The 46,979-nt window shown below is 69.1% G+C and carries 44 protein-coding genes and 1 pseudogene (1 of these 45 only partly in view); 25 read left to right on the forward strand and 20 right to left on the reverse strand.

The genetic code is table 11. The annotated features are described in order from the left end of the window. The 3 genes from ACZ5WC_RS10440 to ACZ5WC_RS10450 all read left to right on the forward strand — a co-directional run. A protein-coding gene (locus tag ACZ5WC_RS10440; protein ID WP_096629812.1) for a LacI family DNA-binding transcriptional regulator crosses the window boundary here: on the forward strand, positions 1-265 show its end. The gene continues 848 nt to the left of window position 1, outside the view; only the last 265 of its 1,113 coding nucleotides appear in the window; its start codon lies beyond the left edge, outside the window; the stop codon is at positions 263-265. Positions 266-461: 196 nt separating this feature from the next. Next, positions 462-1,661, forward strand: a complete 1,200-nt coding sequence (locus ACZ5WC_RS10445; RefSeq protein WP_468540404.1) for a metallophosphoesterase — start codon at positions 462-464, stop codon at positions 1,659-1,661. 198 nt (positions 1,662-1,859) lie between these two features. Then, complete coding sequence (locus ACZ5WC_RS10450) at positions 1,860-2,690, forward strand: hypothetical protein (protein ID WP_468540405.1); 831 nt, start codon at positions 1,860-1,862, stop codon at positions 2,688-2,690. A 106-nt stretch (positions 2,691-2,796) separates the two neighbouring features. On the opposite strand, the gene ACZ5WC_RS10455 is transcribed toward ACZ5WC_RS10450, so the two are convergent. Beyond that, on the reverse strand, positions 2,797-3,153 hold the full coding sequence (locus tag ACZ5WC_RS10455; protein ID WP_468540406.1) for a DUF805 domain-containing protein: 357 nt from the start codon (positions 3,151-3,153) through the stop codon (positions 2,797-2,799). A gap of 279 nt (positions 3,154-3,432) precedes the next feature. Next, a complete protein-coding gene (gene thiC, locus ACZ5WC_RS10460) occupies positions 3,433-5,211 on the reverse strand; it encodes a phosphomethylpyrimidine synthase ThiC (protein ID WP_096629818.1) in 1,779 nt (592 codons plus the stop codon). A 196-nt stretch (positions 5,212-5,407) separates the two neighbouring features. On the opposite strand from thiC, the gene ACZ5WC_RS10465 reads away from it, so the two are divergent. After that, the gene (locus tag ACZ5WC_RS10465; RefSeq protein WP_468540407.1) at positions 5,408-6,763 is read left to right on the forward strand and encodes a YibE/F family protein; all 1,356 of its coding nucleotides are present in this window, start codon (positions 5,408-5,410) and stop codon (positions 6,761-6,763) included. 7 nt (positions 6,764-6,770) lie between these two features. Here ACZ5WC_RS10465 and ACZ5WC_RS10470 read toward each other — a convergent pair whose 3' ends face one another. The 4 genes from ACZ5WC_RS10470 to ACZ5WC_RS10485 form a co-directional block, all read right to left on the reverse strand. After that, positions 6,771-7,208 carry an SsgA family sporulation/cell division regulator gene (locus tag ACZ5WC_RS10470; protein WP_096629822.1) on the reverse strand — a complete coding sequence of 146 codons (438 nt, stop codon included), beginning with the start codon at positions 7,206-7,208 and terminating at the stop codon, positions 6,771-6,773. A 101-nt stretch (positions 7,209-7,309) separates the two neighbouring features. Next, positions 7,310-8,080, reverse strand: coding sequence for an IclR family transcriptional regulator (locus ACZ5WC_RS10475; RefSeq protein ID WP_468540408.1), 771 nt, complete (start codon positions 8,078-8,080; stop codon positions 7,310-7,312). 273 nt (positions 8,081-8,353) lie between these two features. Then, positions 8,354-8,566 carry a DUF5326 family protein gene (locus ACZ5WC_RS10480; protein WP_468540409.1) on the reverse strand — a complete coding sequence of 71 codons (213 nt, stop codon included), beginning with the start codon at positions 8,564-8,566 and terminating at the stop codon, positions 8,354-8,356. Positions 8,567-8,688: 122 nt separating this feature from the next. Continuing rightward, complete coding sequence (locus ACZ5WC_RS10485) at positions 8,689-9,006, reverse strand: cupin domain-containing protein (RefSeq protein ID WP_096629825.1); 318 nt, start codon at positions 9,004-9,006, stop codon at positions 8,689-8,691. Between the two features lie 104 nt (positions 9,007-9,110). Between ACZ5WC_RS10485 and ACZ5WC_RS10490 the strand changes: the two genes are divergently transcribed. From ACZ5WC_RS10490 to ACZ5WC_RS10510, 5 genes are all read left to right on the forward strand, one after another. After that, complete coding sequence (locus tag ACZ5WC_RS10490) at positions 9,111-9,488, forward strand: phage holin family protein (RefSeq protein WP_468540410.1); 378 nt, start codon at positions 9,111-9,113, stop codon at positions 9,486-9,488. Between the two features lie 105 nt (positions 9,489-9,593). Beyond that, on the forward strand, positions 9,594-10,718 hold the full coding sequence (locus ACZ5WC_RS10495) for a cystathionine gamma-lyase (RefSeq protein ID WP_468540411.1): 1,125 nt from the start codon (positions 9,594-9,596) through the stop codon (positions 10,716-10,718). 65 nt (positions 10,719-10,783) lie between these two features. After that, the gene (locus ACZ5WC_RS10500) at positions 10,784-11,263 is read left to right on the forward strand and encodes an NUDIX domain-containing protein (RefSeq protein ID WP_096629830.1); all 480 of its coding nucleotides are present in this window, start codon (positions 10,784-10,786) and stop codon (positions 11,261-11,263) included. A 195-nt stretch (positions 11,264-11,458) separates the two neighbouring features. Next, positions 11,459-11,608: a hypothetical protein gene (locus ACZ5WC_RS10505; protein ID WP_468540412.1), complete on the forward strand. Its 150-nt coding sequence runs from the start codon at positions 11,459-11,461 to the stop codon at positions 11,606-11,608. Between the two features lie 25 nt (positions 11,609-11,633). Next, entirely contained in the window at positions 11,634-12,524 is an 891-nt protein-coding gene (locus ACZ5WC_RS10510) for a GNAT family N-acetyltransferase (protein WP_468540413.1), read from the forward strand. 50 nt (positions 12,525-12,574) lie between these two features. On the opposite strand, the pseudogene ACZ5WC_RS10515 reads toward ACZ5WC_RS10510, so the two are convergent. The 3 genes and pseudogenes from ACZ5WC_RS10515 to ACZ5WC_RS10525 form a co-directional block, all read right to left on the reverse strand. Then, positions 12,575-12,712: pseudogene (locus ACZ5WC_RS10515) on the reverse strand (heme-binding protein); the annotation flags it as partial. After that, positions 12,655-12,780 (reverse strand): hypothetical protein, encoded by a 126-nt coding sequence (locus ACZ5WC_RS10520; protein ID WP_468540560.1) that lies wholly within the window; start codon positions 12,778-12,780, stop codon positions 12,655-12,657. The pseudogene ACZ5WC_RS10515 and the gene ACZ5WC_RS10520, both read right to left, overlap by 58 nt. Positions 12,781-12,885: 105 nt before the next feature. Further along, positions 12,886-14,094 (reverse strand): MFS transporter, encoded by a 1,209-nt coding sequence (locus ACZ5WC_RS10525; protein WP_468540414.1) that lies wholly within the window; start codon positions 14,092-14,094, stop codon positions 12,886-12,888. Between the two features lie 140 nt (positions 14,095-14,234). Between ACZ5WC_RS10525 and ACZ5WC_RS10530 the strand changes: the two genes are divergently transcribed. Continuing rightward, the gene (locus tag ACZ5WC_RS10530; RefSeq protein ID WP_468540415.1) at positions 14,235-14,699 is read left to right on the forward strand and encodes a MarR family winged helix-turn-helix transcriptional regulator; all 465 of its coding nucleotides are present in this window, start codon (positions 14,235-14,237) and stop codon (positions 14,697-14,699) included. Positions 14,700-14,737: 38 nt separating this feature from the next. After that, positions 14,738-15,190 carry a GNAT family N-acetyltransferase gene (locus tag ACZ5WC_RS10535; RefSeq protein ID WP_468540416.1) on the forward strand — a complete coding sequence of 151 codons (453 nt, stop codon included), beginning with the start codon at positions 14,738-14,740 and terminating at the stop codon, positions 15,188-15,190. 60 nt (positions 15,191-15,250) lie between these two features. Here the strand turns inward: ACZ5WC_RS10535 and ACZ5WC_RS10540 are convergent, their stop codons facing one another. From ACZ5WC_RS10540 to dnaB, 3 genes are all read right to left on the reverse strand, one after another. Further along, the gene (locus ACZ5WC_RS10540) at positions 15,251-16,627 is read right to left on the reverse strand and encodes a serine hydrolase domain-containing protein (protein ID WP_468540417.1); all 1,377 of its coding nucleotides are present in this window, start codon (positions 16,625-16,627) and stop codon (positions 15,251-15,253) included. A 74-nt stretch (positions 16,628-16,701) separates the two neighbouring features. Next, positions 16,702-18,150, reverse strand: coding sequence for an argininosuccinate synthase (gene argG, locus ACZ5WC_RS10545; RefSeq protein WP_468540418.1), 1,449 nt, complete (start codon positions 18,148-18,150; stop codon positions 16,702-16,704). 104 nt (positions 18,151-18,254) lie between these two features. Further along, on the reverse strand, positions 18,255-19,730 hold the full coding sequence (gene dnaB, locus ACZ5WC_RS10550; protein WP_096629839.1) for a replicative DNA helicase: 1,476 nt from the start codon (positions 19,728-19,730) through the stop codon (positions 18,255-18,257). Positions 19,731-20,188: 458 nt separating this feature from the next. On the opposite strand from dnaB, the gene ACZ5WC_RS10555 reads away from it, so the two are divergent. Then, positions 20,189-21,526, forward strand: coding sequence for an MATE family efflux transporter (locus tag ACZ5WC_RS10555; protein WP_468540419.1), 1,338 nt, complete (start codon positions 20,189-20,191; stop codon positions 21,524-21,526). A gap of 143 nt (positions 21,527-21,669) precedes the next feature. Here ACZ5WC_RS10555 and rplI read toward each other — a convergent pair whose 3' ends face one another. From rplI to rpsF, 4 genes are all read right to left on the reverse strand, one after another. Further along, on the reverse strand, positions 21,670-22,116 hold the full coding sequence (gene rplI, locus ACZ5WC_RS10560) for a 50S ribosomal protein L9 (RefSeq protein WP_096629842.1): 447 nt from the start codon (positions 22,114-22,116) through the stop codon (positions 21,670-21,672). Positions 22,117-22,134: 18 nt separating this feature from the next. Then, the gene (gene rpsR, locus ACZ5WC_RS10565) at positions 22,135-22,371 is read right to left on the reverse strand and encodes a 30S ribosomal protein S18 (RefSeq protein WP_003967857.1); all 237 of its coding nucleotides are present in this window, start codon (positions 22,369-22,371) and stop codon (positions 22,135-22,137) included. 42 nt (positions 22,372-22,413) lie between these two features. After that, on the reverse strand, positions 22,414-23,019 hold the full coding sequence (locus ACZ5WC_RS10570; protein ID WP_096629843.1) for a single-stranded DNA-binding protein: 606 nt from the start codon (positions 23,017-23,019) through the stop codon (positions 22,414-22,416). A gap of 74 nt (positions 23,020-23,093) precedes the next feature. Next, positions 23,094-23,384 carry a 30S ribosomal protein S6 gene (gene rpsF / locus ACZ5WC_RS10575; RefSeq protein ID WP_006126011.1) on the reverse strand — a complete coding sequence of 97 codons (291 nt, stop codon included), beginning with the start codon at positions 23,382-23,384 and terminating at the stop codon, positions 23,094-23,096. A 347-nt stretch (positions 23,385-23,731) separates the two neighbouring features. On the opposite strand from rpsF, the gene ACZ5WC_RS10580 reads away from it, so the two are divergent. The 3 genes from ACZ5WC_RS10580 to ACZ5WC_RS10590 all read left to right on the forward strand — a co-directional run bounded on the left by ACZ5WC_RS10580 (position 23,732) and on the right by ACZ5WC_RS10590 (position 26,459). Continuing rightward, the gene (locus ACZ5WC_RS10580) at positions 23,732-24,043 is read left to right on the forward strand and encodes a hypothetical protein (protein ID WP_096629845.1); all 312 of its coding nucleotides are present in this window, start codon (positions 23,732-23,734) and stop codon (positions 24,041-24,043) included. 161 nt (positions 24,044-24,204) lie between these two features. Then, positions 24,205-25,323: a lipid II:glycine glycyltransferase FemX gene (locus tag ACZ5WC_RS10585; protein WP_096629846.1), complete on the forward strand. Its 1,119-nt coding sequence runs from the start codon at positions 24,205-24,207 to the stop codon at positions 25,321-25,323. A gap of 104 nt (positions 25,324-25,427) precedes the next feature. After that, positions 25,428-26,459, forward strand: coding sequence for an alanine racemase (locus ACZ5WC_RS10590; RefSeq protein WP_468540420.1), 1,032 nt, complete (start codon positions 25,428-25,430; stop codon positions 26,457-26,459). 45 nt (positions 26,460-26,504) lie between these two features. Here ACZ5WC_RS10590 and ACZ5WC_RS10595 read toward each other — a convergent pair whose 3' ends face one another. Continuing rightward, on the reverse strand, positions 26,505-28,007 hold the full coding sequence (locus tag ACZ5WC_RS10595; protein ID WP_468540421.1) for a glycosyltransferase family 87 protein: 1,503 nt from the start codon (positions 28,005-28,007) through the stop codon (positions 26,505-26,507). 140 nt (positions 28,008-28,147) lie between these two features. Then, positions 28,148-30,922: a transglycosylase domain-containing protein gene (locus ACZ5WC_RS10600; protein WP_468540422.1), complete on the reverse strand. Its 2,775-nt coding sequence runs from the start codon at positions 30,920-30,922 to the stop codon at positions 28,148-28,150. A gap of 400 nt (positions 30,923-31,322) precedes the next feature. On the opposite strand from ACZ5WC_RS10600, the gene ACZ5WC_RS10605 reads away from it, so the two are divergent. The 3 genes from ACZ5WC_RS10605 to ACZ5WC_RS10615 all read left to right on the forward strand — a co-directional run bounded on the left by ACZ5WC_RS10605 (position 31,323) and on the right by ACZ5WC_RS10615 (position 34,548). Continuing rightward, a complete protein-coding gene (locus ACZ5WC_RS10605; RefSeq protein WP_468540423.1) occupies positions 31,323-32,012 on the forward strand; it encodes a PadR family transcriptional regulator in 690 nt (229 codons plus the stop codon). Positions 32,013-32,071: 59 nt separating this feature from the next. After that, positions 32,072-33,154 (forward strand): inositol-3-phosphate synthase, encoded by a 1,083-nt coding sequence (locus ACZ5WC_RS10610; RefSeq protein ID WP_096630034.1) that lies wholly within the window; start codon positions 32,072-32,074, stop codon positions 33,152-33,154. A gap of 125 nt (positions 33,155-33,279) precedes the next feature. Further along, positions 33,280-34,548: an MFS transporter gene (locus ACZ5WC_RS10615; protein ID WP_468540424.1), complete on the forward strand. Its 1,269-nt coding sequence runs from the start codon at positions 33,280-33,282 to the stop codon at positions 34,546-34,548. A gap of 101 nt (positions 34,549-34,649) precedes the next feature. Here ACZ5WC_RS10615 and ACZ5WC_RS10620 read toward each other — a convergent pair whose 3' ends face one another. Continuing rightward, positions 34,650-36,092: a CCA tRNA nucleotidyltransferase gene (locus ACZ5WC_RS10620; RefSeq protein ID WP_468540425.1), complete on the reverse strand. Its 1,443-nt coding sequence runs from the start codon at positions 36,090-36,092 to the stop codon at positions 34,650-34,652. Between the two features lie 182 nt (positions 36,093-36,274). On the opposite strand from ACZ5WC_RS10620, the gene ACZ5WC_RS10625 reads away from it, so the two are divergent. The 7 genes from ACZ5WC_RS10625 (at position 36,275) to trxA (ending at position 45,920) form a co-directional block, all read left to right on the forward strand. Next, positions 36,275-38,560: a DUF6049 family protein gene (locus ACZ5WC_RS10625; RefSeq protein WP_468540426.1), complete on the forward strand. Its 2,286-nt coding sequence runs from the start codon at positions 36,275-36,277 to the stop codon at positions 38,558-38,560. Positions 38,561-38,610: 50 nt separating this feature from the next. Then, complete coding sequence (murJ, locus tag ACZ5WC_RS10630) at positions 38,611-40,764, forward strand: murein biosynthesis integral membrane protein MurJ (RefSeq protein WP_468540427.1); 2,154 nt, start codon at positions 38,611-38,613, stop codon at positions 40,762-40,764. 129 nt (positions 40,765-40,893) lie between these two features. After that, positions 40,894-42,627, forward strand: a complete 1,734-nt coding sequence (locus tag ACZ5WC_RS10635; RefSeq protein ID WP_468540428.1) for a protein kinase family protein — start codon at positions 40,894-40,896, stop codon at positions 42,625-42,627. A gap of 101 nt (positions 42,628-42,728) precedes the next feature. Then, positions 42,729-43,448, forward strand: coding sequence for an RNA polymerase sigma factor SigM (gene sigM, locus ACZ5WC_RS10640; RefSeq protein WP_468540429.1), 720 nt, complete (start codon positions 42,729-42,731; stop codon positions 43,446-43,448). Further along, the gene (locus tag ACZ5WC_RS10645) at positions 43,445-44,434 is read left to right on the forward strand and encodes an anti-sigma factor family protein (protein ID WP_468540430.1); all 990 of its coding nucleotides are present in this window, start codon (positions 43,445-43,447) and stop codon (positions 44,432-44,434) included. Before sigM ends, ACZ5WC_RS10645 begins: the two co-directional genes overlap by 4 nt. Before the next feature lie 125 nt (positions 44,435-44,559). Next, positions 44,560-45,531 carry a thioredoxin-disulfide reductase gene (gene trxB / locus ACZ5WC_RS10650; protein ID WP_096630046.1) on the forward strand — a complete coding sequence of 324 codons (972 nt, stop codon included), beginning with the start codon at positions 44,560-44,562 and terminating at the stop codon, positions 45,529-45,531. A gap of 56 nt (positions 45,532-45,587) precedes the next feature. Further along, on the forward strand, positions 45,588-45,920 hold the full coding sequence (gene trxA, locus ACZ5WC_RS10655) for a thioredoxin (RefSeq protein ID WP_468540431.1): 333 nt from the start codon (positions 45,588-45,590) through the stop codon (positions 45,918-45,920). Positions 45,921-46,023: 103 nt separating this feature from the next. On the opposite strand, the gene ACZ5WC_RS10660 is transcribed toward trxA, so the two are convergent. Further along, positions 46,024-46,641 carry a GNAT family N-acetyltransferase gene (locus ACZ5WC_RS10660; RefSeq protein ID WP_468540432.1) on the reverse strand — a complete coding sequence of 206 codons (618 nt, stop codon included), beginning with the start codon at positions 46,639-46,641 and terminating at the stop codon, positions 46,024-46,026. Between the last annotated feature and the right edge of the window lie 338 nt (positions 46,642-46,979).

Genomic DNA, 46,979 nt, shown 5'->3' on the forward strand with positions numbered 1-46,979 from the left:
GCGGGTCCCCGAGGACCTGCTGCTGGTCTGTTGCAGCGAGTCCACCGTGTACGCGGCCACCGAACCGCCCATCACGACCCTCTCGCTCAAGCCCCGACGCATCGGCACGGCCGTCGTCCAGCTGCTCATCGACGCCATCGAAGGGGTCGAGCACGACGGGCCGGTCGAGCAGGTCATACCGACGGAGCTCATCGTCCGGACCTCGTCGCAACGCCGTCCGCCGCGCACGACGGTCAGCGCGCCACGCTCCCCCAGCGGGGACTGATCGTTCTCCCCGTGGGGACCGATCGGCTTTTTTCGGACCAATCGGCCGGTGAACCGTGCGTGCGCCCGGATTCACCACCCCTGGTGCGTCACACAGATCGATCCGCATTCCTATGATGGGCGCACGACACCGCGGACCACCCCTACCAGGCAGGGCCCGTCAGGTGTACGGCGGCGCGACGGTGGTGGAGGGGTCGATGACTCAGGGGGCCGGTCAGGAACCCGTGGTGCGGACGGCGACGTTGCGAGACTTCCGGGTTCCGCCGTATGCGCAGACGCCCGTGCCACCACAGGCGCCCGGCGCGGTGACGCACGCTCCGGTGCCGCCGCGGGCGCCGGAACAGCGCGCACCGGCACCGCACGCCGCAGTGCCGCCCCCGGTCCCCGCGCCGGGGACATCCGTCCCGCCGCACACGCCCGCCCCGCCCCCGCTGCCGCATCCCGGCAACGCCGTCGTGGGCGACGAGCCGGAGGGCTACACGCCGACCGAGCGGGACCTCCCTGTCATCAACCGGGGCGACACCGTCCAGGTGCAGACCGTCCCCGAGCCCCGGCCGGTCCCCGAGGACGGGCGCGGCCCGCTGTTCGTCGTCGGCGACGTCCACGGCTATCTGGACGAGCTGCTCGCCGCCCTCGCCGAGCAGGGCCTCATCGACGCCGACGGGAACTGGGCCGCGGGCAACGCCCGGCTGTGGTTCCTGGGCGACTTCACCGACCGCGGCCCCGACGGCATCGGGGTCATCGACCTGGTCATGCGGCTCTCCGCGGAGGCTGCGGCCGCCGGGGGCTACTGCAAGGCCCTGATGGGCAACCACGAGCTGCTGCTGCTCGGCGCCAAGCGGTTCGCCGACACCCCCGTCAACTCCGGGGCGGGCACCGCCACCTTCCAGGCCGCCTGGCTGCTCAACGGTGGCCAGAAGACCGACATGGAGCGCCTCCAGGACGTCCATCTCCAGTGGATGTCCCGGCTCGACGCAATCGTCGAGGAGGACGGGCATCTGCTGATGCACTCCGACACGACGGCCTACCTCGACTACGGGTCCACCATCGAGGACGTCAACGACACGATCACGGCCATTCTCACGCGTAACGACGCCGACGAGTGCTGGGACCTCTTCCGCAAGCTCACCAAGCGATTCGCCTTCCGGGACGAGGGCGGCGCCGATGCGGTGCGCGAGCTGATGGCGACGTACGGCGGACAGCGCGTCGTCCATGGTCACAGCCCCATTCCGTATCTCCTGGGCGAGGTCGGCTCGGAGGACGGCGAGGACGGTTCCGGGCCCGTGGTCAACGGTCCGCATGTGTACGCCGACGGGCTCGCGATCGCCATGGACGGGGGGGTGACCATGGCCGGAAAACTGCTGGTCGTCCAACTCCCCCTGCATGACCAGGTGTAAGCGGGGAAGACGCACCAGCGTTCCGCCCGCGCGGACCGCGCCGATCGTCGGGCCCCTCACCGGGCCCAATTCCGGAAACACCCTGTCACCCCGTGCCGTGGGCGCTCTACCATCGGCGTATCAGTAGCAGGCTCTCCTCCGTTTCCGCCCGATCGCCCGGTCCGTACGGGCAGCCGGGCACCGACGGAGCATCGGGGGATGCAGATGACAAGCGCTCCGCACCTGCTGGCCGAGGACGGTCCCGAGTACGAGCGGATCCTGGGCGACGCACTGCGCCACGCTCATGAACGACCGGATCTGGAGGGCGTCGGGGACCGGCTCAACACCGAACAGCTGCGCACCATGGCACTGAGCGCGACAGCGCTGATCACCGCCGCCGCGGCCACCGAGTACGACCACTACGTCAAGGCCCGGGCCGAACTGCGCGGCACGGCGGCCGCCGACGGAGCGGACGGCGCCCCGGTCCTGGACGGGCCGCAGAGCACCGCGGCCGGATCGGGCGCCGGGATAGGCGCGGTCGTCACGGTCCTGACCCCGCTCCTGGCCGGCACCGCGGCGGTCATCTTCCTGCTCGTCGGCTACCTGCTGAAAGCGGTCAGCCCGTCGGTGGCCTTCGGCGACTCGATGGTCGCGGCCGGGTGGTTCTTCGCGGCGGTCGCCGCCGCGGCGATCCTGGTCGCCGCCGTCGGACTACTCGTCACCGCCCTCCGCAACGGCGCGACGTCCCTGGCCGCCGAGAACGAGGAACGGGAGCTTCCGGAGGAGGTGGCCCGCGCCCGGGAGGCCTGGCGCCACGCCCTGCTGGAGCGCGGCATCCTGCCGTTCCTCCGGGACGCCCTGGCCGATCCCACGGCGGGCCCCGCCGCTCGGACTCCGCACCGCTCGCCCAACCGCATCCCGAAGATCGGCTACAGCAGGCCGGACTTCTCCGGCCCGGACGACGGCCCCGCCGCGGGCCCCCGGCCGACCTTCACCAGCCCCGACTTCACGAGCCCGGACTTCGGCGGCCCGGAACACCGGCCGGACTGACACCGGCCGGACCGAGCCGGCCCTCAGGCCCCGGACACACCGCGGGCCGGGGCGGCAGTTGCCGCGCCCGGCCCGGGGGATGCTCCGGATCGACCGAAGCGGTGGATCAGCCGACCTGCGGCGCGAGCTTCGGGTTGGCGCCGTGCTCGTTCGCCTCCGGCTTGCCCTCCGAGGCGAGGAAGACGATCAGGACGATGAAGCCGACCAGCGGGACGAGCCCGATCAGCAGCCACCAGCCCGAGCGGCTGGTGTCGTGCAGGCGGCGGACGGCGACGGCGAGCGTCGGGACGAGGACCGCGACGGCGTAGAGGTAGTACAGGATGTCCGTCCCGATCAGACTGCCGAGGATCGACAGGACGAGAGAGATGACGAAGCTGATGAGCGTGAACATCCAGTACTCCTTGCGGCGCGCGCGTCCGCTGAAGCCTGCGTAGTTCTTGAGTACAGCCAGGTACCAGTTCATGGTGTTCCCTCCCCGGGCCCCCGTGCGAGGGCTTCCAATTTCAGCCAAGCAAGCCGGAAAGTAAGCCACGGATAAGGAAAGGGTCAAGCCAAGGTGAGCTGATAGCCAAACATACATACAGCTGCCACACGACCGTGTCCATACTGTCGCTTAACAAGCGGCCCAACCAGGGCATATGGCCATCAACGCCATCAAGTCACCCATAGCGCAAGGAAACGGACCCAGCCTGTTCCGGCCCACCGAGGAGGGCCGGAACAGGCTGTCGGTGATCGGGCCGGGTCAGTCCGCGATGGGCAGATAGACCCGGTTGCCCGCGGCCGCGAACTCCTTCGACTTCTCGGCCATGCCCTGCTCGATCTCCTCCTGCGAGCCACCGTGCTGACGGCGGATGTCCTGGGAGATCTTCATCGAGCAGAACTTCGGACCGCACATCGAGCAGAAGTGCGCTGTCTTCGCCGGCTCGGCGGGCAGCGTCTCGTCGTGGAACTCCCGGGCCGTGTCCGGGTCGAGGGCCAGGTTGAACTGGTCCTCCCACCGGAACTCGAACCGCGCGTCCGAGAGCGCGTCGTCCCACTCCTGCGCGCCCGGGTGCCCCTTGGCCAGGTCGGCCGCGTGGGCGGCGATCTTGTAGGTGATCACGCCCGTCTTCACGTCGTCCCGGTTGGGCAGCCCCAGGTGCTCCTTGGGCGTGACGTAGCAGAGCATCGCCGTGCCCCACCAGGCGATCATCGCGGCGCCGATGCCCGAGGTGATGTGGTCGTAGGCGGGCGCGACGTCCGTGGTCAGCGGGCCGAGCGTGTAGAACGGCGCCTCCTCGCAGATCTCCTGCTGGAGGTCGATGTTCTCCTTGATCTTGTGCATCGGGACGTGCCCGGGGCCCTCGATCATCGTCTGGACGCCGAACCGCTTGGCGATCGTGTTCAGTTCGCCCAGCGTGCGCAGCTCGGCGAACTGCGCCTCGTCGTTGGCGTCCGCGATCGAGCCGGGGCGCAGCCCGTCGCCGAGCGAGTAGGTGACGTCGTACGTCGCGAGGATCTCGCAGAGCTCCTCGAAGTGCTCGTACAGGAACGACTCCTTGTGGTGCGCCAGGCACCAGGCCGCCATGATCGAGCCGCCGCGCGAGACGATGCCGGTCTTACGGCGAGCCGTCAGCGGGACATACGGCAGGCGCACTCCGGCGTGCACCGTCATGTAGTCCACGCCCTGCTCGGCCTGCTCGATGACGGTGTCCTTGTAGATCTCCCAGGTCAGCTCCTCGGCCCGGCCGTCGACCTTCTCCAGGGCCTGGTAGAGCGGAACGGTCCCGATCGGCACGGGGGAGTTGCGCAGCACCCACTCGCGGGTGGTGTGGATGTTGCGCCCGGTGGACAGGTCCATGACCGTGTCGGCGCCCCACTTGGTCGCCCAGGTCATCTTGTCCACCTCCTCCTCGATGGAGGAGGTGACCGCCGAGTTGCCGATGTTGGCGTTGACCTTCACCAGGAACCGCTTGCCGATGATCATCGGCTCGATCTCCGGGTGGTTGACGTTGGCCGGCAGCACCGCCCGGCCCGCCGCGATCTCCTCGCGGACGACCTCGGGCTCCACGTTCTCCCGGATCGCGACGTACTCCATCTCCGGGGTGATCTCCCCCCGCCGGGCGTACGCGAGCTGAGTGACGGGCCGCCCGTCACGGCTGCGGCGCGGCTGGCGCGGGCGGCCGGGGAAGACCGCGTCGAGGTTGCGCAGTCCGCCGCGCGGCGAGGTGTGCTTGAGCCCGTCGTCCTCGGGCCGGACCGGGCGGCCCGCGTACTCCTCGGTGTCGCCGCGGGCGATGATCCAGTTCTCCCGCAGGGGCGCGAGGCCGCGGCGGACGTCGGTGTCGATGGAGGCGTCGGTGTACGGCCCCGAGGTGTCGTACAGCGTCACATCCTTGCCATTGGTGAGGTGCACCTGTCGAACCGGCACCCGGAGGTCCGGGCGTGAGCCCTGGACGTACCCCTTGTGCCAGCCGATGGACTTCCCGGCCTCGTCGTCGTTCCGATCGGAGGCAGGCGTGCGTGCGTCCGCTGTGGTCATGAGACCTACTCCCTACGCCGGCATTACCCGGTAACAGGTTCGGCGGTCGGCGCAGCGTGCCCCGTACGGATGTACGGCGATCAGCGCCCTCTCAGCCCGGTGCTCCGAGCTCCCGCGTGTGCAAAGGTGCCTCCACGCTAGCGTCCTTCCCGGCGAGCTGACCAGAGGGCCCTGCCGTTCTTGCGATGATCCCTCCGTGACCTCTCCCCAGAGCGACCCCGCACCCCAGCCGCCCCAGGGCCCCCCGCACGACCACACCCACGGGCATTCGCACAGCCACGGTCCGGCCGCCCCGGTCTCCAAGCACCTGCGCAAGGTCATCGCCGCCGTGGTGATCCCGTTCGCGACGGCGGTCGTCGTCGGCCTGATCGCGTTCTGGCCCGGCGGCGTCCCCGACCACGAACGCACAGGCGTCGGCTTCGACCGGCAGACCCAGGACGGCAAGGTCGTCCAGGTCGTCAAGGTCGACTGCGCGGACGTCAACGCCGCTCAGGTGCCCCCGACCGGCGACACCTCCACGCCCTCGGGCCGGGAGGCCGTCAACGAGCAGGAGGGGGAGTGCGCGAAGGCCACGATCGAGGTGACCACCGGAGACGACAAGGGCCGGAGGTTCGTCGAGGTCGTACAGCCGGACGCGCCCCGCCAGCTGCGCGAGGGCCAGGGCGTGGTCGTGGCGTACGCTCCCGACGCACCGCGCGACCTCCAGTACTCGGTCACCGACGTGGACCGGAAGGTCCCCATGGCGCTGCTGGCCGGGATCTTCGCCCTGGCCGTGGTCCTGGTGGGCAGAATGCGCGGTGTGATGGCGCTGGTGGCGCTCGCCGTGTCGTTCGCCGTGCTGACCCTGTTCATCCTCCCGGCGATCCTTCAGGGCTCGAATCCGCTGGTGGTAGCGGTGATCGGGGCCAGTGCCATCATGCTGGCGGCGCTCTACATGTGCCACGGGGTGACGGCCCGAACGTCCGTCGCGGTCATCGGAACGCTGATCTCGCTGCTGCTGATCGGGCTGCTGGGCTCGCTCTTCATCGGCTGGGCGAGCCTGAGCGGCAACACCGACGACAACACCGGCCTCATCCACGGTCTGTACCCGGACATCGACATGAGCGGTCTGCTGCTCGCCGGCGTCATCATCGGTTCGCTCGGTGTGCTCGACGATGTGACGGTCACCCAGACCTCCGCCGTGTGGGAACTCCACCAGGCCGACCCGGAGATGGGGTGGAAGGGGCTCTACCAGGCAGGTATCCGGATCGGAAGGGACCACATCGCCTCGGTGGTCAACACCCTGGTGCTGGCGTACGCGGGCGCGGCGCTGCCGCTGCTGCTGCTCTTCTCCATCGCGCAGAGCAGTGTGGGAACGGTCGCCAACAGCGAGCTGGTCGCCGAGGAGATCGTCCGCACGCTGGTCGGTTCGATCGGCCTGGTCGCCTCGGTGCCGGTGACCACGGGGCTCGCCGCGCTGGTGGTATCCGCGGACCGCCCGGGCACGGGCGCCATCGCGGCCACGGCCGCCGCGCCCGCGCGGACCGGAAGGGGCCGCCGCCGCAAGAAGTGAGAGGCGGTCAGCCGGCGTTCTGTTCCTCGGCCAGGATGCGGCCCAGCGCCTCCTCCAGGTTCCCGTCGAAGTCACCCAGCGTGTGTTCCTGACCGAGCGGCACCAGCTTGTCCGTCCGGTCGAGAAACGCCACCAGCGGTGCCGTGCCCGCGCGGAACAGCGCACTGTCCTCGCCGACCTGGAGCCGGATGTGCACATCTCCCAGCCCTTCCGGCTCGGTCGGACCGATGTGCACATCTCCGTCGCCGCTCGGGCTGTTGAGCCCGTCCAGCAGCAGTTCGCGACCGAACGCCCAGGTCACAGGGGCATCGCCGGGCAGGTGGAACGTCATCCGGATGGCGTACGGATCGCTGACCTCGTACCGGAGCTCCACCGGAATACGGAACGAGAGCTCCTCGGAGACGAGGAAGCTCATCATGACCTCTGCTTGAACCGATTCGCGCATCGTTCAACCCCGCAGTAGATGAAACTGGCCAGGAATGATCCCCCATGGCCCTATTGACGCCATCGTGGTGCACGCGATAGCAGATCACAAGGAGTGATTTTTCAGATACTGATAGAGAACACGAACGAACGCAAGAGGCTGGCCACTTCGCCACGTAGCTGTTCGACTGCGGGCAGCAACCGTTCCTCACGGTCCAGGGGTACGGAAATGGCCATCGCCGCAATGGTGGCACCGGCCGTGACCGGAATCGCGGCACAGACGGTCCCCAGTGCGTACTCCTGGCGTTCGATGACCGGTTCACCTCTCCGGAGCGTTCGCAGCCGCTCAAGAAGTGCCGCTCGATCTCGCACTGAGTAACGGGTGAGCGGGCGCACGGGGTGCCGGTCGAGGTGATCCTCGCGGGCCCTCTCGTCGAGTTGGGCGAGCAGACACTGGCCGATCGCATGCGCGTGGCCGGTCTCCCGGAACGAGGCCCACTCCTCCACCGCGGGGATGTCGGGGGCGTCCGCGACCGCGATGAGCTCGATCTCGCCCTCGCAGTAGACCGCGCAGTACACGGGGGTGCCAATGGTGTCCCGCCAGTGGCCGAGGGAGTCGGCGACGGAGGAGGGACGGCTCCTGACCCCCGGGGCCGCGGTCAGGTTCGCGGCGGCCGCACCGAGGTGGAAGACACCGTTCTCCCGGCGGAGATAGCCCTCGTGGGCGAGCGTGCGCAGCAGGTGGTACGCGGTCGGCAGCGGAAGCCCTGCCTCACGTGCGAGTTGCTTGGCCGGCGCCCCCTCCCGATGGGCGCCCACAGCCTCCAGCAGCCTCAACGCCCGCTGAACCGAAGCGATCAACGTCGGGACAGCGGTGCTCGATGCCGTGGTCAAAGGTCACCCCCAGGCATGGTGACGGGCCATCAGCCCTCCCGTGGGGGCCGCCCCCACGGGCCTGCCGCGATCCCGAGGACCGGAGAGCACCGGGGAACCGGGAAACCGGACCCATGACCGTTCGGGCGGCTCGGTGACTGAACGTCACATTCCGGATAGCGGCAACGGTGTGTCACTGTATCGGCCGCCTCCGGCAGACGGGTGGTTTCCTCCGGGACTTAGCTCAGCTGGGCTAATCCCCGGGGGCAACGCACCGGCCCCCCGATCGTGTTACTACCAGTCACCACGCGAGGACGACGACGTCATGAACTTGCGTACGACGAAGATCAGCCCGCCGACCAGGATGACGAAGACCAGCGCCTTGAAGAGCAGGCTGATCACGAATCCGACCACGCTGGCGATCAGTCCGCCGAACACGAAGATCGCGATGACGGGAATCGCCACCCACTTCACCCACCAGGGCATCCCTGCGAATATCTCCCGCACGGCCATCGCCTCTACCTCGTCTCTCTTTGAGTACCTGCCTCGATGCTAAGCGCGCGGAGGCCTCGGGCGGGGCCCCGGGAGCCCTTGAAGACCCCTGATCGAACCCTTAGGGAACCCGGGGATCATCCCTCCGGCGGGGAGAAGACGACCATCACCCGCAGGTCCTCGGTGATGTGGTGGAACTTGTGGGCCACCCCCGCGGGCACGTAGACGACGCTGCCCCGGCCGACCTGTGTCGTCTCCATCCCCACCGTGATCGACGCGCGGCCGCTGACGACGAAGTAGACCTCGTCCTGCTGGTGCGGCTGCTGCGGATCGGTCTCCCCGGCGTTCAGGGCGTACAGGCCGACGGACATGTTCCGCTCCCGTACGAACTGCAGGTAGGCGCCGTCGTTGGCGGCCCGTTCCGCCTCCAGCTCGTCCAGTCTGAATGCCTTCATGGCCCGTCCGCCCCTAGTCGCCCGCGCTGCGGTGATAACTGTGCTGCCGATGGTGGCTGTGCTGCCGGTGTCCACCACCGATCATGTCTGCCACGATCAGACACATGAAGAATTTCGTAGTCAAGACGATCGCCAACGCGGGTGCGCTGGCCGTGGCCATCTGGCTGCTGGGCAACATCACCCTGGAGGGCGGCAGCACCGGCCGCAAGGTCCTCACCCTGATCCTGGTCGCGCTGATCTTCGGGTTGGTGAACTTCCTGGTGAAGCCGGTGGTCCAGCTCCTGACCTTCCCGTTGTTCATCCTGACGCTCGGGCTGATCACCCTGGTGGTGAACGCCCTGATGCTGATGCTGACCTCCTGGCTGGCCGGCGTGTTCGATCTCAGCTTCAACGTCGACGGATTCTGGACGGCAGTGCTCGGTGGCCTGATCATCTCGGTCGTGTCCTGGGCGCTCAACGTCGTCCTGCCCGACGAGAACTGATCCCGGGCCTCTCGGATCGCGGACCCGCCCCACCGCTGTTCCCGACCTCTGGAAGAGTGCGGGTCACCTCGGCCGGTGACCGGGGGAGACCAGCGAAGGAGCAGCATGAGCACCATGGGCGACGGAACGCGTGCGGTACGGGCCGGGCTTCCCGAACCGGAGCAGTTCGAACCGACTCTGCCCGGCCCGGTCTTCGCCGCCCACTTCCACCTCTCGGGCGAGCCGGTGGGGCCCTACACCTACGGCCGGGAGACCAACCCGACCTGGACCCACCTGGAGCGGGCCATCGGCGAGCTGGAGGCGCCGGGTGAGGAGGTGGACACGACGGTGTTCGCCTCGGGCATGGCGGCGATCACCGCGGTGCTGCTGTCCCAGGTGCGCTCGGGCGACGCCGTGGTCCTGCCGGACGACGGCTACCAGGCGCTGCCGCTCGTACGCGAGCAGCTGACGGCGTACGGCGTCGAGGTCCGGACCGCGCCGACCGGCGGCGATGCCCAGCTAGCCCTGCTGGAGGGCGCGAAGCTGCTGTGGATCGAGAGTCCGTCCAACCCCGGTCTGGACGTCTGCGACATCCGGCGGCTGGTGAAGGCCGCCCACGCGGCAGGCGCGCTCGTCGCGGTCGACAACACCCTGGCCACCCCGATCGGCCAGCGCCCGCTGGAGCTGGACGCCGACTTCTCTGTGGCCAGCGACACCAAGGGCATGACCGGGCACGGCGACATCCTGCTCGGCCATGTGACCTGCCGCGACCCCGGTCTGACAGCGGACGTACGGCGCTGGCGCAAGGTCGTCGGTGCGATCCCGGGCCCGATGGAGGCCTGGCTCGCACACCGCTCGCTGGCCACGCTCCAGCTGCGCATCGACCGCCAGTGCGCCACCGCCCTCGCCCTCGCCGAGGCGCTGGCGAAGCGTACGGAAGTCACCGGGCTGCGGTATCCGGGGCTGCCCACCGATCCTTCGTACGCCACAGCGGTGCTCCAGATGCGGCGGTTCGGCTCGGTGGTGTCCTTCGAACTGGCCGACCGGGAGCACGCCGAACGCTTCCTGTCCGCGCTGCGGCTGGTCGACGACGCGACGAGCTTCGGCGGCGTCCGCTCCACCGCCGAGCGCCGTGGCCGCTGGGGCGGCGACGCCGTGGCGGAGGGCTTCATCCGCTTCTCGGTCGGCGCGGAGGACCCCGAAGACCTGCTGGCCGATGTCGAACAGGCTCTGGACGCGGCAAGCCGGTAGGGCCTGAGGGGAAGCGAACGGTCCGGCGGAGTTTCAGACGGTGCTCCGCGGGCCACTCTCTTGCCATGACCGAACGTCCTGTGGTCAAGCGCACCGCACGCGCCATCCTGCTCGACGGCGACGATCTCGTCCTCATCAAGCGCACAAAGCCGGGAGTCGATCCGTACTGGCTCACGCCCGGCGGCGGGGTCGAGCCGGAGGACGCCACTGTCGTCGACGCCCTGCACCGTGAGGTCGACGAGGAGCTCGGGGCCAAGATCGTCGATGTGGTCCCGTGCTTCGTCGACACGGTCGAGCACATCGCGGACGGCGGCGTGACGGGCGTGAAGGTCCAGCACTTCTTCGTCTGCCGGCTGGCGTCGATGGACGCCTCCCTGCGGCACGGACCGGAGATCGACGCACCCTGCGGGGAGTACGAGATCGTCCGGGTGCCGTTCAGCCGGGTGGGTATCGCGGCCGTGCACCTCGTGCCGCTCTCCCTGCGGCACTACCTGGACGGCAACATCGAAGGCGTACGCGCGATGCACGCCCCCGACCTGGGCTGACACCCCCCGCCTGCTGACGCGGCCGGAGCCGCAGGAGCCCGTACTCCCCTGCCGGTATCCATGGACACTCCCGCCGTCGGACGGCCCGGCATTCGTCGCTCGGCATCGTGTTTCACGTGAAACCACTCAGGCGCCCCGCACGCGAGGGCTCCTCGTCGCCCAGACGCGGCCACCGCACAGGCCGCCACCCGGGCCATGAGGTCTTCGGACTGGCGGCTGATCCTGGTGGCACTGCTCGCCCTGCTGAGCGGTCTGGTGCCGGCTCTGGGCACATCCTGGGGCCTCATCCGACGCGGCAGGCGGCTGCGGTTCTCGGCCAGTTCCGCCAAACCGGTGGACGCGTGATGATCCCGTCAGACAGCCTGACCCCATGCACAGCCCATCACCCCGCTCTCCCGCCGACCTGCCGATCCGGCGCCTGTCCCGGGAGGACCTGGTCGCCTGCGCCGATCTCTGCGAGGACCGCGGCTGGCCGCGCGACGAGCACCGGTGGGGGCTGCTTCTCGCCGCGGGCACGGGGTACGGAATCGACGCCCCCGACGGCAAGGGCCTGGCGGCGACCTGCATGCTGACGTCGTACGGGCCCCGGCTAGCCGCCGTCGGCATGCTGCTCGTCGCCGGACGCCACGGACGTCAGGGGCTCGCCCGACGGCTCATGCGGCAGGTCATGGAAGACGCCGGGGACACCCCGCTCGCCCTGTACGCGACGGAGCAGGGGCAGCCGCTCTACGAGAAGATCGGCTTTCTCCCCGTGGGCCGGGCCGAGCGGGTCGGCGGCCATTTCCGGGCGGACGGCACCGGTGGCTCCCCGGCGTCCGCCCACGCCTCGCCGGTGACTACGCGTCCGGCGGAGGCTGCCGATCTACAGGCGATGGTCCGGCTCGACCTCCCCGTGTTCGGCATCGACCGGACGCACCTCCTCGCCCGGCTTCCGGCCTTCGCCGACCGGCTCCAGGTGGCCGAGGAGGACGGCGAGCTGGTCGGCTACGCGGCGCTCTGGCCGAGCGGCCACTCCCATGTGATCGGCCCGCTGGTCGCACGGGACACGGACACCGCGCAGGCCCTGGTCACCGCCCTGGCCGCGACGACGGACCGGCCGCTGCGGGCGGATGCCGACGCCCGTCACGGGGAACTGCTCTCCTGGCTGGCGGACCGAGGTCTGGAGCCCCTCGCCCGGACCACCGTGATGACATACGGCATCCCGGATCTGCCGGGCGACGCCACCCGCAGGTTCGCCTCGCTCTCGGTGGCGACGGGCTGACGCGCCACCGCCGCAACCGCCACGGGGCCCGGCGGCCGGGAGCCGTACGCTCAGAGGAAGGTGTCCGCGGCGGCCGTGGCGAAGCCGTGGTCCTGCAAGGGCGCTCCGCCGCCCACGCCGATGGCACCGATCAGACGGCCGCCCCGGTGCAGGGGAACGCCTCCGGCGATGAAGAGCAGCGGGCGGTCTCCACGAGAGCTTCGGCGTCCTGGATGGTCAGCGGGGCGACGGCGGTCGTGGCGGTGGTGGTGTTCATGGAACTGCTCCTTGCGGGGTGCTGGGGTGCGTGGCGCGACGGTTGCCACCGCGCGGGTCGTGCGAGGTGGTGCGGGCGGTCCGGAAGTGCGTCGGGGGGCGGGCCTCAGTGCCGGGCCGCGACGACCGCCGGCTCCGGGCCGCCCACGACACCGACGTGGTCGGCGGCGGGCTCGCGGCGCTCCAGCAGGCTGGAGACCACGGCCAGGACCAGGGCCGATGCGGCGAGGACGGCGCCGACCCAGTTGGGGGCGGTGTAGCCGAGACCGGCCGCGATCACCAGGCCGCCGAGCCAGGCAGACAGGGCGTTGCCGAGGTTGAAGGCCCCGATGTTGACCGCGGACGCCAGGGTGGGCGCACCCACCGCCTGGTCAAGGACCCGCTTCTGGAGCGGCGGCACGGTCGCGAAGCCCAGGGCGCCGATCAGGACGATGGTGACGGCAGCCGCGATCTTGTTGTGGGCGGTCACGGTGAACAGGCCGAGGGCAAGAGCGAGCGCACCGAGCGACACGTACAGCATCGGCATCAGATGCCGGTCGGCGAACCTCCCGCTGACCAGGTTGCCGCCCACCATGCCGAGGCCGAAGAGGACCAGCAGCCAGGTGACGGACGAGGCCGAGTAGCCGGCGACCTCGGTCATCATCGGGGTGATGTAAGTGATCGCGGCGAAGACTCCGCCGAAGCCCAGGACTGTCATGGCCATTGCCAGAAGCACCTGGACGTTGCGGAACGCGGCCAGCTCATGGCGGATGCGCACGCCTTCCGGCTTGGGCTGCTCAGGGATGAGCTTCGCGACGCCGAGCAGTCCGAGGACGCCGAGGGCGGCGACGATGAGGAACGTGGTCCGCCAGCCCGCGGACTGCCCGATGTAGGTGCCGAGCGGTACGCCGACGACGTTGGCGACGGTGAGCCCGGTGAACATCATCGCGATGGCTCCGGCCTTCTTCTGCGGAGCGACCAGATCGGCCGCGACCACTGAGCCGATGCCGAAGAAGGCACCGTGCGCGAGGGAGGCGATCACGCGCCCGGCGAGCATGACGCCGAAGACAGGGGCCAGCGCGGACACCACATTGCCCACGATGAACAGCCCCATCAGGAGCATCAGCATCCGCTTACGGGTGACGCGGGTGCCCAGCAGGGTCATCAGCGGGGCGCCGAGGACCACGCCGAGCGCGTAGCCGGTCACCAGGAAGCCTGCGGTGGGAATAGTGACCTGGAAGTCCGCCGCAACCTCGGGGAGCAGCCCCATGATCACAAACTCGGTCGTTCCGATCCCGAATGCCCCGATGGCGAGGGCGAGGAGCGCGAGCGGCATGGGGTTCCGCCTTCCATGAAGATTGCACATGCGCCTTACGGGCGTACACAATAATTGCAGACGCCGATTAATTGCAAACGCGGGCTATTGCGGGCGTCGCTACCCTGGAGGCACACCGCTCCCGCCCGGAGGAGAGAGACATGCCAGCGACCGACCCCGCCCTGACTGCCATCGCCCAGGGCTGGTGCTCCCTCTCCCTGCTCCACGGGAAGATCGAGGCCCGCATCGAGCGGGCTCTCCAGACGGGCCACGGGCTCAGCGCACGCGAGTACTCCCTGCTCGACGTTTTGAGCCGCCAGCACAACGGCGCCGGCGGCCACCTTCAGATGAAGCAGGTCGCCGACGCCGTGGTCCTCAGCCAGAGCGCCACCACCCGCCTGGTCACCCGGCTCGAAGACCGCGGGCTGCTGACCCGCTATCTGTGCGACACCGACCGTCGGGGCATCTACACCGACGTCACCGAGGCAGGGCTCGCGCTGCTCGAAGCGGCCCGGCCGACCAACGACCGTGCTCTGCGGTCCGCGCTGGACGAGGCGGCGGAGAACCCCGAGCTGGCTCCCCTGGTCAGGGCGGTCGAGGAGCTGAAGGTTTCGGCGCGGGCGTGATCCCCGGCCCAGGACTTCCCGCCCCTAGGATGCCGAGCATGATCGATCTTGAAATACGCCCCCTCGCGGAGGCCGATCTGCCGGCGGTTCTCGCCATGCTCGCCGACGACCCGCTCGGCGCGCAGCGCGAGTCACCGGACGATCTGGCCCCGTACCGGACGGCGTTCCAGCGGCTGGCCGACGACCCCAACCAGCATGTCGTCGTCGCCGTGCGCGAGGACCGCGTCGTGGGGACTCTCCAGCTGACCATCGTCCCGGGGCTGTCCCGCCGCGGCGCGACCCGCTCGATCATCGAGGGCGTCCGCATCCACGGCGATGAACGCGGCAGCGGACTGGGCACCCAGCTCATCCAGTGGGCGGTGGACGAATCCCGTCGGCAGAACTGCCAGTTGGTGCAGCTGACCTCGGACGTCACTCGCGAGGACGCACACCGCTTCTACGAACGGCTCGGCTTCACGGCCAGTCACGTGGGCTTCAAGCTCGCCCTCTGACCGATCAAAGGGGCGGGTGGGTGTTTCACGTGAAACACCCACCCTGTTCCGGTCCCGGAGTCAGCCGCCGAAACCCTGCCACCCTTCCGCGTCCACCCCGCCCGGCACGGCCGCCCCCGCCTCGTAGGGCTCCCGCGTGAACACGAACGAGCCGAGGTCGAGGTGGTCCACCGAGCCGTCGTCCTTGCGTACGACGCGGAGGGTCTCACCCGCGTAATAGTCGTCCTGGCCCGTCCAGGTGCCGTCCGGCCCGGCGGTGAAGGAAGCACCACGCCCCTTGCCGCCCCACGGCTTGAGCTCCAGGCCACGGTCCGCCAGGAGCCTCAGCGTGAAGGTGTGGGTGCCCCAGTGCCAGATCCCCGTAAGGGCGAGCAACTCCTCGTCCACCTCGGGCAGCGGACGCCAGGGCTCCGGGATCCTCGGCTCGGCCTCCGCCACGATCCCCACGAGTTCGGCGGCCACCGTGGCGGCAGGCAGGCCTGAGGTGACGTTGGCGAGGACGACGGCGGCGATGTCCTGATCCACATTGATCCACAGACCGGCGACGAATCCGGGCAGCGATCCCGTGTGCCCGAAGAGCACGGTCCCCGCACCCGTCACGATCTGGAGGCCGAGACCGTAGCCGCTGCTCCCGGTCTCGGTCGGCGCGGCGGGCGCGCGCATCTCCCGTACGGAGGAGGCCGCCAGGACCCGGTCGTCCCCCTCGGTCAGGAACGCGGCGAACCGCAGCAGGTCGCTCGCGGTCGACCAGAGCTGACCGGCGGGTGCCATCAGCCCGAGGTCCTCGGCGGGCTCGCTCAGCATCACATCGGCCCAGGGGTGGACGGCCCAGCCGCCCGCATGCGGCGCCACGGGTTCACTCGTCGTGCGGTGCATGCCGAGAGGCTCCAGGATCTCGCGGCGCAGTGCCTCCTCCCACGGGACCCCCCGGACCGCTTCGACCAACGCACCGAGCAGGGTGTAGCCCGGGTTGGAGTAGTGGTGGCGGTGACCGGCGGGGTGCGTCCGAGGCCGCTCACCCAGTACGTCGGCGAGCTCGGGCCGCAGGGTGCCCGGAGTCCGCTCCCACCAGGGGGCGGGCGCCTCGGCACCCAACCCCGCGCTGTGCCCGAGCAGCTCAAAGACGGTCACGCTCCCCGCACTCGTGCCAGGGAGGTGCTTCTCCAGCGGGTCATCCAGGTCGATCAGACCCTCGTCGCGCAGCCGCAGCACCAGGACAGCGGTGAACGTCTTGGTGATCGAGCCGATTCTGTACTGCGTATCGGTGTCGGGAGCATGTCCCTCCACGCATGTACGCGCCCCGCTCCAGACCGGCCGCCCCTGCCGCTGCACCGCCGCCACGAGGGACGGCGCGCGGCCGTCCCGCTGGGCGAGGGCGGCACGGTGCAGCAGAGCGCGCCGGGTACTGGGGAGCAGGTCTTCACCGGGAGAAGTCATGGGCAACACCTACCCGACGGAAGCACTCCTGACGAACCAGTATCGGCAGGACGCCGGGTGGGCTGCGTTGCCCTTCAGTCGGTGCCGAACTCCATCGCGGCGTGGTCGAGCATCTCGTCGCCGCCGGATACCCTGCCGCGCGAGGCGATGACCTCGGCGCCGCCCTGGGGCATCGCACCGATCAGTCCGGTCGAGGCCGCCTGGGCGGCGCCGATGAGCGCGGGGTGGGTCGATCCGACCATGCCGAGGCCCGCGTACTGTTCGAGCTTGGCTCGCGAGTCGGCGATGTCGAGGTTGCGCATGGTGAGCTGGCCGATCCGGTCCACCGGGCCGAACGCGGAGTCCTCGGTGCGCTCCATCGACAGCTTGTCCGGGTGGTAGCTGAACGCCGGGCCGTCGGTGTCCAGGATCGAGTAGTCGTCACCACGCCGAAGTCGCATCGTCACCTCCCCGGTGACCGCCGTCCCCACCCAGCGCTGCAACGACTCGCGGATCATCAGCGCCTGCGGGTCGAGCCAGCGGCCCTCGTACATCAGCCGGCCGAGCCGCCGCCCCTCGTTGTAGTAGTTGTCCAGGGTGTCCTCGTTGTGGATGGCGTTGACCAGCCGCTCGTACGCCACATGCAGCAACGCCATCCCGGGCGCCTCGTAGATGCCGCGGCTCTTGGCCTCGATCACCCGGTTCTCGATCTGGTCCGACATGCCCATGCCGTGGCGACCGCCGATCGCGTTCGCCTCCATCACCAGATCGACCGGGGTGGCGAACTCCTTGCCGTTGATCGTCACCGGGCGGCCCTGGTCGAAGCCGATCGTCACGGTCTCGGCAGCGATCTCCACCGAGGGGTCCCAGAACCGGACGCCCATGATCGGTTCCACGGTCTCGATGCCCGCGTCGAGGTGCTCCAGGGTCTTGGCCTCGTGGGTGGCACCCCAGATGTTGGCGTCGGTGGAGTACGCCTTCTCGCTGCTGTCGCGGTACGGCAGCGCGTGGGCGAGCAGCCACTCCGACATCTCCTTGCGGCCACCGAGTTCGGTGACGAAGTCCGCGTCCAGCCACGGCTTGTAGATCCGCAGGTGCGGGTTGGCCAGCAGCCCGTACCGGTAGAACCGCTCGATGTCGTTGCCCTTGAACGTCGACCCGTCGCCCCAGATCTGGACGTCGTCCTCCATCATCGCCCGGACCAGCAGGGTCCCGGTCACGGCCCGGCCGAGCGGCGTGGTGTTGAAGTAGGTACGCCCGCCCGAACGGATGTGGAACGCACCGCAGGTGAGCGCGGCCAGCCCCTCCTCGACCAGCGCCGCCCGGCAGTCAACCAGCCGGGCGATCTCGGCACCGTACGTCGAGGCGCGGCCGGGCACCGAGGCGATGTCGGGCTCGTCGTACTGGCCGATGTCGGCGGTGTAGGTGCACGGGACGGCACCCTTGTCGCGCATCCACGCGACCGCGACCGAGGTGTCGAGTCCGCCGGAGAAGGCGATGCCGACGCGCTCGCCGATGGGCAGGGAGGTGAGAACCTTAGACATGGGAAGAGTATGCATGCCCACGCATGATCATTCAACGTGGAAACGGAGAGCTGCCGCCCCGGCAAGAGGAAACCTGGGCCCGCCACGAACGTGCGAGGGCCCCGTCAGGTCTGCGCCATGTCGACGAAACGGGAGTAGTGCCCCTGGAAGGCCACGGTGATGGTGGCCGTCGGACCGTTGCGGTGCTTGCCGACGATGATGTCGGCCTCGCCCGCGCGCGGTGACTCCTTCTCGTACGCGTCCTCGCGGTGGAGCAGGATGACCATGTCGGCGTCCTGCTCAATGGAGCCGGACTCACGCAGGTCGGACACCATCGGCTTCTTGTCCGTGCGCTGCTCGGGGCCACGGTTCAGCTGTGAGAGCGCGATCACCGGGACCTCCAGCTCCTTGGCCAGCAGCTTGAGGTTTCGGGACATGTCCGAGACCTCCTGCTGGCGGCTCTCGGAACGCTTCGATCCGCCGGCCTGCATCAGCTGGAGATAGTCGATGATCACGAGCTTGATGTCGTTGCGCTGTTTGAGCCGGCGGCACTTCGCGCGGATCTCCATCATCGACAGGTTGGGGGAGTCGTCGATGTAGAGCGGAGCGGCGGAGACCTCGGGCATCCGGCGCGCGAGCCGCGTCCAGTCCTCGTCCGTCATCGTGCCGGACCGCATGTGGTGCAGGGCCACCCGCGCCTCGGCCGACAGCAGACGCATCGCGATCTCGTTGCGCCCCATTTCGAGGGAGAAGATGACGCTGGGCAGGTTGTTCTTGATCGACGCGGCGCGCGCGAAGTCCAGCGCCAGCGTGGACTTGCCCATGGCGGGGCGGGCCGCGATGACGATCATCTGGCCGGGGTGCATGCCGTTCGTCAGGGCGTCGAGGTCGGTGAAGCCCGTCGGCACACCGGTCATCTCGCCGCTGCGCGAGCCGATGGCCTCGATCTCGTCGAGCGCGCCCTCCATGATGTCGCCGAGGGGGAGGTAGTCCTCGCTGGTGCGCTGCTCGGTGACCGCGTAGATCTCGGCCTGCGCGGAGTTGACGATCTCGTCGACGTCCCCGTCGGCCGCGTATCCCATCTGCGTGATCTTCGTGCCCGCCTCGACCAGCCGCCGGAGCACCGCCCGTTCATGGACGATCTCCGCGTAGAACGAGGCGTTGGCGGCGGTCGGGACGGACTGAACCAGGGTGTGGAGATACGGCGCTCCGCCGACCTTGGTGATCTCGCCGCGCTTGACCAGCTCGGCGGCGACCGTGATCGGGTCGGCCGGCTCGCCCTTGGCGTAGAGATCGAGGATCGCCGTGAAGACGGTCTCGTGGGCGGGGCGGTAGAAGTCGTGGCCCTTGATGACCTCGACGACCTCGGCGATCGCGTCCTTGGACAGCAGCATGCCGCCGAGGACCGACTGCTCGGCGTCGAGATCCTGTGGAGGCACTCGCTCGAACCCGGGGGAACCGCCGTCCCAGGCCTCGTCCGAGCCCCGGTCGTGCCGGTCCTCGCGCCCCTTGCGGTCCCCGCGCCGCTGGCGGGAGGCAGGCAGACGGTCGCCGGGACCGGCCTCGGTCCAGGGGTCGTCCAAAGGCTCGGGAATGCTCACCGGGCCACCTCCTCCCGTCCGCATCGCGGACCTAGCCGTGCCACTCTTTCTTACGGCACGGCACCGACAAACAGGTCGCCCGACTCCACTTCCGGCGCGTCTGGTTCGGTGGATTCCGGTGCCGGAACGGAGTGCGGGCGCCGGTACACGGTAGGCCTGTCGGCACCGTCAGCCAATCTGGTTATCCACAGGGCATGTGGACGACGCACCAGATGCTGTGGAGAACTCCTCCGAACCTGTGCACGGACCGGGGGACAGCACTGTGGACAAACTCATAGCAGAACCTGCGTGACCACCCTGACCTGCACGTTCTCCATCCACTGACTGTGGGGGAGAAAAACTTTCGCCCTCATTTCAAGATCACTGCAAACGGTGCAGGGATAAGCCCGCCGGGACCGGGCTCGTAAGGGCCAAAGATGGATTGCATCTCTTACCTGTGGAAGATTAGATTGACCCCCATGACCCAGGCCCCCGCGCCCCCGAAGAACAGCCGTCGACGGCATGACCGAGAGATCATCGCCCTCGCGGTTCCGGCCTTCGGAGCACTTGTCGCCGAGCCACTCTTCGTGATGGTCGACAGCGCTGTCGTCGGCCACCTCGGCACCCCGCAGCTCGCCGGCCTCGGGATCGCCGCGGCCCTCCTGATGACCGCCGTGAGCATCTTCGTCTTCCTCGCCTACGCCACCACCGCGGCCGTCGCCCGCCGTGTGGGAGCGGGCGATCTGCCCGCTGCGATCCGCCAGGGTATGGACGGTATCTGGCTCGCCCTCCTGCTCGGGGCCGCGGTCGTCGCGCTCGCGCTCCCGTCCGCCCCCTGGCTGGTGGACATCTTCGGTGCATCCGACACCGCCGCCCCGTACGCCATCACGTATCTGCGGATCTCCATCCTCGGCATCCCGGCCATGCTCGTCGTGCTCGCCGCCACCGGCGTACTGCGCGGCCTCCAGGACACCCGCACCCCGCTGTACGTCGCCATCGGCGGTTTCACGGGGAACGCCCTCCTCAATGTGACCCTCGTCTACGGGGCCGGTCTCGGCATCGCCGGATCCGCATGGGGCACGGTGATCGCCCAGGTGGGGATGGCCGTCGCCTACCTCGTCGTGGTGATTCGCGGAGCCCGCAGACACGGCGCTTCCCTGCGCCCCGACGCGGCCGGCATCCGGGCCAGCGCCCGGGCCGGGGTGCCGCTGCTGGTGAGGACCCTCTCGCTGCGCGCCGTCCTGATGATCGCCACCGCCATCGCCGCCCGCCTCGGGGACAGCGACATCGCCGCACACCAGATCATCCTCTCCCTCTGGAGCCTGACCGCCTTCGCGCTCGACGCCATCGCCATCGCGGGCCAGGCGATCATCGGCCGCTATCTGGGAGCCAACGACGAGAAGGGCGCGCGCGAGGCCTGCCGTCGCATGGTCGAGTGGGGCATCGGCAGCGGGATCGTCCTCGGCATCCTGATCGTGCTCGCCCGCCCCCTGTTCATCCCGCTGTTCACGAGCGACCCGACCGTGAAGGACACCCTGCTCCCCGCCCTCCTGGTCGTAGCGGTTTCCCAGCCAATCGCCGGCGTGGTCTTCGTCCTGGACGGCGTCCTGATGGGAGCGGGCGACGGCCGCTACCTCGCCTGGGCCATGCTCGTGACGCTCGCGGTCTTCGCTCCGGTCGCGCTCCTGGTACCCGCCCTAGGCGGCGGGCTCACCGCACTCTGGTGGGCGATGACGCTGATGATGACCGTCCGGCTCGCCACGCTCTGGCTGCGTGCGCGATCGGGCCGGTGGATCGTCACCGGCGCCACGCGCTGACGATCCAGCCCCCACGCACCGACGTTTCACGTGAAACGGTGAGCGGGACCGGGGCGCTGTTTCACGTGAAACACTCCCCCGGACGCAGTGAAGGGCCGCACCCCGTGGGTGCGGCCCTTCACTGACTCTGCTGAGCTCTGCCCTTAGGCAGCAACGACCTCGATGCCGAGCTTCGCTGCGACCTCGGGGTGCAGACGGACGGACACCTGGTGTCCGCCGAGCGTCTTGATCGGCGAGCCGAGCTCGACGCGACGCTTGTCGACGTCGGGACCACCGGCAGCCTTGATCGCCGAAGCGATGTCGGCCGGGGTCACGGAGCCGAAGAGACGGCCGGCGTCGCCGGAGCGAACGGCCAGACGGACCTTCACGCCCTCAAGCTTGGCCTTGATCTCGTTGGCCTGCTCGATCGTCGCGATCTCGTGGATCTTGCGGGCGCGGCGGATCTGCGCCACGTCCTTCTCGCCACCCTTGGTCCAGCGAATGGCGAAGCCACGCGGAACCAGGTAGTTGCGGGCGTACCCGTCCTTGACGTCGACGACGTCGCCGGCGGCACCGAGGCCGGAGACCTCGTGGGTGAGGATGATCTTCATGCTGTTGTCACCCTTCCCTTATCGCGCGGTGGACGTGTAGGGCAGCAGCGCCATCTCACGGCTGTTCTTGACTGCCGTGGCGACGTCACGCTGGTGCTGCGTGCAGTTGCCGGTGACGCGGCGGGCACGGATCTTGCCGCGGTCGGAAATGAACTTCCGCAGCATGTTCGTGTCCTTGTAGTCCACGTACTGGGTCTTGTCCTTGCAGAACGCGCAGACCTTCTTCTTAGGCTTGCGCACAGGCGGCTTCGCCATGGTGTTTCTCCTGTGTGATCAAGAAGTGGGGTACGAGCCGACCTAGAAAGGAGGCTCGTCCGAGTAGCCGCCGCCAGAGCCGCCGGAACCGCTGGGGCTTCCGCCCCAGCCGCCCTGCTGGGCCCCGCCCTGCTGGCCGCCTGCCGGCGCGCCGGTCGCCCACGGATCGTCGGCGGGTGCACCGCCACCGCCCTGCTGGCCACCGCCACCGGGACCGCCGCCCCAGGTGTTGCCACCCTGCTGGCCGCCGCCGTATCCACCCTGGCCGCCCTGACCACCGCGACCGGTGGTCTTGGTGACCTTGGCCGTGGCGTTCTTGAGGCTGGGGCCGACTTCCTCGACGTCCAGCTCGTAGACCGTGCGCTTGACGCCCTCACGGTCTTCGTAGGACCGCTGCTTCAACCGGCCCTGCACGACGACGCGCATGCCTCGCTGAAGCGACTCCGCGACGTTCTCCGCCGCCTGACGCCAGACCGAGCAGGTGAGGAACAGGCCTTCGCCGTCCTTCCACTCATTGGTCTGCCGGTCGAAGATGCGGGGTGTGGACGCGACACGGAACTTCGCGACCGCCGCACCGGACGGGGTGAAGCGCAGCTCGGGGTCGTCGACGAGATTGCCGACGACCGTGATGACGGTCTCGCCTGCCATGGGTGAACCTCTCGGCGGGGATTGCTTCTGGCTGCTTGCTGCTACTCGGACCCGAAAACCGCTGAGCTAAATGCTCAGTGGACCTCGGGACGGAGGACCTTGGTCCGGAGGACCGACTCGTTCAGGTTCATCTGGCGGTCGAGCTCCTTGACGACCGCAGGCTCGGCCTGCAGGTCGATGACCGAGTAGATGCCCTCGGGCTTCTTCTTGATCTCGTAAGCGAGCCGACGACGGCCCCAGGTGTCGACCTTCTCCACCTTTCCGTTGCCCTCACGGACAACGGAGAGGAAGTTCTCGATCAGCGGGGAGACTGCTCGCTCCTCGAGATCGGGGTCGAGGATGACCATCACCTCGTAGTGACGCATGTGGAACCCACCTCCTTTGGACTCAGCGGCCACGGTCGTTCCGTGGCAGGAGGGTCGTGATGCGTGAGCAACGGTGTCCCCGAGGAGAACACCCGGCACTGACGATCCCGCTTCCGAACGGTCCCGTGGAGGGGGTTCGGGGAGAGGCTCGCCGTGCTGGCCTGGGCAGACACCGGTGCAGACCGTACAGACTACCCGTAGACCGGCTTCCGGTTGAAATCCGGAGCTCAGAGGGCACAATCGAGACAGATGCGGTGTGAGAGGCGCTACACGCGACCGCTCCCTGTGAGAGCGGCCTCCGCGCGTGCGGCGTCGCACCCACCGCCCGTCCGGCCAGGAGGTACTCCATGGCACAGACCATCCGCCCCGCCACCGGTTCGCTCTTCGCGACGGACGGGAAGCCGCACCCGCTCCAGGACACCCTGCTCGCCGTGACGCTCGTGCTGGGGCTCCTCGCCTTCGTGACGGCGATGTTCCACCACCTGCACCTGATCAGCTCCTGGGCCGGTCTCGTCGGCATCCTGACCGGGGGCTACGGACAGTTCATCTCCCGGACCACCGCGGAACGGTTCGGACTGATCGTCGGGCTCGGCCTGTCGGCGGTGGGCTTCTTCCTCGGTATGGCGCACGGCGGTCTCTTCGGCGGCGTGATCACCTGACCGGCGCACCGGCCGGCGCGGTCGCCAGGGGCGCTCGCGCCGGTCCGCCGTGCGCTCCGGGCCCACGGGGCCAGGCCGGGTCCCCCTCGGTCACAGTAGGCTTCGGCGCGAGAGCCGGAGCCCCTGACCGATGGGGACACACCTGCCGAGGAGCGCCCCGCATGAGCCTGACCCTGAGGACCATCAGCCGAGAGCAGCATCTGGCGTACATCCAGAGCCTTCCCTCGGCAAGTCACTGCCAGGTCCCGGCGTGGGCTGATGTGAAGACCGAATGGCGCTCGGAGAATCTGGGCTGGTTCGACAAGAACGGCCAGATCGTCGGTGCGGGCCTCGTCCTGTACCGCCAGCTGCCCAAGATCAAGCGCTACCTCGCGTACCTCCCCGAGGGCCCGGTCATCAACTGGTACGCCCCGAACCTGGACGACTGGCTCCAGCCGATGCTCGCCCACCTCAAGCAGCAGGGCGCCTTCTCCGTGAAGATGGGCCCGCCGGTGGTCATCCGGCGCTGGGACTCGGCGGCCATCAAGTCCGGCATCCAGGACCCGGACGTCAAGCGGCTGCGCGATGTCGAGGCCACCCACATCGAACCGCGCGCCTTCGAGGTCGCCGACCGGCTGCGCAAGATGGGCTGGCAGCAGGGCGAGGACGGCGGTGCCGGCTTCGGTGACGTACAGCCCCGTTACGTCTTCCAGGTGCCGCTCGCCAACCGCTCCCTTGAGGACGTCCTCAAGGGCTTCAACCAGCTCTGGCGCCGCAACATCAAGAAGGCCGACAAGGCCGGGGTCGAGGTCGTCCAGGGCGGCTACGAGGACCTGGCCGAGTGGCAGCGCCTCTACGAGATCACCGCTGTGCGCGACCACTTCCGGCCGCGCCCGCTCTCGTACTTCCAGCGCATGTGGACGGTCCTCAACTCCGAGGACCCCAACCGGATGCGGCTCTACTTCGCCCGGCACAACGGCGTGAACCTCTCCGCGGCCACGATGCTCGTCGTCGGCGGACACGTCTGGTACTCCTACGGCGCCTCCGACAACATCGGACGCGAGGTCCGGCCGTCGAACGCGATGCAGTGGCGCATGCTGCGCGACTCGTACGCGATGGGTGCCACCGTCTACGACCTGCGCGGCATCAGCGACTCGCTGGACGAGACCGACCACCTCTTCGGTCTGATCCAGTTCAAGGTCGGCACCGGCGGCGAGGCCGTCGAGTACGTCGGTGAGTGGGACTTCCCGCTCAACAAGCTGCTGCACAAGGCGCTCGACATCTACATGTCGCGCCGCTGACCCGCTTCAATACAGCGAGACAGCGATAGAACAGTGCAAGACCTCGGCACACACCGTTCGTCCTTCTGATTCACCGCATCCACCAGAAAGGTTCCGGGCCGGCCATGGCGCTCTCCCTCTACGTCGACACCGCGCGCTGGCGGGCGCACCAGAAGTCCGTGCTCGACCAGTTCCCCGGCCTCGTACCGGTCTGCAAGGGCAACGGCTACGGCTTCGGCCACGAGCGGCTCGCCGACGAGACGATCCGCTTCGGGTCCGACACCCTCGCCGTCGGCACGACATACGAGGCCGCCCGGATCAAGGACTTGTTCAGCGGCGACCTGCTCGTCCTGACCCCGTTCCGGCGCGGTGAGGAGCCCGTTCCGCTGCCGGACAGAGTCATCCGGTCCGTCTCCTCCGTCGACGGGGTGCATGCCCTGGTGGGCGCCCGGGTCGTCATCGAGTGCATGAGCTCGATGAAGCGCCACGGCGTCAAGGAGGAGGAGCTCGGGCTGCTGCACGCGGCGATCGAGGACGTACGGCTCGAAGGCTTCGCGCTCCACCTGCCGCTGGACCGCACCGACGGCTCCGACGCCGTCGAGGAGGTCATCGGCTGGATGGACCGGCTGCGCGCGGCCCGGCTGCCGCTGCACACCATGTTCGTCAGCCATCTGCGCGCCGAGGAACTGGCCCGGCTCCAGCAGCAGTTCCCGCAGACCCGCTTCCGGGCCCGCATCGGGACCCGGCTCTGGCTCGGCGACCACGAGGCCACCGAGTACCGGGGGGCCGTCCTGGACGTGACCCCCGTCGTCAAGGGCGACCGGTTCGGCTACCGCCAGCAGAAGGCCGCCTCCGACGGCTGGCTGGTCGTCGTCGCGGGCGGTACGTCCCACGGGGTCGGCCTGGAGGCGCCCAAGGCGCTGCACGGCGTGATGCCGCGGGCCAAGGGCGTCGCCCGCGCGGGCCTGGCCACGGTCAACCGGAACCTGTCGCCGTTCGTCTGGGCGGGCAAGCAGCGGTGGTTCGCCGAGCCGCCGCACATGCAGGTGTCGATCCTGTTCGTGCCTTCCGACGCGCAGGAACCGCGGGTCGGGGACGAGCTGGTGGCCCATCTGCGCCACACGACGACCCAGTTCGACCGGCTCGTCGACCGCTAGGGTCTTTCGTCTGGATCAGGCATCAGGCCGGGCCCGGTCGGGGCGTCAGTCGGAGCGGGCGTATGCCGTGCCCCACTCCACCGGAGGTCCGTCGACCGACTCGGCCGGGTGCGCTGCTCGACGGGGCTCCGGCGCGGACGCGTCCGGCGCCCCGTCGAGCACCCCGCCCGACGGATCGTCCGACCCGTCCCGGCGCACCGGGTCCTTCTCCGGCAGCAGGATGTCCCGGACGACCAGGGCGCACAGGTACAACGTGCCCAGCAGGTGCAGGGCGATCGCGAGCTGGTAGCCCTCCTGCGGCAGGCCCTGGTGCGTGTCCCCGCCGCTGGTGTACGCGAGGTAGAACCAGATCCCCAGGAAGTACATGACCTCGCAGGCCTGCCAGATCAGGAAGTCGCGCCAGCGCGGCCGGGCCAGGACGGCCAGCGGGATCAGCCAGAGCACGTACTGCGGTGAGTAGACCTTGTTGGTCAGGATGAACGCGGCCACCACCAGGAACGCCAGCTGGGCGAAGCGCGGCCGGCGCGCGGCGCTGAGCGCCAGGCCCGCGATGCCCGCGCAGAACACGACCATCAGGACCACCGAGGCGGTGTTGACGGTGTCCACCTCGATGGGCTTGCCGGTGCGCTGGGTGATGATCAGCCAGAACGAGCCGAAGTCGATCGGCCGCTCCTGGCTGAAGGTGTAGAACTTCCGCCACCCTTCGGGGGCGTACAGCATCACCGGCAAGTTCACCACCAGCCAGGCCGCCCCCGCACCGAGCAGGGCCGTACCGAACTCGCGCCACCTGCCCGCCCGCCAGCAGAGCAGCAGGAGAGGGCCGAGCAGCAGCACGGGGTAGAGCTTGGCGGCCGTCGCGAGGCCGATGAGGATGCCGAACGCGAGCACCCTGCCCCGGGACCACATGAGCATCGCCGCGGCCGTCAGGGCCACGGCCAGCAGGTCCCAGTTGATGGTCGCGGTGAGGGCGAACGCGGGGGCCAGCGCGACCAGGAGCCCGTCCCAGGGGCGCCGCCGGTGCGTGCGTGCTGTACACACGGCGATGATCACCGCGCAGATCATCAGCATGCCCGCGTTGACCATCCAGTACATCTGCTCGCGCTGCTGGATGGGGTCGCTGTCGGGCGTCAGCGTGAGCCAGGCCGCCACCTGCATGAACACCCCGGTCAGGACGGGGTACTCCAGGTACTGCATATCGCCGCTCAGCCGGTCGAAGTACGGCACGAGCCCGTCGGCGAAGCCCCGGCCCAGGAACAGGTGCGGGATGTCGGAGTAGCAGGCGTGCGTGTACTGCGAGGTGGCGCCGCGGAACCACGCCCACTCGTAGCAGGGGATCTTCTGCACCATGCCGAGGGCGAACGTCCCGATCATGACCAGCGCGACGACGCGCACGGGCGTGAGCGGTCCGTCGCCGAGCCGCGCCCAGCGTCCCACCCGGCCGCCGAACAGCTCGCTCCCGGCCGCCGCGACCTCGTCCTGATCGGTGGGCCGCACGACGGGCCGCTCCTGCTGCTGCACGCTCGTGTCCTCTGCGCTGGGGCTTGGCATGCCGCACATCCTGCCGTACGGGGCTGTGCCCGGGGCAAGGCCCGCCCGGGGGACACGGCGAGGGCCGCCGTACCGGGTGGGTACGACGGCCCTCGCCGCTGCGGTGGGTCGGCCCCGGAGAGCCCGGCCGACCGGTCCGGCTATCCGGCGTTGCCCCAGATCGTGCTGCCGCCCCCGCCCGGACGGCCACCGGCTCCTCCTTCGGCGCCGCCGTTGTCGGTGCCGTCGGTCGTGCCGGAGCTGTCGCCTCCGCCGTCGGCTCCCGCGTTATCACCGCCCTCGGTGGTACCGGCGTTATCACCGCCGCCGTTGTTGGCGCCGCCGTCCGCGCCGGCGTTCGCACCGCCGTCGGCGGTCTGGCACTCCCAGTCGAAGACCCCGCAGGTCGTGCTCGGCGTCGGCGTCGGGCTCGGGGTGGTCGGCGTCGGCGTGGGGGTCGTCGGGTCGTCGGACGGTGTCGGGGTCGGCGTCGGGCTGGGCGTCGGGCTCGGGCTGACCGCGCCACCGCCCCAGACGGTCTCGCCCAGGTCCTTCGCCGCCGGGAAGGGAATGGCCTTCTTGCCCTTCATCGCCGCGGTCATGTAGTCGTGCCAGATGGAGGCCGGGAACGAGTTTCCGTGGATCTTCTTCTCGCCACCGGTGCCGAACATCTCCTCGAACTCGCGGTTCTTGTTCGTCTCGTCGTCGTCCATCCGGAACATGCTGATCGCCGTCGAGATCTGCGGGGTGTAGCCGACGAACCAGGCGGACCGGTTGCCGTCGGTCGTACCCGTCTTCCCCGCGGCCTCGCGGCCCTCCAGCCGGGCAGGCTTGCCCGTTCCGTTCTCCACGACGTTCTTCAGCACGTCCGTGATGTTGTCGGCGATGTCCGGGCTGAAGGCGCGCTTGGGCTTCCTCTTGTGCTGGAAGACCACCTCGCCGCCCTTCTTGACCTCGGTCACCGAGTACGTGTCGTTCTGCTGGCCGCTCGTGGCGAAGGTGGAGTAGGCGCCCGCCATGCGGATGGCGCTGGGCGAGGAGGTGCCGATGGAGAACGACGGGACGGAGGCATCCGCCATGAAGTCGTCGTCCTTGAGCCCGGCGGCGACGGCGACGTCCTTGACCTTGTCCGTCCCGACGTCCATGCCGAGCTGCACGAACGGGGAGTTGGCGGACTGCTCCATGGCCTTCCGCAGATCGATCTCGCCGTAGTCCGCCTGACCGTCGTTCGTCTGGAGCCAGTCGTCGCCGTTCTCGTTCAGCCAGACCTTGCCGGTGTAGTCCCTGATCCGCAGCTTGTTGTCACCGTTGTAGATGCTCTCCGGTGAGATCTGGGTGCGCTCGGAGTTGCTCTGTTCCCTGCCGAGGTTCGGGTCGCGTACGCCGTACTGCATCGCAGCGGCCAGGACGAAGGGCTTCCACGTCGAGCCGACCTGGGCACCGGTGGCATCCGCGTTGTTCGTGAAGTGCTTGGTGGCGTCCTGACCGCCGTACGTGGCGAGGATGGCACCGGTCTTCGCATCCACCGAGGCACCGCCGAACTCGACGTGCGTGTCCGTCTCGGGACGCTCCTCGGGCCGGATCTTGGCGTCGTAGACCTTCTTCACCGCGTCTTCGAGCTGCTTCACCTTCTTCTTGTCGAAGGTGGTGTGGATCTCGAAGCCGCCCAGGTCCAGCTGCTTGGCGTCGATGTTCTGGCCGTTGTTGGCGAGGAAGTAGTTCTTGGCGAGGTCGACCAGGTAGCCGGTCTGGCCACCGAGCTTGGCGTCCTTCCGCGGCTCCTTCGGCATGGGGAACTTCGTGTACTTGGCGCGCTCCTCCGCCGACATGCGACCGTCCTTGACCTGTTCGTCGAGGATCCACTTCCAGCGGCTGATGGCCCGCTTGGTGTTCTTCTCCTTGGTCGCGTTCTTCTTGTCGATCTCGGGGGCGCCGGCCGGGTCGTAGTAGCTCGCCCCCTTGAGCAGCGTCGCCAGGAAGGCGCACTCGCTCGGGTTCAGATCGGTGGCGTCCTTGTCGTAGTAGGTGCGGGCCGCTGCCTGGAGCCCGGAGGCACCGCGTCCGTAGTACGAGACGTTGAGGTAACCCGCCATCACGTCGTTCTTCTCCATCTCGCCGCCGACCTTGAGCGTGATGAAGAGTTCCTTGAACTTGCGGGTGAGCGTCTGGTCCTGGTTGAGCCGGGAGTTCTTGACGTACTGCTGGGTGATCGTGGAGCCGCCCTGGGTCTCACCACCGGTCGCCATGTTGAACAGCGCACGGCCGATACCCACCGGGTCGATGCCCCGGTCCGTCTCGAAGCTCTTGTTCTCGGCCGAGATCACGGCGTTGCGCATCGCGACCGGAATCTGCTCGAACTTGATCTCCTGGCGGTTCACCACACCGCCGGTCGCCACCATCTGGGTACCGTCGGCCCAGTAGTAGACGTTGTTCTGTGCCTCGGCCGCTTCGTTGATGTTCGGCTTGGACACCAGGGCGTACGAGACGCCCCCCACGCCCATCAGCAGCCCCAAGAACCCCAGGAAGACTCCCGAAACCAGCTTCCACGAGGGCACCCAGCGCCGGAATCCGTACTTGCCGTAGCGCGGGTAGTCGATGAAACGCTTCTTGCCGGGCCCGCCGTTGTCGCGTCCCCTGCCCCCCGGGCCCTCGGAACCGCCGCCACCGCGCCGTCGGCCACCGCCGCCGCCCGCGCCGTGGCCCCCGGCGTCCGCGCCCCGGCGCCGGCCGCCCCGCTGAGCCGCTCGGCGGGCCTCAGCGCGGCTGCCGTACTGGCGCTCCTCACCGTACGACTCGGACGGCGATTCGGAAGGTGATACGGACGTTGCCCTGCGTGACGGGCCTCCTCGGCGTCCGGTCGACTGCTGGGCGGCTCGTCTGGCCGCGGCACGCCCGCCACCTTGTGGCTGAGGCGATTTGCGACGGTGCTCGCTCATGGAACGACTACTCCTCGGGCAGGCGAGAGCGCCTGGAAGCGGCAGTTGAGATCCGGTCCCCCCGAATTACGGACGAGCCACTGCGGAAGGCTCATCCGCAGTACATCCGGCAGTCCGCGATAACTGACGCGCGAAGGCGCCTTGCGGTTCCCGGTGGTCTGCATGCCGCACAGACTACGCACGGTCAAAACCCACCTAGGGCCGAACTTCACCCCAAACGACGCAAGTCGATCCCTGGGAATTGACGATGTGACGCCGTTCACGAAGGTCGCCCTTGTCGAACCGGAAGGACCGATCTATCGTGCTGATGTATCGAGTCGATACATCAGTGCGGCATAAGTACGCCGGTGGATCCGGCGGACCGTGTCAGCGGCAGCAGCGGGAGAAGGAGGAGGCGACAGTGAGCCGACGCTCCGGCATCCTGGAGTTCGCCGTTCTCGGCCTGCTCCGCGAATCGCCGATGCACGGCTATGAGCTGCGCAAACGCCTCAACACCTCGCTGGGGATCTTCCGTGCCTTCAGCTACGGAACCCTCTACCCCTGCCTCAAGACGCTGGTCGCCAGCGGCTGGTTGATCGAGGAGCCCGCCGGCGCGCCGACGGACACCACGCCCGCACCCGCCTCCTCTCTCACGGGACGCCGGGCCAAGATCGTCTACCGGTTGACGGCAGAAGGTAAGGAGCACTTCGAGGAGCTGCTGTCCCACACCGGTCCGGACGCCTGGGAGGACGAGCACTTCGCAGCCCGCTTCGCCTTCTTCGGGCAGACCGAACGCGATGTGCGGATGCGGGTGCTCGAAGGCCGGCGCAGCAGGCTGGAGGAGCGTCTGGAGAAGATGCGCGCCTCCCTCGCCCGCACCCGCGAACGACTCGACGACTACACACTTGAGCTGCAGCGGCACGGCATGGAGTCCGTGGAGCGCGAAGTGCGCTGGCTGAACGAGCTCATCGAGAGCGAGCGATCGGGACGGGATCGGCGACGATCCACATCCGAGGACTCCGCTCAGCAGGACACACCAGGAGAGACGGGCGGCCTGCCCCGGCGCCGGGACACCACCCCGCCGGATCCGTCCGACGACACCGCCAAGTGAAGTCACCGCACTCCGCGGAGGCTTCATCGGAAACACCGATTACACAGGGAGCAACCGGAATGGGTTCGGTTCGCGTAGCCATCGTAGGCGTGGGCAACTGCGCCGCCTCGCTGGTGCAGGGCGTCGAGTACTACAAGGACGCCGATCCGGCCGGCAAGGTGCCCGGTCTGATGCACGTCCAGTTCGGCGAGTACCACGTCAGTGACGTCGAGTTCGTCGCCGCCTTCGACGTCGACGCGAAGAAGGTCGGCCTCGACCTCGCGGACGCCATCGGCGCCAGCGAGAACAACACCATCAAGATCGCGGACGTGCCGAACACGGGCGTGACCGTCCAGCGCGGCCACACCCACGACGGTCTGGGCAAGTACTACCGCGAGACGATCGAGGAGTCCGCGGACGCCCCGGTCGACGTCGTCCAGGTCCTCAAGGACAAGCAGGTCGACGTCCTCGTCTGCTACCTGCCCGTCGGTTCCGAGGTCGCTGCGAAGTTCTACGCGCAGTGCGCCATCGACGCCAAGGTCGCCTTCGTCAACGCTCTCCCGGTCTTCATCGCCGGTACCAAGGAGTGGGCGGACAAGTTCACCGAGGCCGGTGTCCCGATCGTCGGCGACGACATCAAGTCCCAGGTGGGCGCCACCATCACGCACCGTGTGATGGCGAAGCTCTTCGAGGACCGGGGTGTCATCCTGGACCGCACGATGCAGCTGAACGTCGGCGGCAACATGGACTTCAAGAACATGCTTGAGCGTGAGCGCCTGGAGTCCAAGAAGATCTCCAAGACGCAGGCCGTCACCTCGCAGATCCGCGACCGTGAGCTCGGTGAGGGCAACGTCCACATCGGCCCCTCGGACTACGTGGCCTGGCTGGACGACCGCAAGTGGGCGTACGTGCGCCTCGAAGGCCGCGCCTTCGGTGACGTTCCGCTGAACCTGGAGTACAAGCTTGAGGTCTGGGACTCCCCGAACTCGGCCGGTGTCATCATCGACGCCGTCCGTGCGGCGAAGATCGCCAAGGACCGCGGTATCGGCGGCCCGATCCTCTCCGCGTCGAGCTACTTCATGAAGTCGCCGCCGGTCCAGTACTTCGACGACGAGGCCCGCGAGAACGTCGAGAAGTTCATCAAGGGCGAGACCGAGCGCTGAAACGGCCGTCTCGGCTGACAGCCTCACCAGAGCTCTGAGCGGCGACGCTCACCTCTTCCTGCCGCACGTCGGGGGTCCCCGGGCAATCCGCCCGCGGACCCCCGACGTGTGTGACGCTTGCTCCCATGTCTGTCGCGCGTGATCTGCGCCTGCTGCTGCGCCTTCGGAACTTCCGGCGCCTTCTCACCGTGCGGCTCCTCTCCCAGTGCGCCGACGGCGTCTACCAGGTCGCTCTTGCCGCGTACGTCGTCTTCTCCCCGGAGAAGCAGACCTCGGCGGCCGCCATCGCCTCGGCGATGGCGGTGCTCCTTCTGCCGTACTCCCTCATCGGCCCGTTCGCCGGAGTACTCCTGGACCGCTGGTCGCGCCGTCAGGTCTTCCTGTACGGGAACCTCCTGCGGGCCGCCCTGGCCTGCTGTACGGCCCTGCTGATCCTCGCGGCGGTGCCCGACTGGCTCTTCTACGCCTCGGCCCTCTGCGTCACCGCGGTCAACCGCTTCGTCCTGGCCGGTCTCTCCGCTGCCCTGCCCCGGGTGGTGGACACCGACCGGCTCGTCGTCGCCAACTCGCTCAGCCCGACCGCCGGCACCCTGGCCGCCACCGCGGGCGGGGGCCTGGCCTTCGCCGTGCGGCTGGTGGCCGAGGAGTCCGACGCGGCGGTCGTCCTGCTGGGGGCGATGCTCTATCTGCTGTCCGCGCTGGCCTCGCTGAGCCTGCCGCGCGGCCTGCTGGGGCCCGACACCGACGGGACCGCTTTGCGGCTGCGGACCGCTCTGCTGGTCACGGCGCGCGGGCTCGTCGCCGGACTGGGCCATCTGGCGCAGCGCACCCACGCCGCCCGGGCGCTGACCGCCATAACCGTGATCCGCTTCTGCTACGGCGCGCTCACCGTGATGGTGCTCATGCTGTGCCGCTATGCCTGGTCGGAGACCGAGTCCGACGGGCTGGCCCTGCTCGGCCTGGCAGTCGGGGCCTCCGGTGCCGGGTTCTTCGTCGCCGCCGTCGTCACTCCCTGGGCCGTGGGCCGGCTCGGACGGTACGGGTGGATCGTGACCTGTGCCGGGGCCGCGGCGATCCTGGTGCCCGCCCTGGGCCTCTCCTTCGCCCCGCTCCCGATGCTGATCGCCGCGTTCATTCTCGGCATCGTGACGCAGGGATCGAAGATCGCAACGGACACCGTCGTGCAGACCTCGGTCGACGACTCCTTCCGCGGCCGGATCTTCTCTCTCTACGACGTGCTCTTCAATGTCGCGTTCGTGGGCGCGGCGGGAGTGGCGGCCCTGATGCTGCCTCCGGACGGCAGGTCCATCGCTGTGCTGGCAGTGGTGGCCGCGCTGTACGCGGTCGTCGCGGTGGCCATGTTCCGCTGGCGGCACTCCGGCCCAAGGCAGTAATCGCTCACACCTGTGCCGAGGGGTGGTGTTTCACGTGAAACACCACCCCTCGGCACAACGGGCGGTGCGATGTTTCACGTGAAACATCGCACCGTCCGGGCTCAGCCCTGCTTTCCCCACCATTCCTTGAGAGCCGCGACCGCGGCGTCCCGCCCCATGGGGCCGTTCTCCAGCCGCAGCTCCAGCAGGAACGCGTACGCCTTGCCGATCACCGGCCCGGGGCCGACATCGAGGATCTGCATGATCTCGTTGCCGTCCAGGTCGGGGCGGATGGAGTCGAGCTCTTCCTGCTCCTGCAACAGGGCGATGCGCTCCTCCAGCCCGTCGTAGGTGCGGGAGAGCGCGTTCGCCTTGCGCTTGTTGCGGGTCGTGCAGTCCGACCGGGTCAGCTTATGGAGACGGCCGAGGAGGTGCCCCGCATCCCGCACATACCGGCGTACGGCGGAGTCGGTCCATTCCCCGTCCCCGTAACCGTGGAATCGAAGGTGGAGCTCCACCAGCTTCGACACGTCCTTGACCAGCTCGTTGGAGTACTTGAGCTCGGTCAGGCGCTTCTTGGTCATCTTCGCGCCGACCACCTCATGGTGGTGGAAGGAGACCCGGCCGTCCTTCTCGAAGCGGCGGGTCCTCGGCTTGCCGATGTCGTGGAGCAGCGCGGCCAGACGCAGTACGAGGTCGGGGCCGTTCTCCTCCAGGCCGATCGCCTGCTCCAGGACGGTCAGCGAGTGCTCGTAGACGTCCTTATGACGGTGATGCTCATCACTCTCCAGCCGCAGCGCGGGAAGCTCGGGCAGCACGTGCCCGGCCAGCCCGGTGTCGACCAGAAGGCCCAGCCCCTTGCGGGGGTGCTGGGAGAGCAGCAGCTTGTTGAGCTCCTCACGGACCCGCTCGGCGGAGACGATCTCGATCCGTGCGGCCATCTCCGTCATCGCGGTCACCACGTCGGGGGCAATCTCGAAGTCCAGCTGCGCGGCGAACCGGGCGGCGCGCAGCATGCGCAGCGGGTCGTCGGAGAAGGACTCCTCAGCCGTTCCCGGGGTACGCAGCACCCGATCGGCCAAGTCCTTCAGTCCGCCGTGCGGATCGATGAACTCCTTCTGCGGCAGCGCCACGGCCATCGCGTTGACCGTGAAGTCACGGCGCACGAGGTCGTCCTCGATGGAGTCGCCGTAGGAGACCTCCGGCTTGCGCGAAGTCCTGTCGTACGCCTCCGACCGGTAGGTTGTGACCTCGATCTGGTAGCCGTCCTTCTGGGAGCCGACGGTACCGAAGGCGATCCCGACCTCCCACACCGAGTCGGCCCAGGGGCGGACGATCCTGAGTACGTCCTCGGGGCGGGCATCGGTGGTGAAGTCCAGGTCGTTCCCGAGCCTTCCGAGCAGCGCGTCGCGGACCGAGCCGCCGACCAGCGCAAGACCGAATCCGGCCTGCTGGAATCTGCGGGCGAGGTCGTCGGCGACCGGGGACACCCGCAGCAGCTCACTCACCGCGCGGTGCTGCACCTGGCTCAGTGCACTGGTGTTCTCTTCGTTGGCGTTCGGCACAACAGAAAAGGGTACGTGCACCGACCGGCCGGGGCGTCATCGTTTACCCGGACCCTGCGGGAGACCCGCGATCATGTGGCACGGACCCCAGCACTTCGGCCCGGCGCTCCTCGTTACCATGCGGGGACGCAGGACCGACAACGACCGACAGAACCTGACGACGACAAGGGACGGGTAGGCGCGTGGCCGAGGCGGCAGACTTCCAGGGGACGCGTCCCTCTCCTGCCCGCCGGTGGCTGCGGCGCACGGCCTCCGTGGTGCTCGGAGCGCCGCTGCTGGCCGGTCTGCTGACCGTACCGGCCGCCGGGGCCGCTGAACCCGCCAAGGCCCCCACCGGTTCCCGTACGGTCGATGTATCTCTCGACACGCTCTCACCGAGCGTTCCCACGGAGGACGACACGCTGACCGTCTCCGGGACGCTGACCAACCGGGGCAAGGAGACGATCGACGACGCCGAGGTCGATCTGCGGGTCGGCCCGCGGCTTTCCGGCCGGGGACAGGTCGACGACGCCGCCAAGCGCACCCGCTACATTCCCGGCGTCGACCCGGCCGCCATCGGCGAAAAGTACACGGTGAAGTTCCCCAAGCTCCGCAAGGGGATCAGCCAGGACTTCACGCTCTCCGTGCCCGTGGACAAGCTGGGTCTGGACGACCCGGGCGTCTACCAGCTAGGCATCTCGGTCTCCGGCCGTACCGACACCGCTCCCTACGAGCAGGTGCTGGGCATCGAGCGCTCGTTCCTGCCCTGGCAGCCCGAGGCGAGCGACAGCAGGACCAAGCTCACTTTCCTGTGGCCGCTGATCGCGTCTCCCCATGTGACGGCGGAGACCCGCTCGGACGAACAGCAGACGCCCGTCTTCACCGACGACGACCTGGCCAAGGAGATCGCGCCCGGCGGTCGGCTGGAGCGGATGGTGGCCCTGGGCAGTCGGCTGCCCGTGACCTGGGTGATCGACCCGGACCTGCTGGCGAGCGTCGCCGCGATGGCCGGGCGGTACGAGGTCCAGTCAGGGGACACGACCGTCCCGGGCAGGAACCAGGCCGCCGCGAGACGGTGGATCACCGCCCTGGAGAAGGTGGTGGAGGACGGCAAGGTGATCGCGCTGCCGTTCGCCGACCCGGATCTGGCCTCCATCGCACACCGGGGCAAGACCGTCTCCGGCACGCTCAGCCATCTCCAGAACGCCTCCACGGTGGCCGCCACCACGGTGGAGACCATCCTCCACGTGAAACCGTCCACCGACTTTGCCTGGCCCGTGAACGGCGCTGTGGACCCCTCGATCGTCGATGTGGCGACCTCGGCCGGTGCCCACAACGTCATCGCCCGCAGCGACAGCTTCAGGGAGGCCGGGCAGCTCCCGTACACCCCGACCGCGGCCCGGCCGATCGGCGGCGGGACCACCGCGGTCGTCGCCGACGTCCGGCTGTCGACCGCGTTCGACCGGGACATGTCGAGGGCGAACACCTCCACCCTCGCGGTCCAGAAGTTCCTCGCCCACACCCTGACGCTGACCGAGCAGGTCCCCGACAACGAGCGCAGCATCGTCGTGGCGCCGCCGCGGATGCCCACCACCGCCCAGGCCCAGACGATGGCCCGCGCTCTGGAGAGTTTGTCGGGCAACCGCTGGACGCAGCCGTCCGACCTGGTCGCCGCCTCCGATGAGAAGCCTGACCCGCAGGCCACCACCAGGATCCCGCGGGCCTCCGCGTACCCGAAGAAGCTCCGCGAGCAGGAGCTGCCCACCCAGGCGTTCCAGGACATCCGGGCCACCCAGGGCTCCCTCGACGGCTTCCAGACCATCCTCACGCAGCCCGAGCGCGTGGTGACGCCCTTCGGCAACGCGGTCAACCGCTCGATGTCGACGTCCTGGCGGGGCCGGTCCCTGGAGGCGCAGCAGTACCGGGACGCGGTCCGCGACTACCTCCAAAGCCTCACCAACGAGGTCCAGCTCATCGAGAAGTCGGACGTGACCCTCTCCGGGCGCAGCGCGACGATCCCGGTGACGGTCCAGAACAAGCTGGTGCAGGGCGTCGACCGGCTGGTTCTCCGGCTGACCTCGGACAACATCCGGCTCAAGTTCAACGACGACGGGAACAAGGCCGAGCTGCCTGTCAGCATCGCGGGCGGGCACAGCCAGTCGGTGAAGTTCGACACGGCGACCAGCGCCAACGGCCGGGCTCAGGTCACCGCCCGGCTCTACACGGAGGACGGCACCCCGTACGGCGAGGAGATGACCTTCACCGTGAAGGTCTCCGAGGTGACGCCCACCGTACTGCTCGTGATCGCGGGCGGCTTGCTGCTCCTGGTGCTGGCAGGCGTGCGGATGTACAGCCACCGCAAGCGCGCCGTGGCAAGCGACACGGCGAACGGCAACGGCGACGAACCCGAGCAGCCGAGTGACCCGACCCCGGACACCGGTCCGGAAAGCGGGGCCCCGTCGGGGACGGGTGAGAAAGTGGACCGTTGAGCGATGTCTGTCGTGGCCGGTCGGCCGGGGACGATGAGGTAGGGGTTTCGATGAACGCGCCGTACGACGGTGACCGCGGGCAGGGCGCGGGCGGAGCGGCTGCTCCGGGCGGGCCTCCGGTTCCTCCGGACGCGGGCTGGGACGGCTCGGTGGAGCCTGACCCGTACCTCCAGCACGCCTACGAGGACGACCCCTACCGCGCCCACGGCCTGGCCGCCCAGGACCCGGTGGGCGAGGCACTGTACGACCGCGCCGCACATCCGCCGCCGCCTCCAGGCACCTACCAGGAGCCTGAGCCGCTCTACCAGCAGCCGCCCGCCGCCCCGCACGCCCCCGACCCGCGCATCTGGGCCCAGACCCCGCCGCCCGAGCCCGCGGGCCCCTCCCGGCACCTCCCCTATGGCGACCGGCCTGAGACCACGCAGTTCGTCGGCGTCGACGACCTGGTCACCCAGGCGTCGGACGACCGCCAGGAGCCGGACGCGTTCGCCCATCTCTTCCGGGACCAGGAGGGGTCGGGGAAGCCCGCGGACCCGCCCGAGCCTGCTCCCGCACCCGCGCCCGCCAAGGGCGGCGGCAAGGTATCCGGTCTCCTCAAGTCCAGCGCGGTCATGGCGGCGGGCACGCTCGTCTCCCGGCTCACCGGCTTCGTCCGGTCCCTGGTGATTACCGCCGCACTCGGCGCCGCACTGCTCGGCGACAGCTTCACCATCGCGTACACCCTGCCGACGATGATCTATATCCTCACCGTCGGCGGCGGCCTCAACTCGGTCTTCGTCCCCCAGCTCGTCCGTGCCATGAAGGACGACGAGGACGGCGGTGAAGCCTTCGCGAACCGCCTGCTGACCCTGGTGATGATCGCGCTCGGCCTGATCGTCGCCGCCGCGGTCCTCGTCGCACCGGTGCTGATCCAGCTGATGTCCAACACGATCGCCGACGACGTGGCCGCCAACAGCGTCGCCGTGACCTTCGCCCGGTACTGCCTGCCCACCATCTTCTTCATGGGTGTGCACGTGGTGATGGGTCAGATCCTCAACGCTCGCGGCAAGTTCGGCGCGATGATGTGGACGCCGGTCCTCAACAACATCGTCATGATCATCACGTTCGGGCTCTTCATCTGGGTCTACGGCACCTCCGCCGAATCCCGGATGGGCGTCGACACCATCCCGCCGGAGGGCATCCGGCTGCTGGGCATCGGCACCCTGCTCGGTCTCGTCGTCCAGTCGCTGGCGATGATCCCCTACCTGCGCGAGACCGGCTTCCGCTTCCGCCCCCGATTCGACTGGAAGGGCCACGGGCTCGGCAAGACCGTCAAGCTGGCCAAGTGGACGGTCCTGTTCGTCCTGGCCAACCAGGCGGGCGTGCTGGTCGTCACCCAGCTCGCCACGGCCGCGGGCAAGCTCTCCGGCAAGGACGGCACCGGGTTCCTGGCCTACTCCAACGCCCAGCTGATCTGGGGCATGCCCCAGGCCATCATCACCGTCTCCGTCATGGCCGCACTGCTTCCCCGCATCTCCCGTGCCGCCCACGACAACGACCCCGGTGCGGTCCGCGACGACATCTCGCAGGGGCTGCGCAACTCGGCTGTCGCCATCGTGCCGGTAGCCTTCACGTTCCTCGCGCTCGGCCTGCCGATGTGCACCCTGCTGTACGCGTCCAGCGGCGCCGAAGCGGCCCGTTCCATGGGCTTCATCCTCATGGCGTTCGCCCTGGGCCTGATCCCGTACTCCGTGCAGTACGTCGTGCTCCGCGGGTTCTACGCCTACGAGGACACCCGCACCCCGTTCTACAACACCGTCATCGTGGCCGCCGTCAACGCAGCGGCCTCCGCCCTCTGTTACGTCGTCCTGCCCCCCCGTTGGGCCGTCGTCGGCATGGCCTTCTCCTACGGACTGGCCTACGCGGTCGGCGTGGGCGTCGCCTGGCGCCGGCTGCGCACCCGGCTGGGCGGCGATCTGGACGGGGCGCACATCGTGCGGACCTACGCCCGCCTCTGCATGGCTGCGGTGCCCGCGGCCCTGATCGGCGGCGGCGTCGGCTTCGCGATCCTCGAACTTCTCGGCAACGGCGCGCTCGGCTCGCTGGCCGCGCTGATCTGCGGCGGTGTCCTCCTGATGGCCGTCTTCTTCGTCGCCGCGAAGAAGATGCGCATCGAAGAGGTCAACGGCCTGGTCGGCATGGTCCGGGGACGGCTCGGCCGCTGAATGAGCGCACGCCCGCACAAGCATCGCCGGACTCCGCGTGTCGTGCATAGCGCCGGAGTGTGGGCACAATTGGCGTGACTGTGCAGAGCTGGCTGGCATCGCGCAACGGATGGGGAGGCAGGAACGACGGTGGCGGAACGTAGCACGGCTGCCGTCGACGTGGCCGACAACAGCGGCGACAAGCCGCTGACCGCCAAGGCGGACGCGGCCACGACCGACGGGACGACGCAAGCCGAGGACACCAAGGGCGCGAGCCCCGAGGACGCCGAGAACACGAACGGCGGGCGGACGCTTTCCGAGGCCGTCCCGGCGTCACCCGATCTGCACAGCGGTCACAAACTCGCCGGGCGCTACCGCTTGGAGGAGTGCGTCACCCGTCTGGACGGCTTCAGCAGCTGGCGTGCGGTCGACGAGAAACTCCGCCGCGCGGTGGGCGTCCACCTGCTTCCCGCCGACCATCCGCGAGCCCGCTCCGTGCTGGCCGCGGCGCGCTCGTCGGCGCTGCTCGGCGACCCCCGCTTCGTGCAGGTCCTGGACGCCGTGGAGGAGAACGACCTCGTCTACGTCGTCCACGAGTGGCTCCCGGACGCCACCGAGCTCACCGCTCTGCTCGCCGCCGGGCCGATGGAGGCGCACGACGCCTACCAACTCGTCAACCAGCTCTCCCAGGCGATGGCCGCCGCCCACCGCGAGGGCCTGGCCCATCTGCGCCTCACCCCCGGCGCGGTGCTGCGCAGCTCCACCGGCCAGTACCGGATCCGCGGCCTGGCCGTGAACGCCGCCCTGCGCGGCATCACCGCCGAACATCCTCTCCGCACGGACACCGAGGCGATCGGCGCCCTGCTCTACGCCGCGCTGACCCACCGCTGGCCGTACGAGAACGACGCCCACGGGCTCGCCGGACTGCCCAAGGGCCTGGGGCTCATCGCCCCGGACCAGGTCCGTGCCGGAGTCCACCGCGGCCTGTCGGAGCTCGCCATGCGTGCGCTCGCCAACGACGGCGCGACCGCCTCCCGGCAGGAACCGCCCTGCACCACCCCGGACGAACTGGCCAAGGCCGTCGCGGCCATGCCGCGCATCCTTCCGCCGGAGCCCACGTTCACCGCGCCGCCCGCCTACCAGCGGACCACCTATCAGCAGGGCACGTACGGGCGCCCGTCCTCCCACCCGTCCGCAGTCACCCAGCCCGTGATGCCGGTCCCTCCGCCCCCGTTGCAGAGCCGTGCCGGCCGAGCGCTCAAGTGGACCGTCTCGGCGCTCCTCATCGCCGCACTGGGCCTCGGAAGCTGGCAGCTCGCGGAGACCCTGCTGGACCGCAGGGGCAGCGCGGGGGACCCCCCTCCCACACAGGGCACTTCCGAGCCGGCCGACGACGGCAAGGGCAAGGCGGATCCGAAGCCTCTCGCCATCAAGGACGCCGTCGAATACTCCCCGGACGGGAAAGCACAGGACCCCGGCGATGTGGGCCTGACCCATGACGGCGACCCTGCGACCTACTGGCGTTCGAAGACCTTCGTGGACGGACCGCAGCTGGCCCCGTTCAAGCAGGGCATCGGGATCATGTACGAGATCGGGGCCGATCAGAAGGTCTCAGCGGCGTCCATCGGGCTCAAGTTCACCGGGGAGCGCACCAGGATCGCGCTGTACGCCGCCGACTCCCTCTCGACATCGGCGCCTCTGAGCTCCATGAAGAAGATCGCCGACACGGAGACCACCGGATCCACTGCGACCCTTAAGACGAAGGAACCCGTCAGCACGCGGTTCGTCCTCGTCTGGATCACCGACGTGCCGAGGTCGCCCGCCGACAGCTACAGCAGGGACGGATACAAGCAGGGAGTGACGGACGTCCAGTTCACTGGGTGACCTAGGGCAGATTCCGTATCGGCCCGGCTGTACGGTGTTGAGCCGGGGCCCCTCCGGGCTCAACACCGCAGTCGGCATTCTGCACAGTTCGGGGGAGAGGAATGGTCGCCGGACCCACAGATCCTGGATCGAGCGACGCGGACCTGCTCGCCCGGCATGTCGCCGGCGACCCCGACGCCTTCGGTGAGCTCGTACGCCGCCACCGCGACCGCCTGTGGGCCGTGGCACTGCGCACCCTGGGCGATCGGGAAGAGGCGGCCGACGCCGTCCAGGACGCTCTGGTCTCCGCCTTCCGGGCCGCCCACACCTTCCGGGGCCAGTCCGCCGTCACGACCTGGCTGCACCGGATCACCGTCAACGCCTGCCTCGATCGGGTCCGCAAGGCGGCCTCCCGTAAGACGTCTCCCGTGGACGACGCCGAGCGTCTCGACCAGCTCCTGGAACCCCACGAGTCGGCCGAGGCCCCCGCCGTGCGCCAGGACCTCCACCGCCAGCTCCAGGACGCCCTGGCCACACTGCCCGCCGAACAACGAGCCGCCCTCGTCCTCGTCGATATGCAGGGCTACCCCGTCGCGGAGGCCGCCAGCATCCTGGACGTGCCGTCCGGCACCGTGAAAAGCCGGTGCGCCCGGGGCCGGGCGAGACTGGCCCCCCTGGTCCGCCATCTACGCGGAGAGGCCGGGGGACAGGACCCCGACGAGAACAATGACGCCACCGGAAGGAACCGGACGTCCGGCCGATCCGTCCCACCGGCGTCAGGACCACGAGACGCAGGAACAAGCGATCCTGCCGCTGCGAAGGGAGGAGGTGGGCGCCCGTGACCCCCACGGCCGACACGGCTCAGCACCCGGAGGTCTCCGAGATCTCCGATCTCGCCGAGGGACTGCTCTCCCCCTCCCGCACCGAAGAAGTCCTCCGCCACATCGCGGGATGCGACCTCTGCGCGGAGGTACGGGACTCGCTCGACGAGATCCGCGGTCTGCTCGGAACCCTGCCGGACCCCGAGCCGATGCCCGAGGACGTCGCTACCCGCATCGACGCGGCACTCGCGGCCGAGGCCCGTCCCTTCTCACCCACCGTGGACGGGCCGGTCAATGTTTCACGTGAAACGGAGACCGGAGAGGCACAGGCCGGAGAAGCCGGAGCAGCAGAAACCGCAATGTCCCGGGGCTCATCCGTGGGCAGCGGTAGCGGCAGATCCGCCCCGGGCCGCCCCGTCGGCCGGTCCTCCGCCCCCACCGGCCCGGGCCGTCGACCTGCCCGGCGCCGCCGCCGTGCCGCAATCCTCGGCACCGCGTTCGGAGCAGCGTTCGTCGGGATGAGCGTCTTCTTCCTCCAGTCCCTCGACCTGACCGGTGACTCCTCGCCGACGAAGGCCGACAGAGGGGTCAGCGCGTCGGACAGCGGTGCGCACGCCTACACCGACGGCACGCTCGAAGCCCAGGTCCAGGACCTCATCGGCGACGAGGGGAGCCAGGCCAGCCCCGGGGTGAAGAAAGTGCCGCCGAACGCCGACACCAAGTCGACGAGCGAGGCCTTCACTCCCGAATCCGAGATCTCCAAGAACCCGATGAAGACCCCCGCCGTCGCCGTACCCCCGTGCGTCCAACAAGCCACCGGCCGCACCACGCCCGCCCTGGCCCTGGATGAGGGGACCTACCGGGGGACGGACGCCTATCTCGTCGTCCTTCCGCACACGAGCGACCCCTCACGCGTGGAGGCCTATGTCGTGGCCGCCTCCTGCGTGGACACCGCGCCGGAGTCCGTTGGGCAGCTGCTGCTCACGCGCGCCTACGACCGCCCCTGAGGACCGCCGGGGACCGCTACGGCACGGCGGGAATGCATCACCCGTAGGATCCGTTGGGTGGGGTGAGAGTCGTTGAACCGACCCCCGTAGGCAGTAGGCAGTCTGCAGAGACGAGGAAGAAACCCGTGAGCGACGTCCGTAATGTGATCATCATCGGCTCCGGACCGGCCGGGTACACCGCCGCGCTGTATACCGCCCGCGCCGCGCTCAACCCGTTGGTCTTCGAGGGCGCCGTCACGGCTGGCGGCGCGCTGATGAACACCACCGACGTGGAGAACTTCCCCGGCTTCCAGGACGGCATCATGGGCCCCGAGCTCATGGACAACATGCGTGCCCAGGCCGAGCGTTTCGGCGCCGAGCTGGTCCCCGACGATGTGGTCGCGGTCGACCTCACCGGTGACATCAAGACCGTTACCGACACGGCGGGCACCGTCCACCGCGCCAAGTCCGTCATCGTGACGACCGGCTCCCAGCACCGCAAGCTCGGACTGCCCAACGAGGACGCCCTCTCCGGACGCGGCGTCTCCTGGTGCGCCACCTGCGACGGGTTCTTCTTCAAGGACCACGACATCGCCGTGGTCGGCGGCGGCGACACCGCGATGGAGGAGGCGACCTTCCTCTCCCGCTTCGCCAAGTCCGTCACGATCGTCCACCGCCGCGACACCCTGCGCGCCTCCAAGGCAATGCAGGACCGGGCCTTCGCCGACCCGAAGATCAAGTTCGCCTGGGACAGCGAGGTCGCCGAGGTGAAGGGCGACCAGAAGCTCTCCGGTCTGACCCTGCGCAACACCAAGACCGGCGAGACGTCCGAGCTTCCCGTGACCGGCCTGTTCATCGCCGTCGGCCATGACCCGCGCACCGAGCTCTTCAAGGGGCAGCTGGAGCTCGACGACGAGGGCTACCTGAAGGTCGAGGCGCCCTCCACCCGTACCAACCTGACCGGTGTCTTCGGAGCCGGAGACGTCGTCGACCACACCTACCGTCAGGCCATCACGGCAGCCGGTACCGGCTGCGCCGCCGCCCTGGACGCCGAACGCTTCCTGGCCGCCCTGGCCGACGCAGAGCCCGCCGAGCCGGAGAAGACCCCGGCCGTCTGAACTTCCTCATCTCACCCACCCCGAGAGACTTCACCCGAGAGACTAAGGAGGCCGCCGTGGCCGGCGACCTGAAGCACGTTACGGACGACACCTTCGAGGAGGTCGTCCTCAAGAGCGAGAAGCCCGTTCTGGTCGACTTCTGGGCCGCCTGGTGCGGTCCGTGCCGCCAGATCGCCCCCTCGCTAGAGGCGATCGCAGCCGAGCACGGCGACAAGATCGAGATCGTCAAGCTCAACATCGACGAGAACCCGGGGACCGCCGCCAAGTACGGCGTGATGTCCATCCCGACCCTGAACGTCTACCAGGGTGGCGAGGTCGCCAAGACCATCGTCGGTGCGAAGCCGAAGGCCGCGATCCTCCGCGACCTCGAAAGCTTCATCGGCCAGTAGCGGTCTGCGCTCCGGCGCAATGTTTCACGTGAAACGGGCCCACCCCTTGATGAGGGGGTGGGCCCGTTCCGCATGTCAGGGACAGGGGAACAGCGTGCCCGGTTCAGAGTGGGCGCAGCGCGGGTTCCTTCTGGACCGCCCCCAGGAGCCGGTCCAGGGCCATCTCCACGTCTTCCTTCCAGGAGAGCGTCGTCCGCAGCTCCAGTCGGAGCCGCGGGTAGGTGGGGTGCGGCCGCACGGTCTTGAAGCCGACCGCCAGCAGATGGTCCGCGGGCAGCACACATGCGGTGTCCGTGGGGCGGGCGTCACCGAACGCCTCGATGGCCTTGAAACCCCGGCGCAAGACGTCCTTGGCCACGGTCTGCACCATGACGCGGCCGAGCCCCTGCCCCTGGTACTCGGGAATGATCAGACCGGTGATGAGCTGAACGGCGTCAGGGGAGACCGGGCTCGTAGGAAAGGCCGTCGAACGGGGGACGTAGGCGGGAGGGGCGTAGAGAACGAAGCCGACCGGCACGTCGTCCACATAGACGACCCGGCCGCAGGAGCCCCACTCCAGGAGGACCGCGGAGATCCAGGCTTCCTTCTCCAGCTCCGGCTTGCCTGCCTTTACCGCAGCTTCTCCACTGACCGGGTCAAGCTCCCAGAAGACGCACGAGCGGCAGCGCTCGGGGAGATCCGGAAGGTTGTCCAGGGTGAGTGGTACAAGCCGACGCCCCATGACGGCGATACCTCATTTCCTGCGCCCGCCGCTGCGCGTGCGGCTGCCAGCGTGCTCCGTTCGTGGAACAGGCTGCCGACGAACCCCCCGACGGCGCCCAGGCCCAGCCCGACCGTGACAAGCCGACCGCGGCTCACTCTTCGCAAGGCCCCCGCCCTCCTCTGAGGTCGATCACCATGGATGCGCCATCCCAAACGCATCGTATCCACCCAGAGGTGATACGGATACCGAGACAGGGCGAAGGGCGGGGCGGGGGGGGGGGGGGGGGGGGGGGGGGGGGGGGGGGTGGTGGGGGAGGGGGGATTAGATGGCTATTTCTGCTCTCCTAGGCTGCCTAA

The sequence above is a fragment of the Streptomyces sp. NPDC033165 genome, assembly GCF_055577965.1.

Coding starts and splice junctions, on each gene's coding strand:
- ACZ5WC_RS10445 (WP_468540404.1), top strand. CDS start 462: ATGACTCAGGGGGCCGGTCAGGAACCCGTGGTGCGGACGGCGACGTTG.
- ACZ5WC_RS10450 (WP_468540405.1), top strand. CDS start 1,860: ATGCAGATGACAAGCGCTCCGCACCTGCTGGCCGAGGACGGTCCCGAG.
- ACZ5WC_RS10455 (WP_468540406.1), bottom strand. CDS start 3,153: ATGAACTGGTACCTGGCTGTACTCAAGAACTACGCAGGCTTCAGCGGA.
- thiC (WP_096629818.1), bottom strand. CDS start 5,211: ATGACCACAGCGGACGCACGCACGCCTGCCTCCGATCGGAACGACGAC.
- ACZ5WC_RS10470 (WP_096629822.1), bottom strand. CDS start 7,208: ATGCGCGAATCGGTTCAAGCAGAGGTCATGATGAGCTTCCTCGTCTCC.
- ACZ5WC_RS10485 (WP_096629825.1), bottom strand. CDS start 9,006: ATGAAGGCATTCAGACTGGACGAGCTGGAGGCGGAACGGGCCGCCAAC.
- ACZ5WC_RS10490 (WP_468540410.1), top strand. CDS start 9,111: ATGAAGAATTTCGTAGTCAAGACGATCGCCAACGCGGGTGCGCTGGCC.
- ACZ5WC_RS10495 (WP_468540411.1), top strand. CDS start 9,594: ATGAGCACCATGGGCGACGGAACGCGTGCGGTACGGGCCGGGCTTCCC.
- ACZ5WC_RS10500 (WP_096629830.1), top strand. CDS start 10,784: ATGACCGAACGTCCTGTGGTCAAGCGCACCGCACGCGCCATCCTGCTC.
- ACZ5WC_RS10505 (WP_468540412.1), top strand. CDS start 11,459: ATGAGGTCTTCGGACTGGCGGCTGATCCTGGTGGCACTGCTCGCCCTG.
- ACZ5WC_RS10510 (WP_468540413.1), top strand. CDS start 11,634: ATGCACAGCCCATCACCCCGCTCTCCCGCCGACCTGCCGATCCGGCGC.
- ACZ5WC_RS10520 (WP_468540560.1), bottom strand. CDS start 12,780: ATGAACACCACCACCGCCACGACCGCCGTCGCCCCGCTGACCATCCAG.
- ACZ5WC_RS10525 (WP_468540414.1), bottom strand. CDS start 14,094: ATGCCGCTCGCGCTCCTCGCCCTCGCCATCGGGGCATTCGGGATCGGA.
- ACZ5WC_RS10530 (WP_468540415.1), top strand. CDS start 14,235: ATGCCAGCGACCGACCCCGCCCTGACTGCCATCGCCCAGGGCTGGTGC.
- ACZ5WC_RS10535 (WP_468540416.1), top strand. CDS start 14,738: ATGATCGATCTTGAAATACGCCCCCTCGCGGAGGCCGATCTGCCGGCG.
- ACZ5WC_RS10540 (WP_468540417.1), bottom strand. CDS start 16,627: ATGACTTCTCCCGGTGAAGACCTGCTCCCCAGTACCCGGCGCGCTCTG.
- argG (WP_468540418.1), bottom strand. CDS start 18,150: ATGTCTAAGGTTCTCACCTCCCTGCCCATCGGCGAGCGCGTCGGCATC.
- ACZ5WC_RS10555 (WP_468540419.1), top strand. CDS start 20,189: ATGACCCAGGCCCCCGCGCCCCCGAAGAACAGCCGTCGACGGCATGAC.
- rplI (WP_096629842.1), bottom strand. CDS start 22,116: ATGAAGATCATCCTCACCCACGAGGTCTCCGGCCTCGGTGCCGCCGGC.
- rpsR (WP_003967857.1), bottom strand. CDS start 22,371: ATGGCGAAGCCGCCTGTGCGCAAGCCTAAGAAGAAGGTCTGCGCGTTC.
- ACZ5WC_RS10570 (WP_096629843.1), bottom strand. CDS start 23,019: ATGGCAGGCGAGACCGTCATCACGGTCGTCGGCAATCTCGTCGACGAC.
- rpsF (WP_006126011.1), bottom strand. CDS start 23,384: ATGCGTCACTACGAGGTGATGGTCATCCTCGACCCCGATCTCGAGGAG.
- ACZ5WC_RS10580 (WP_096629845.1), top strand. CDS start 23,732: ATGGCACAGACCATCCGCCCCGCCACCGGTTCGCTCTTCGCGACGGAC.
- ACZ5WC_RS10585 (WP_096629846.1), top strand. CDS start 24,205: ATGAGCCTGACCCTGAGGACCATCAGCCGAGAGCAGCATCTGGCGTAC.
- ACZ5WC_RS10590 (WP_468540420.1), top strand. CDS start 25,428: ATGGCGCTCTCCCTCTACGTCGACACCGCGCGCTGGCGGGCGCACCAG.
- ACZ5WC_RS10595 (WP_468540421.1), bottom strand. CDS start 28,007: ATGCCAAGCCCCAGCGCAGAGGACACGAGCGTGCAGCAGCAGGAGCGG.
- ACZ5WC_RS10600 (WP_468540422.1), bottom strand. CDS start 30,922: ATGAGCGAGCACCGTCGCAAATCGCCTCAGCCACAAGGTGGCGGGCGT.
- ACZ5WC_RS10610 (WP_096630034.1), top strand. CDS start 32,072: ATGGGTTCGGTTCGCGTAGCCATCGTAGGCGTGGGCAACTGCGCCGCC.
- ACZ5WC_RS10615 (WP_468540424.1), top strand. CDS start 33,280: ATGTCTGTCGCGCGTGATCTGCGCCTGCTGCTGCGCCTTCGGAACTTC.
- murJ (WP_468540427.1), top strand. CDS start 38,611: ATGAACGCGCCGTACGACGGTGACCGCGGGCAGGGCGCGGGCGGAGCG.
- sigM (WP_468540429.1), top strand. CDS start 42,729: ATGGTCGCCGGACCCACAGATCCTGGATCGAGCGACGCGGACCTGCTC.
- ACZ5WC_RS10660 (WP_468540432.1), bottom strand. CDS start 46,641: ATGGGGCGTCGGCTTGTACCACTCACCCTGGACAACCTTCCGGATCTC.